Here is a 57671-nt window from a genome sequence, read left to right on the forward strand (position 1 = left end):
GGAAACCGTAGAATTGACTGAAGGTGAATCAAGTCAGTTAACAGCAACGGTAATTCCGGATACAGCAGTTAATAAAGCAGTCGCATGGGTTAGCAGTAATGAAGAAGTAGCAACTGTCGATGAAAGTGGTAACGTAACTGCAGTTAAAGCTGGTACTGCATTCATTACAGTGACTACAGCTGACGGCGGTCATATGGCAACTAGCGAAGTAACTGTAGAAGAAGCAACTGATACTACACCAGGTGATGATAGGAATGAATTAACATTAGGTGGAGATTCACAAGAGGTAGAAGCAGGTGAAACATATACGGTTACAGGTACAAGTGCAAAAGTAACGATGCCAGCAGATTTACCAGTAGGAACAAAAATGAAAGTGGACACGAAAGATATTGAAGAAACGAATTACGAAGGCTTAACACCATCAGGTGAACAGTTAACGTTTACGTTTGAATATCCCGAAGGATCCACAGAACCAAGTGAAAGTTTCCAATTAACATTAGGTTATGATACCGGTGCTGATACGGAACAACTAGCAATCTACTACTATAACGAAGCCGAGGATAAGTGGGAGCTTCGTGGTGGTGAAGTAGATGAAGAAAATCAAGTCATAATGTTAGCAGTTCCACACTTCTCTACGTATGGTGTATTTGTTGAAACACCAGATGACGATCAAGACGGTGGAGACGGTCAACCCGGTGAAGACGGTCAAGACGGTGAAGATGGCCAACCTGGTGAAGACGGCCAAGACGGCACAGATGGTGAAGCCGGAGAAGATGGCCAAGATGGTGCAGGTGATCAAGCCGGAGATGATAATCAAGATGGTGATGAAGCTTCAGGAAAAGATGAAAAACTACCAAATACAGCAACCAATCTATTTAACTACCTATTAATAGGTATGATTTTACTAGTAGCCGGTGGCTTAACAGCGTTGTATGCTAGAAAAAGAAAAATGAATATGAAGTAAGAGTAAAGTAGTGGCTTCCAAGTTTAATGACTTGGAAGCTTACTTTTTTGTATTGGCGAAGATATAAGAAATACTTAGTAGATTAATCAAATTCATAATACCAATCTTGTTGTCATCTATGGCAATATATAGTTGGATGAAATCATTTCCAAACTATATATTGCCATAGATGACCGAATAAGGTAATTATGAATTTGACTCAGATAAATATTAATAAGAATAGTTTATAAACGAATCACATTTTTATATAAATCCTTTAAAAATGATAAATAACACACAATACTCAAAAAAATATCTACTTTAAGGAATATAGTTTCCTGCTATGATAGAAGAGAAGTGTAATATTTTTCTAACTAAATTAATTCGAAGCATTGTTAACGCTTACATTATTTTTATAACTCTATCTATTTATTAGAGTTATTGTTAATCCAAGAGACTGTCGTCACTTCAATAATATTGCGTTGTTGATTGCAGGAAAATGTAATTATGAAAGTTATCCAATTAAGTGAAAAAGTTTCACAAACATTTTTTTATCCTTAGTTATCTCTCCCTCTTAGAAACCACAGGAATAAACACCTAAAAATATACGTAAACAGATTTAAATATCTTTTGAATTTCAAATGCATACATAATAGCCACTGTTATATTATCTCCTAGTTTATTAAAGGAAGAATTTCAATATATATAGTTGATTCGTGACTTTTATTTGGAGGAGGTGAGGCCTGTAAATAGTCCAATTCAGTATTTCTACAATAGAGCATTCAAATTAATTAAGCGCTTTCAATAGGGTTCGATTTAGTTTTAGATAAGTGTGGTTTTCAAGATGCAAATATTTATTAATGAAACAAAACCAAAACCAAGTTCTTATGTTGCTAATCAAGGAGGGGGAAAGGTATGAAGTTTAAAAAGCAGATTTCCATATTGATGTGTGTGTTAATGTTTTTTTCATTACTTCCGACAAAATCGATGCTAGCAGATGAAATTGAAAGTGGTGAAAGTATGGAAGGTAGTTTGATTGCCCACTATGATATGTCACAAGCTGATGGTAAATTAACGGATGTTACAGGTAATGGATTAGATGCAGAATATGTTGGTTTTGAGGAAGATGATTTCATTACTGAACAAGATGATACCATTCTTAATTTTACTGGAGACAAGTCCAAATATGTAAAACTACCATCAGGACTTATTGAAGATGAAACATTTTCAATTGAAACAACTTTTAGTACAAGCACGAACGCTAACCACTGGCTTTATACTCTAGGAACAAAAGAAGCAGAATATCCCAATGTAAATAATTATGTCTTTTTAAACCCGAAACAGGGTGATGGAACTGTTCGTTTCGGGATTAAAGATGATGCAGATGAACTGCTGTTCCAAGATGCTACACTCCAATCAGGAGAATATAGTACATTCACAGCTACATTTGCGGATGGAAATATATCAATTTACATTAATGGAGAACCTGTAGGAACACTTCCTCATACATACTCTGTTACGGATATACTTTCAAACGGTGTAGATGCAGAGGACTTTATTGGATATATTGGGAGATCGTTGTACACACCTGATCCAGCATTTACTGGTCAATTAGCTGATTTTAAAGTGTACAACTATACATTATCAGAAAAAGAGGTTAGACAGAACGCTGGATTATCTGAACTAACTGATGAAGAGATCTTTCAAAACGCAGTCGATAACCTGGAAATTCCAAATGCAAATGATGTTCGAGGTAACATTACGTTGCCTACAAGTAATGACGATGGTGTAACCTTTGCTTGGGTGTCATCTGAGCCATCAATCGTTATGGATGAAGCAACTGGACCTAATGGTGAAATTCCAGCGGGTGTGGTAATAAGACAGGATTCAGATACACAAGTGACAGTAACAGCTACAATTACGTATAAAGATATGAGTGAAACAAAGGAAATTCCGCTTATTGTAAAAGCAAAAGCAGCAGAAGAAGAAGAGGACTATGATGCATATTTAATGACACATTTCACTGGCGAAAGCTCAAATGGAGAGCAGATTTATTTTGCGGGCAGTGAAGATGGTTTAAATTGGGAAGATTTAAATCAAGGGTCTCCGGTATTGACATCTGACATAGGGGAGAAAGGGGTTCGGGATCCTTACATTTTACGTTCACCTGAAGGCGACAAATTCTACCTTATAGCGACCGATTTAAGAATCGCAAGTGGTAAAGGTTGGGATGTAGCGCAAAGATCAGGTAGTAAGTCAATTATTGTATGGGAATCAACGGATTTAGTAAATTGGTCTGAACCACGAAAGGTTGAAGTAGGCTTACCAAATGCTGGATGTGTTTGGGCTCCAGAAGCAATATATGATGAAGAGACTGGTGAATATATTGTATTTTTCGCTTCTAGATTGGTAGATGAAAATGGCGATCTTAGTCTTCAGGATGTTTACTATGTGAAGACAAGAGATTTCTACACATTTACTGAACCACAAATATTTATTGACCGATCAGATCGACATATTATTGATACAACGATTATAGAAGATGATGGTATGTATTATCGTTACTCAGCTGATGGTCAAATAACAATAGAAAAAACTGATACATTATTAGGTGATTGGACGGAGGTTGGTGCATTTACTTGGGATGAGATCAGAGGTAACGCAGTAGAAGGTCCATTAATTTTTAAATTTAATGATCGAGATGAGTGGAATCTAATGGTCGATCAATATTCAACAGGGGAAGGATATCTTCCGTTAATTTTATCTGATCTTTCAGTAGATGAATTTGAAATAGCTTCTGGCTCTCTAGGCACGAATAGAAAGAGACATGGATCTGTCCTAACTGTTACACAAGAAGAATATGAGGCAATCCAGGCTGAATGGGGAGAGTTGGATACACCAAATCCTGTTGATCCAGAACAAGAAGAACCAATTTTAGAGTATAACTTTGATAAAACAAGTTCAGAGGAAACTATTGAAGACGATTCAGGAAATGAAAATGATGGAACTTTAAATGGGAATGCAGCTTATGTTGCGGATGAAGAAAAAGATTCACAAGTATTATATTTGGACGGTACGGACAATACATTTGCAGCTTTCCCACAAGGTTTCTTCGATGGAAGAGATACCGTATCCATTTCGATGGATATTAAAGCAGAAACTGTATCTGGAAACTTCTTTACGTTTGCCATAGGGAAAGATAGTGACAGGTATATGTTCTTAAGAACTAGAGATACTGAAATAAGAAATGCTATTACGGAAAATACTTGGGAGAACGAACAAGAAGTGAAATCTAGCACTTCTTCTATAAAAGATAAGTGGATGAATATTAATCTTGTCATTACACCAACTAGTATGAAGATGTATAAAGATGGAAGATTACTAGATGAAAATAATGATGTAACTACATCAATGTCTGATTTAGGTACAGATTTATTAGCGTATCTAGGGAAATCTTTCTATTCGGCGGATTCATACTTTGAAGGTTATTTTGATAATGTGAAAGTATTTAACCGTGCTCTTTCAGAAGAAGAAGTTCAAGAAATGGCACTACCTTCAACAGGAATTGTTAGCTTTGAAATACCAGGACAAAAAGGGCAAACCCAATATGATTCAGATGAAAATACAATTTCACTTGGCTTTAAAGGTAAAGGTACTGAAGTGACAAATTTAACACCAACAATAGATGTGTTACCTGGTTCAACTGTAAACCCAGCATCAGGTGAAGCACAGGACTTTACTAATCCTGTCACGTACACAGTTACTGATGAAGAGGGGAACAAACAACAATGGACTGTTAGTGTGGAAATGTATCCTGAAGGAACATTACCTGGTCTCTATGCCGACCCACAAATCTATGTTCATGGTGATACTTATTATATGTATCCAACAACAGACGGATTTGAAAGTTGGTCTGGGACACAATTCAAAGCCTTTTCATCAAAGGATTTAATAAACTGGGAAGATCATGGTGTAATTGTTGACCTTGCTACTGATGATGTCGAGTGGGCGACTGGAAATGCTTGGGCACCAGGATTTGCTGAAAAAGATGGATATTTTTATCACTATTCCTCTGCCAATCAACAGATAGGTGTAACGAAATCTTCATCTCCTACAAGTGGGTTTGAGGATCCGTTAGGTGAACCGCTCATTCCAAGAGGACAATATTCGGGACAAGCGATTGACCCGTATGTATTCACAGATGATGATGGCGAGTCCTATTTATACTGGGGCAATGGATCTCTTTGGGGAGCCAAATTGAATAAAGATATGATTTCGCTTGCCGAAGAACCAGAGAATATGACTCCAGCCAATTTCAGAGAAGGTGCCGTTGTATTTAAACGCAATGGAACATACTACTTAATGTGGTCAGAAAATGATACAAGAGATGAGGATTATCAAGTTGCGTATGCAACAGGGGACTCTCCATACGGACCTTGGAAAAAGCATGAAGTAATTTTGAGTAAAGATTTAGATCAAGGTATTAAAGGACCAGGTCATCACTCGGTATTAAATGTACCAAATACAGATGACTATTATATTGTTTATCATCGTCATGCAATTCCTGATGGTAACGGATTTAACCGAGAAGTAATAATTGATGAAATGAATTTTAACGAAGATGGAACTATTAAACAAGTACAACCGACTTTAGAAGGTATTACTGAACCAGTGTATATTCCTGGTACAGAAGTTGACGTAACCGGTGTAACTGTTAGTCAAGAAGATGTAACGTTAACTGAAGGTGAAACAACGCAGTTTACAGCAAACGTCACCCCTGAAAATGCAACAAACAAAAATGTTATATGGACAAGTAATGATGAAAATGTTGCAAAAGTTAGTGATGGCGGGACAGTAACAGCAATAGAGGAAGGTTTAACAGTAATCACTGTTACTACGGAAGATGGTGGATTTACTGCTACTACAGAAGTAACTGTTCAAGATCAAAGTAATGGGGAAGAACCAATAGAAATAATACCCGGCCAAGATTTACAAGAAGTAGCAGCAGGTAAGACTTATACCATTTCTGGCACAAATGCGAAAATAACTATGCCAGCAGACTTACCAGTAGGAACGAAACTAAAAGTAGAAATAAAAGATGTAGAAGAAACAAACTATGATGGGCTCGTACCATCTGGCGACAATTTAACCTTTACATTTGAATTTCCAGAAGGTTCAAAAGCACCAAATAGTGATTTTTCATTAGTAATGGGTTATGACGAAGGTGGAGATGCAGCTGGTGTAGCAATCTATTATTACAATGAAGATACTCAAACATGGGAAGAGCGTGGTGGAAACATAGACGAAGAAAATCAAACCATAACCATAGCTGTTTCACACTTCTCCACATACGGTGTGTTTGTAGAGGCTGAACAAACTCCTGGAGAAGGCGGCCAAGATGGTGAAGATGGCTCAGATGGGTCAGATGGACAAGACGGTAAAGATGGCGAGGATGGCGCAGATGGTGAAAATGGGCAAGACGGTGAAGATAGTCAGGATAATACAGATGGTGAAGGTGTTTCAGCCGGTAAAGATAATCAAAATGGTGATGGAACTTCAGGGAAAGATGAAAAACTACCAGATACCGCTACGAATCTATTTAACTATTTATTAATAGGAATGATTTTACTAGCAGTTAGTGGTTTAACAGTTCTGTATGCTAGGAAAAGAAAAATGAATATGTAATAAAATGAGCTAGCTTTCAAGTATTATACTTGAAAGCTAGTTTTTTTAAGAGCTAAGAGATGTCTAGTTCCAGCGTCCACCCACGCAGATTTTCGTCTTTTATAATTACATGATCCAGTCATCAACAACGAAACATTTTGATTCAATTGGTTGTGTGAAATGGATTAAATACATAGTTATAATTTTAAGCCACTACGACTCTTGAATCGACGTAATAAAATATGACTCTCAACACGCGTAATGCCCTTCAATGCATATAACTCCTCATTGATGAAACTTTCTAGTTGAGTAAAATCGTTAACGAGCACATGCATATGGAGTGTACTTGGGCCTGTCATTTGATAACAACTTGCAACAGCGGCATGATTTACTAAGTTTTCTGCAACTTCGACTAAGTAGGAAGGCTCACAATCGACCTCAAAAAAAGCAGATACGCTTTTGCCGACTTTCTCGCTGTTAACGACACAGGTGAACTTTTCGATAATGCCTTCGTCCGTTAATTGATTGACACGCGAACGGACAGCAACACGTGATAGATCTAATTCTTTACCTATATCTGTATAGGAAAGCCTTCCATCCTCAACTAGTAATTCCAGTATTTTATTATCTATTTCATCAAGTTTCATACTTTTCCCTACTTTCTATATTTATCGATTTAACTCGGTGATAGTAGCTTCTATTAAACATAGATGTTTATAATTAGTTCTTTTTCTTTATTTTATATTATTGTTCAGATATAATGAAGTATATTATACCATTTGTTAACAAATTTTATTAATTTTATTAACAAACGAATATAAATATTGCCTCTTGAATATTAATATAACGAATAGATGCGTGTTTTATTAACAATTTGATTATAAAAGGAAAGCGCCTAGCCCTTGAGTCCATGCTTAATCTAAGATAAACACAAAGTACAGGATTAATACCACTAAAACAAACTGCTTTTCTAGTTTAGCTTTAAAAATGATTGAAATTATTACTTAGGGGGAGATTGAAAATGTTGAATTTATCATTTGATCCGTTAGCTTATCCTTATCCTTCGCAACGAATGACTACGGTAGCTAACCGAGGCATGGTTGCAACATCACAACCATTAGCTGCTCAAGCTGGATTAGATATATTAAAAAAAGGCGGAAATGCCATTGATGCAGCTATTGCAACAGCTGCTACGTTAACGGTTGTGGAACCAACTTCTAATGGAATTGGTAGTGATGCATTTGCGCTTGTTTGGACAAAAGGTGAACTGCACGGGTTAAACGCTAGTGGACCTGCTCCAAAAGATATTTCAATTGAAAAGGTTAAAAAAAGCGGACATGAAGAGATTCCATTGTATGGCTGGACCCCAGTTACGGTTCCGGGTGCTCCTTCAGCATGGGCAGCGTTGTCAGAACGGTTTGGAAAGCTATCTTTAGCCGAAACATTACAACCAGCCATTGATTATGCGGAAAGTGGCTATCCGATATCCCCAACCTTAGGATATTACTGGAACAAATTATTTAATAAATACAAAAAAGAGTTCCAAGGGAAAGAATTTGAACAATGGTTTAACACATTTGCACCAGAAGGAAGAAGTCCACAAGTAGGTGAGATTTGGAAGTCACCTGTTCATGCTAAAACATTGCTTTCCATTGCTGAAACGAAAGCCGAGTCTTTCTACAGAGGTGAAATTGCAGATAAAATAGCTCAATCCTCAAAACAGTATAATGGTTATCTTACGAAGCAAGACCTAGCTAACTATCAACCGGAATGGGTTAAACCAATCTCAGTAAACTATCGTGGCTATGATGTGTGGGAGATTCCGCCAAATGGCCAAGGGCTGATTGCGCTTCTTGCATTAAACACAGTAAAGGGATTCCAATTTGATCAAAAAGAATCGGTTGATACATACCATAAACAAATCGAGTCTATGAAACTAGCATTTACTGATGGAAAAAAGTATATTACCGATGAAAAATTCATGTCAGAGCAAGTAGAGAATCTCTTGTCAGACGATTATGCAGCAGAACGTCGTCAGTTAATTGGTGATAAAGCATTAACACCTAAACCTGGCACTCCTCCACAAGGTGGTACCGTTTATTTAGCGACTGCTGATTCAGAAGGTAACATGGTCTCCTTTATCCAAAGTAACTACCATGATTTTGGATCAGGTATCGTGGTTCCTGGTACGGGTATTGCTTTACAAAATCGCGGGAAAAACTTTTCGCTTGATCCAAATCATGAAAATGCCTTGGCTGGTGGAAAAAGAACGTATCATACGATTATTCCGGGGTTTTTAACAAAGAATAAGGAGGCAATAGGACCGTTTGGTGTAATGGGTGGATTCATGCAACCACAAGGCCATATGCAAGTAATTATGAATGCGGTAGATTTTCATTTAAATCCACAAGCGGCATTAGACGCACCAAGGTGGCAGTGGGTCGAAGAAAAGCGTATCCTCGTTGAACCTCATTTTCCAGTTGATATTTCAAGAGCTTTGGAACGCATGGGGCACGAAGTAGAGGTCATACTAGATAAATATACATTCGGCAGAGGTCAAATCATTTGGCGTGACAATCAAACTGGAACTTTGTATGGCGGAACTGAATCTCGTACAGATGGAACAATTGCCTCCTATTAATTTTAAAGGAATTGATAATAATGAAACAATGGAATATTTTCTTAGCCTTTTTTCGAGTTGGAATGCTTGGTTATGGTGGTGGACCATCATCTATTCCACTCGTTCAGAAGGAAGTAGTTGAAAAATATAAATGGATGGACGATGAAGAGTTTGCTAACATACTAGCTTTAGGTAATTCATTACCAGGTCCGATTGCAACAAAAATGGCAGGGTATATTGGATACCGGGTATCTGGAATCGTAGGCATGATTAATGCTGTACTTGCAACGATTGTACCGACAATTTTTATTATGATTATTTTGCTAACTTTTTTATCTTCCATGAGTAATCAACCATGGGTGAATGGGATGACTCAAGCGGTTGTACCAGTAGTCGGTGTCATGTTAGCAGTATTAACGTATGACTTTTTGAAAAAAGCACAAGGAGCACTAGGTTGGATAATTACGATTATATTAGCGATTGCTTCGTTACTTCTAATTGAGTGGGCAGGAATACACCCTGGTATTTTAATTGCTATATTGTTGATTTATGCATTAGTGAAACCGGATAAAAAAGAAGGTACAGATAAGCAGAAAGAAGGGCAGTCTTCATGATATATTGGGAGATATTTATAGCTTTTTTCATTCCTGGAATCGTTGGGTATGGCGGAGGACCGGCATCGATTCCGTTAGTAGAGAAGGAAGTTGTTGATCGATTCGGATGGATGTCGGTAAATGACTTTAGTGAGATGTTAGCAATGGCTAATGCGTTACCAGGTCCGATTGCGACGAAAATGGCCGGATATATTGGATTTGAACAAGGTGGGATTTTAGGAGCGATTATTGGTGTTTTCGCAACAGTAGCTCCTTCATTAATTTTAATGATTGTATTATTACGGATTTTGATGAGATTTAAAGACTCGCCAAAGGTTAAACGAATGACTACATTAATTAGACCAACTATCGCTATTTTGCTTGGAGTTATGGCGTTTAGTTTCTTTCAAACGTCTTATATCGATTCAGGTATTTGGCAAATGCTAGCCATCGCTATTGTTAGTTTTATTTTAATGGAGAGATTAAAGGTTCATCCTGCTTTTGTAATTGTGGCTTCTTTAGTGTACGGAGCGGTATTTTTAGGATGAAAATTGATTTGCCAGGCCTGTATTCAAGGATACCTTGATACAGACTTATATAATGTTTATTGTCATGAAAATAAGTCTTCAATTGTGGCAATTCTGTGGAAATGTTGTAATTAAAATGTAAAAACATCGAAGGAAGACTGTTATAACAGGAAAACGGTTTTATATGTGGAAATGAAAAGGTTGAAACGAAACAAGCCTTATGTTTAAATGAAAAAGTAACAAAAAAAGTAACTATTTAATATGTAGATGATGAAAGATAAGTCATGGTTTACAACCATTATGGATATGTTACAAAATTAAGCAACATATGCGGAAGGAGAATTTTTTTGAGAAAAAAATCATTTTTAAGTTTAATCCTAGTTGTTCTGGTATCTTTATTAGCTGCCTGCGGCGGTGAGGATGAAGCAACAGAAGAAAACAATGCAGACCAACAAGAGGAAGAAACAACTGAAAGTGCAGAAGAAACTGAAGGCACGGAAGGCGAAGCTGCAACTGAGGCACCAGAACCTGATTTAGAAGGTGTTCCTGAAGTTGTTGCGGAAGTAAATGGTGAAGAAATATTAAAAGAAGAATTTGAATCTGCGTATGTTGGGCAATTCCAACAAGCTGCAATGCAATCCCAAATGTCTGGCCAACAGCTTGACCAGGATCAATTAAAAACACAGATTGCAGAAAGTTTAATCGGACAGAAACTACTTATCCAAGAAGCGGATAACAGTGGTATAGAGGCTTCAAAAGGAGATATTAATGACACATTAGTAGAATTAGCTGAACAAAATGGTCTTGAATCTAAGGATGAATTCCTAGCTGCACTGGAAGAACAAGGCATGAGTGAAGAAGAGGTAATGTCACAAGTATCAACACAAGTGAAATTAGATCAATTAATTGCAAATGAATCTGGTGATATCGACCCGTCAGAAGAAGAGTTGCAACAATTGTATGACCAATATAAAGCTCAGCAAGAACAGATGGGTGGACAAGATGGAGAAGCAGCAGAAGTTCCATCTTTTGATGAAATGAAACCACAATTAGAACAACAAGTTAAAAGTCAAAAACAAAACCAAGCGTATCAAACACTTGTTGAAAAACTTCGTGAAGATGCAGAGGTTACTAACCACTTGTCATAACGTTTAAAACCAGGTCCGAACAGGACCTGGTTTTTTATGTTAATACACAATCCGATACAACCCAAATGGATGAGCATATAGACTATAATAATCCAAGTTATAGCAATATGCAGCTAAGTAAAATTGTAGCAAGGTTAAGTTACCACTTAGTGCTAACTGGAAATATTCTTCTTTATGATCATCGGGGATAGCTGGATGTAAGTGTATCTCATTGATTAAATCTGAAGTATTCGTCTTTATGGCTCTTTCTTTGTATTGATCTGGAATAGATGCTTCCAGCTTATATTTACTAATTTCGCTTACTTTTTTATCAAGTTGTTTTGCCATTTCTGAACAATCGATAGAAAACTCCTTCGTTAGCACTTGAATCAAATTATATTTAAATCGCCAACTAGTAGCTTCTCTGTCCATACCTTGTTTTAATACTTTTAGCAGACGATCTAGTTCCGTACTACTCTTATCCTCAGAAATGATACAAGGAAGTGGTCGGTTTTCATGTAAGTGTTTAGCCGCATCGTAAAATTTAAATCCACTAATTAAAAAATATTTTCCATTAGCTTCTTCTATTTGAAATCTTATCGTGTTTCGGTTTTGAATGGCAGCACTTCTTTTTTTAGCAGTTTCGTGATTTACATCATCAACAAAATAGGAGGTTATTTGGTTTACGTTTAAAAACCTGAAAGTTACCAATCGCTACCCCTCCCATTCAATTTGTAGTTACAGTTCATTTGTTTTATTGTATGAAGGAAATAGTTTGTCTTATGCACTATTTAATCTAAATAGGAACTACTTTTAGCTGCCTTAAAATTTGTTGAATCCGATGTAACTACTAAATAATAACAAAATGGATATTTATGTTAAAATAAATGTAGAGTTTTTCCAAATATGTTTTGTTTAAAAAAGTTCTTTTCGTAACCATTGTTGCATTATAGCCGTCGAACTTGATAGAAAGTTTGCACTAATTCTAACGCGATATATTTTCTTTTAAAAATGCCATATAGACAGGAACTGCGGAAATTCACTACGCTTTCCACGGGCTTGCGCTGAGTCTCCTCGCTCGAAAAGAACGCTCTCTGTGGGGTCTCATCGTCTTCGCTTTTCCCGTAGGAGTCTCCGTGAATTTCCTTCGCTAGTATGATTTATTTAAAAAAACACGAAATAGTTTCTCCCTGAAATGTAGATTTGTTATTAGAATGTAACTCTTAGATTTAGTTTGAAACTATATTAGTGAAGGCAGAATGCGCAGACTCCTCGAAAATATAAATCGATTTTCATCGTGCGATGTGGATTCAAGTAGCTTTCCTTGTCCTACGGGAACAGCGAATGTTTTAGGGTGGGGCGAGTAATCGCAGTCCCACGAGTTGAAGATCCACTCAGAAGCGATCTTCTTCTGAGTTAGCTGAAGCCGTGCCGTGGAAAGCGGAGTATTCTGCCGGAACGAAGTATTACAACTCTATCACCATTCAAACAAAAAAGAATTTTACAAATGTAAAGAATACTTAGTGCAGACTTTATATATTATCTGTCATAAACAACCTTTTAGAAAACAGCTTTAACGAAAGTAATGATGGGAAATAAATTATAGATTACCCGAGGTGACATTATGTTTAAAATAATTGTTCTGATTGTCTTTATATTTCTTATATATCTAGCTCTAAAAGGAGAAAGAAAAGCTGTCAAATTTACCGTTCTGACCTATTTCTCTTTATTGTCGATCATATTTATTTCCGGAATTATTAACATTTCAAATAAATATCATCTATACGATGGCCCTGTTTTAGATAATGGTTTCAGGAGTCTTAACGATTGGGTTAGTGTATTTTCATATTTATTCATTATTCCTACATTTTTGATTATTGCTTACAAGCTATTTAAATTAGCTCAAAGTCGGTATGATAGGATTTTGATAAAAATTGTTATGTACATAGTTTGGCTAGCCGTATTAATGGGAGTAAGTTATGTATCATTGTTTATTTTCATCCTAACATTTTATGGATTTGCTCCTTAAATTACCTCGTTTTTGTGGAAAGGGTATAGGCAAAGAAAAAGATTATTAAAAAGTACAAAATGAATCGTGCATTGTATGTAGAAGGAGTCCACCACAATATTTATAGTGGTGGACTCCTTCTGATTCGTATTGAGAAGATCTAAACTAATACCCTTTGGATTGTTACGGCTCCCTATAAGCTATGCAGGTCCAACTGAAAGGAATCCACAACTATCTCGAATTTCTTTTAATTGATTTATTAGTCTAGGAATTTGTTAAGAGGTTAATTTCTTCTTTTTTAAAACGATTATGTAGCTGTTGAACAAATGGTAGTGTATTTGGACTATCTCCATGAAGACAAATCGTGTCAGCCTTTATAGAAATTTTATTTCCTTGCATCGTTGTTGCTGTGCCTGTCTTTATCATTTGGATAACCTGATTCATCGCTTGTTCATCGTTTGTAAGGAGGGCACCGGTTACTGTTCTTGGAGTTAGCGTTCCATCTTCTTGATAGGAACGATCAGCGAAAACCTCATGAGCCACTTTTAATCCTAACTTTTCCCCGGCTTTGGTTAGATGACTATGTGATAAACCAAATAAAGTTAAGTCTGAATCAATATCGTAAATAGCCTGTGCTATTGCCTCCGCAATTTCTTGGTCATTTGCTGCAAGGTTATACAAAGCACCGTGCGGTTTAACATGATAAAGGTTACTATTGTTCACTTTGACAAAACCGAATAACGCTCCAACTTGATACGTGATTAGTTGGTAAGCTTCCTTTGCAGTTATATGCATGATACGTCTGCCAAATCCATTTAAATCGGGAAGACCGGGATGTGCGCCAATTCGAACATTATGTTTGATGGCTAGTTTAACTGTTGCATCCATTGTTGCAGGGTCACCAGCATGAAATCCACAAGCGATATTAGCCGAGGTAATATATTTAACTATTTCTTGATCATTTCCAAGCTGGTAGTTACCATAACCCTCTCCGATATCGCAATTTAAATCGATGGTGTACATACGTTCCATTCCTCCCATTTTAATTGAGTGGCAGCGCGTAAGCTGTTTAATTCTTGTTCTTTTTTATATAATAATGCCTGGGCTTCTTCCAACGAGCATTTTTTAAATATGAATCCTTGACTAGGTAATAGTTGACTCAGTTTTGGAATATCCGCTTGAATCACTTGGCCTATTTTCGGGTATCCACCAGTTGGTTGGCTGTCAGCCATAAGCACAATTGGTTGTCCATTTGCTGGTACTTGGATTGTTCCAAATGTAGTAGCCTCCGTAATTAAGTTTTGTTTCGTTTTTAGTTTGAGCTTTGCTCCTGTTAAACGGTAACCCATTCGATTAGATTGGGTTGTAGTATAAAAAATTTCAGATTCAAAGTCTTTAATCGATTTATCCGTGAACCAGTGATATTGTTGCCCTTCTATAAAATGAATGACAGGCTTCTCCATGTTTAAGTAACGAACGATTGTGGAACCTAAACCCCAATTGAAGTTAGAACTTTTAATTGGGGTATGAATAGGAATTATATCTCCAGCTTTTAATGTGCGCCCTTCGTATCCACCTACTTGTACGTTTAAGGCAGTACTCTTACTGTTTAAAAATGGTGGTATGTTGAATCCACCTTTCACAGATAAATAGGTATGAAGGCCATTTCGGCCAGTTCGAAGTTGTAACGAATCTCCAGCATGAACGGCTAGTACCTTATTCATCAACACAGGTTTACCATTTATTTTTGGAGACATATTTGCCCCTGTTAAAGCGATCACCATATCTGATTCGAAGCTAATACTCGGACCAATGAAACTCATTTCAATAACAGCTTCATTATCATCATTGCCTAGTAGGATGTTTGCTAGTCTCATGGCTTTGGAATCAATGGCTCCGTTTGTTGAGAAACCGAGTGATTGAAATCCAAATCTCCCTAAGTCCTGTATAGTAGTCTGTAATCCTTCTTCTATGATTCGAATTGCCATTGTTTCCCCTCCAACCTATCAAACTCTTGTTTTGTAATCGAATAAAATTGGACTCTGTCACCAGCTTGCAATAATGTTGGTTGCTTTTTATGTAATTGTAGGAGGGGAATTGGAGTCCGGCCGATAATTTGCCATCCACCAGGTGTGGAACTAGGATAAATACCTGTTTGATTACCAGCAATACCTACAGATCCGGCTTCTATTTTTTTCCGAGGTGATTGTTTTCGTGGTGTAGAAATTTTAGTATTCATTCCACCTAAAAAAGGAAATCCTGGTGAAAAACCTAAGAAATAAACAGGATAAGTAGGTGCAGTGTGTAGTTCGATTACTTCTTCTTGCGATAAGTGATTTACTTTTGCAACTTCTTCTAAGTCTAGAGCGAATGGATCTAGATAACAAACAGGAATTCGGACGGTTTTCGAGTTAGTCTGTTGTTGATCAAGTTCTTTTATATAAGCCTTCAGCATGACACAAAGTTTGTTAAACGGGAATTTCTCCATTACCAGTGGTTCATAATAAATCGTTAATGTCGTATAAGTTGGAACTGCTTCAATGAATCCATTGAAAGGGTCTTCTAATAGTTTTCTAGCTAATTGATGAACTTTAGCATTTGTCTCCGTGTGTATTTCGTTTCCGAAATGCACGGTAATTGCTGTTTCATTTAAAGCTGAGTAAGTAACGTTGTTCATAGCAAACACTCCATTTCTATACTTGTTTTTATTTTACCGTATCCAATAGGGGAATAGTAAATAATACGATTAGAAAATTTGTTCTAAATAGGTCTATTTTTAATAGAATGAAAGTATGAGATTAATAGATTTTGGAGATGCTTGAAGATATAAGCTTTGAGGGGGAGAATGATGTTTCGCAATTGTTTAACACTACTAGGAGTATGGACTTTGTTGCTTTTAGTCGCATGTGGGAGTTCCATCGAAACAAATGAAGCAGAGTTAAGGTCTAATACAGACAAGAGCTCCATCGAAACAGATGAAGCAGATTTAAGATCTAATACAGACAAGAGTTCTACCGAAACAAATGAAGCAGAGATAAGATCTAATACAGACAAGAGCTCCATCGAAACAGATGAAGCAGAGTTAAAATCTAATACAGATAAAAGTAAGGATACACCGCCAAAGATAACCAGACAAGAGTTAGTGGAACTGACGGATCATTTAGATGAGGTTCATCGCGAAGTGGTCGATACAATCGAGACGAATGGTTGGTATGAGTCTATGGATGAGATAATACCCTCTGAAAGTCAATTTGAAAAGGAAGTACGACCGATTGTCACTCCTTTTTTTACAGATGCATTTGTTACAAATACTATTATTGAAAATATGGAGGCCTTTTTTTGTTATTGTGATGCCCCAGGGCCTCTTCAAGGTACAATGAAACCGGATCTATCCGCAGAAATTGAGCAGTCAGATGACCGTGTTCAATTTCATGCCTATCGTCCTGCAAATGAAATAAATAGTGGTAGCAAAGTAATGGTGACCGCTTTATGGGAACAGAATCAATGGAAAATTAATTCGTTTGAAAATGTGTTTAGCTCGCATGAGCAATCATTTAAGCTATCTCTGGAGCAAATTATCGAATACTATAAAACCAAAGATGTGGAAATTAGTCACGTAGATACGAAGGAAATTGCAACAGAGGATGTCGTGTATATTTTTGAAACAAAAAAAAGTAAGGAATTAATTGCTGTACATTCTCGTGATTGGTTTACGATTGAAGGTGAGAAGCAGATTGAACAATTCTATCCATAAAAAATGAGCGGACCATTTGATGACCGCTCATTTTTTATACCAATTACCTTTGTTAAGAATCATTAATGATTGCTTCTACCAAATTAAAAATGGATAATAGTTCATATAAAATGATAATTTCTGCACTGAAAAAAGTTGTTGAATTACTTTCTTGTCGCTTTCCCTCACTTTTTTTACTTCGCCAAAAATGTTCCATTAATCCGTGTACTTGTTGTTGGTGATTTTTTAATGAAAAATGATCAGGATATTTCATTGCATCGACTAACGCATCAACAGCGTCTATCAGTTGATCACTCTCTTGCTTGCTCCAATTCACCGTATCCAATGGAGTATTGATTAAGTTACCGATATGATAATGAATTAGGCGTAAGGAAGACAATTTGTCTTGCTCGTCTTCGAATAGTTTCTTTGTCGCGTTATCTAACTTATGATATTTCGCTTCTTCTTTTTGAAACCGGACGAGCATGTCGTTATGATCCAATTCTTTTTTTAGTCGTGTAAATGTCTGTTTAATCACTAATGGATTGTTTTGTCCATTATCTTTATTTTGAAACAGGTGGTGCGTGATGACTTCAAGCTCTTCTCCAGTCGTTTGTAGAAGGCGATCGATATTTGTTAAAATCCTTTTGGAGTAGTTGGGTGGTAGTACAAACATATTTACTAGCGTGGAAATAATTAAACCAATTGTTGTTGTCCCAAGACGGATGAAAAATGAAAAGAGGAAATTACCGTGAATAACCTCAATCATTGCTACCGAGGTTAATGTAGCCACAAGTAAACCTGCATGTAATCTTAATTTGAAACATGTAATGATGGTAAACAATGCTGCGCCCGTATATGTAATGGGGGAGTTCCCGAATAAAAAAATGAAAAGCACTGCATAAGCTGATCCAATTGCAGATGCAGGAAATCGAACGATTCCTTTTTTAATAGAATCTGAAACAGTAGGTTCAATGGTGACAATGGCAGTAATTACCGCAAAAACGGCAGGCCAATCTAATGCTTGGCAAATCAATGAAGTTAAAAATACAGCCAAGCCTGTTTTAACAATTCTACTACCAATAAATTTGAAACGTAATTTTTTTATCATTTAGGTCCACCCTCTATGCATACTACCCTTAAATTATAACGAACATTCTATGGAAAGAACAAATTATTTTTGAATTAGACTTATTTCGTAAATATTGTTACTGTACAGCCGTCTAACTTGATAGAAAGTTTTCACTTAGTACTCTTAACTTTTGTGAACTTCTTTTCCGTTGCAATGAGTCTTGAGTGGTATTACTCCGTTTTGGCAGAATACTCCGCTTTCCATGGGAACGGTTCAGCTAACTTTTAAGAAAAGCGCTTCTAAGTGGACCTTAAGCTCGCAGGACTGCTATTACTCGCCGAATCGGAAACATTCGCTGTTCCCATAGACAAGGAAAGCTGCTATCGAGGAGGCTCAGCGCGAGCCCACGGAAAGCGTAGTGTATTTCCGAAGTGATGGACGAATCACTAATCTAACGAACTATTTAGGAAATCACCATAGCAGTTACTTCATAAACTTTTAGAAATAACTTTATTTAAAATTAAACAAAGAAAACTTTTAAGTTAAATAATTATGTAAACGCTAACATAATCTGTTAATATATAATTAAATACTAATAAAAACAAAAAAAGTATTAACTTTGAGGGAAGTCATATCATATAATACATTAATATCACTTGTTACTCAGTCATGAAATAAATAGTTGTATCGTATGTTCAAGTAAGAGGTAGTTGTAAAAAGTGCTTCATTTTCATTAGGAATTGGTAGTCGATTGATTAGCCTAAAGGGGGTGTCGGGATGCTTTCTGTTAAGATGTTGAAACCATATTATGTAAAAGAAGAAGCAGACGTTATTAGAGTGGTGCTAGCATATCAATATTTTTCCTTGTCGTTAGACGACAAAGTGTATCAATTCGTCCCACTAGAGTCTCGGGAAATTCGAATAAACAGGCAAACGCAAAAAGTGGAAAATGATCAAGATGTTTTTGTTTTCCAGAAAGGCAAAGAGTATAGTCGTGTCGCTTTATCCGAATTATTGAAGTTGAACGACTTTATGACTCATTTAAAATCCATCATCCATCCTTATTTAAATGGTGATAAAACACCAATTAAAGACGAAAAAATTGATCAAGTAATCATTGAGTTAGAAAAGGAAAATATTAAGCGGCTTATTGATCTAGCGCTTAAGGAAAGAAATCATCAACAATTTATTGATTATACGGATAAACTAAAAGAAATGTGATCATTCCAAAGTTAGAAGAGCTGGTTGTGCAAAACAACAGAAGCCAAGGGTTTCTGTTGTTTTGCATGGCATAATTAGTAAGTGAAGTAGGTAACGGTATGCAAAAATAAATACGATAACACTGTTAATCATAATCAAGTACGTATATGCGGATATAAGGTGCATACTTTGCTCGTAGCTGATTCTGTAAATGGTTAGTAAAATAGTGTAAGATAAGAAATGAAAGCGCAACATTGCTAATCTAGTAATTTAAGTTATAAAGGTGGTTATAAAATATGAGCAAAGTAAATTGGGGAGTTTTAAGCACGGCAATGATTGGACAAGAACAGGTAATTCCGGCTATTCAGCGCTCTTCTAACGGAGAAGTGGTAGCGATTGCAAGTCGTGGAGAAAAAGCAATAAGTGTAGCGGAGAAACTTGATATTCCAACGGCTTATACAAGCTATGAGGAATTATTGGCAGACCCAAACATTGATGCCGTTTACATTCCATTACCAAACAGTTTGCATAAAGAATGGGTATTGGAAGCTGCGAAAAAAGGAAAGCATGTATTATGCGAAAAAACAGCCGGATTAGATTATGATGAGTTAAAGGAAATGATAGATGCGTGCGTTCATCATGGTGTTACTTTTATGGAAGCATTTATGTATCAGTTTCATCCACAGCATGCGAAAGTCAAAGAGTTAATCACATCAGGTGCAATCGGTGATGTTTCATTTATGCGAGCTAGTTTTTCATATTTGCTAACGGACGAAAGCAATATTCGTTTAGATAGAAGTCTCGGAGGAGGCGCTCTATATGATATTGGCTGTTACACAATCCACTCGATTTGTAATATATTAAATGATCAACCAACTGATGTTTATGCTAATGCGAGAATTCCAGAAAAGTTTAATGTCGATACAACTGTTGCCGGTGTATTGTCATTTGAAAATGACATACAAGCTTCGTTTGATTGTAGTTTCGATGTAACACCTAGACAAACCTATCAAGTCGTTGGCTCACAAGGAACGATTGAAGTAGTTGGACCTTATCGACCTGATGCCAATGAAAGTGGTGAGGGGTTCATCCGTGTGGTGAAATCAAATGGTGAGACAGAAGAGTATAGTGTGGCAGGCGACCAATATAAGCTTCAAGTAGAGCACTTTGTAGATTCAGTTATTGAGAAGAAGCAACCTAGCTATACTAATGAAAAAATGTTGAATCACATGAAAGTGATGGATGCAGCCTTTCATTCTATTGAAACAGGAAAAAGTATAAAGTTAAGTTAATCAAAAAACAGGCCTAATCGCATTGGTGCGATTAGGCCTGTTTTAAGTTGGTAGAGATTGAGGGAACTAGGACGTTTTTCGCTTGAAATTCGATTGGAAAAGTTACTAGAGTACACAACTAAGGCCACCCTTTACTGGAGAATAAGTAAAGGGTGGCCTTCAATTAACAACTTATCTTATTTCTTGAAATATATCTGCAACTTTATTAACTACATAGCCACTTCCACCAGATTGCTCTTCTGTATGTTCAACCATCATTGAAATAATGATATCCTCTTGGGCAGGGTATGCAACAAACCAACCATTTTCTTGGCCGTCCTCTTCATCTTGGGAAGATTTGAGTTCGGATGTACCTGTTTTACCAGATAATTGAATGTCATTCATATTAGCCCCGCGAGCTGTTCCATTGGAGGCGGTAACCACTTGTCTAAGAGCCTCTTTAATGACGCTAACATGTTCGCTTGAAATAAGGTTCTCTTTCCACACTTGACCTGTTTCTTCACTACTATCTAGTATTGGTTGAATCATGTTTCCATCATTTATAAAAGTCGAATAGGCTGTAGCTAAATGAAGAGCGCTCATTTGCATTTCACCTTGGCCATAGCTTGTATCTGCTAGCAAGACCTCTCTATCAATCTCACCATTTGCAGAAATAGCACTTGCTTCAATTGGATAGGTGTAAGGGAAATCTTCACCGAATCCAAATGCTTCTAGCCCTTGAATAAATGCATCACTGCCAAGTTCGATTGTTTTTTGGGCGAAATAGATATTATCCGACCGAATTAATGCATCCGTTAAGTCAACTGGACCAGATGATTCAGAAACTCTGCGAACTTGATAGTTTCCCCATCCGTCTTTTGACCATGTTTCTCCATTAATTTCTATACCTTCACCAGGCACGATTGTTCCTTCGTTTAAACCGATAGCACCAGTGATTGGTTTAATTGTTGAACCAGGTGAAAAGTTGGCTGCAAATCTGTTAAGTAATGGTGACTGTGGGTCTTCTTGTAACTCTGTCCACTTGTTTTGATTAATTCCATAGGCCAACTGATTCGGGTCGAATGATGGACTACTAACCAACGCAAGTGTTTCACCTGTTTTAGGATCAATAGCTGCCGCGGTTCCAGCATCTTCTTGATAAGATGTGTAAATTGCTTTTTGAATTTCAGCATCAATTGTTAATGTGATACTTTCTCCATCTTCTACAGCTTTCTCTGCTAGTACAACATCTTCTTGCCCTTCTTGTGTAATGAGTATTTTAATCCCTTTTTTCCCTTTTAATCTTTCTTCAAATAACTGTTCCAATCCTCGTTTTCCAATCAAATCATTCTGAGAGTAAATCGCAGGATCACGTTCTTCTAACTCTTCAGCAGTAATATTTCCAATATAGCCAGTTAGATGTGCTGCTGCTTTTCCATAAGGATAGATCCTTCCAGTTGTATCCTTTTTATATATGGGACTAAGCGCAAATAGTTTATCAAGTAATTCTTGATTCGCTGTTGGCACCTTTTTTAATGGGACGAACGTGTCCGGACCCACCCAGTCAGCTTCTAAGGCAGAATTAATCGATTCTACATCCATTTCTAATAGATTAGCAATTTCTTGTTTTGTTTCTTCCGCATTATCACCAAAATCTTGTGGAACAACACCAATTTGATATATGACTTCATTAACAGCAAGTCCATTACGGTTCCGGTCAAATATTTGTCCCCTTGTTGGAGTTACCGATGCTATCTCAATTTCTCCACCATCTTTTAGTTCGGGAAATATAAAACCTGGATTCCATTCTACGTACCAATTTAACTCTTCTTGTTTTTCTAGTTGGACCATTGTCATTTCAGACTGATAAGAAATTGGTCCTGCAATGGTTTCCATCTCTACTTGGACAGGGAATGTTCGAATTCCTTCTTCTTGCTCGGCATCCTCAGCTTCCTCTTCACTTGGTACTTCATATGTAACATTCAACTCTGTTACACCTAAGTCTTCATATATATTTTGATAACGATCGATATAATCTTCCGTTGCATAGGCTTCTTTTGTTTGATCAGATACCATCTCATACATGTCTGTAAAGCTTTGTTCATTCCATTTCTCTACATATTGGTCTAATCTTTCTTCTGGTTTAACTTCATCGTCAGAACACGCAGCTAATAATAAAACAACGATTAGAGTTGTGATAAGTGCTGTATATTTGCGCATAAGCCAACCTCCTTATTCAAAGATTGATTCGGTTATCATCATTTTATCATATACATTAGTAGAAGCGTATATGATAGGATTGTAAAATTATAGAAAAAGCAATTTTCTTATTTAGAGATTTTTAAACCCCTCTTGTGAAGGAAAATAGTCTTGCCATATTTTGTATTTAACAAGAAGAAATGTAGTTTTGTGATAATATAATCTATAAAGGAACAATAACTAGGAGGTTTGGTTAATGTCGGAACTAATTGTGATATTTTTATCAAATCGACCATAGTAGAAATCTAACTATTCGGTGCGTTTAATCAAACGGATGAACGGAGGTTTTAAGATTGGTGAAATGTGATAACTGTAATACCACATTTAATTGAAAACAAATTTATCGAGCAAACTGGAGCTACGGCCCAGTGCAATGTAAAAAATGTAGATCTACGTACAAAATAACCTTTCCTTCAAGATTCATTGTAGTCGGTCTAACCATCCTACCAATGATGGTATTTGGAAACCTTTCATTATCCTTGAATAATATTTTCTTTACACTACTCATAGCTATCAGTACGGTCACTATTGGTTCTTTGTTAACTCCTTATTTGGTTAAATACAAGAAAATACTGTAAAAAGAAGAAACTTTTCTGTTTTTGTAACGGACTTGGCACGAACGAGATAATAAAAGAAACGCTCAGGGATATAACACTGAGCGTTTCTTATTACATTTTTTTTATCTACTCAACCGTATCTGTTACCTTTTTCGTGACCTTTTATTAAGAAGCGTTCATATGGTCTTTGATTTCCGTTTTAATTCTTGACCACTCTTCGTCTGGAACTTCATAGTACCAAACACCGCCAATTGTGCTGCCACTACCTTCTACTTGAATGGTGTTGACGTTGTTTCGGGTTTGGCGGTAATTAGAGAACATTGATTGGAAGTTGTCCATCGTTAAGTTCGTTTGAACATTTCCACCGAGGATATCAAATATTTCTCCCACTTTAGTGACACTTGAGAAACTTGCAGCTTCACCCATCGCAGCTTCGATTACTTGGCGCTGACGATCATTTCTACCAAAGTCACCACGAGGATCTTGTTTTCGCATGCGTGTATATTTTAATGCTTGTTCCCCTGTTAAATGAATCTGTCCTTCAGCAAACGATTCACCATCTTGATCAAACGCAAAGCTGTTATTTACTGTAACGCCACCTAATGCATCAACACCTTGGACAAAACCTTCCATGTTAACCTTCGCATAATAATGAATAGGTACATCGAGTAATTGTTCTACTGTAGTTAATGTTAAATCTACACCACCGTAGGCATAAGAATGGTTAAGTTTGTCCATACCACGTTCAGGAATATTCACGTAGCTATCACGAGGAATACTCATCATGATCATTGATTCTGTCTTTGGGTTTAATGACATGAATATCATTGTATCTGAACGACCAGCATCTGTTGCGCGTTCGTCGACACCAAGGAGTAGCATATTAAAAGAATCTTTATCATTAAAAATGCCTTCCATTTCCTTTTGTCTTTCTGTGTCTCTTTCTAATGGTTGATGCATCGCATCAACAGCATTGTCTAGTTGGTTATATACATAAACACCATAGCCAATACCAGCTACGATAAGTGCTAATAAAATTCCTCCAACCCAATAAAGCCAGCGACGTCTTTTGGATAGTTTCTTTTTTTCTGATCTACTAGCCATCTCAAATCTCCCTTTACAAAAATATCAAATTCTAATCAAGTTATTATAGCCTATTGAAATTCGGACGTCTATAAAATTTTTATTTGTGACTACCTATGACTCTATGTTTTCTTTTTGTTGGACTTTAAATTACGACACTTGCGGAATTCAACATCCTATTAAAAAATCGAGCTGGGTGATTCCGCTCGATTTTTTAGTACTATTATTCTTCAATTGGCTTTGCGTATATGATGTAACGTTCTGGGGCATTTCCTACATATGAAAATGGATAGCATGTCGTAATCACTAATTCTTCTTCAGGTGCTGTAGATTTTATAATTGTTCGGTCATCAGCATCAACAATTTTAGAATCAACCATCTCATAGGTGAATTCTCCATAAGGGAGTTTAAGAATGAAGATGTCTCCTATCTCGATATCACCTAATTTGCGGAAGACGGTATCTCGGTGTCCAGAAAGAACAATTTGATCTTGTTGTCTAGGATATGCTGTTCCTTTATAATGGCCGACACCTTTTTCTAAATCATCGGCATCCGTACCCTCTACAATCGGGAGTTCAGCATCGATACTTGGCATCTCAAGAATACCAACCGTCTCCCCCATATCTGGGAAGAACTCAGACGGATCTGTCTTTGTATTCGCCTCATCCTTTTCTACGTTTAATAATTGGTGTGCTTCATTTAAAGTGTTTCTTTCTGCAGCTTTTGTTTTAATAAGCTCGTATCCACCGATAGCTACTAAAACAAGACCAGCAATCATAAATAGTATCGCTAATTTTTTCATTGGCTCCGCTCCCACTATTAATATACTTATTTCCTATTATACTAGTAAAGATGTAAGCGTATCAATCATCTTATGTAAAAATATAGTAAAAAATTAATTTCATATGCACAAATCATTAATAAAAATTATATAGTAAACTTCAAAAATTAATTTCTGGTAAAAATGGTTTAGAAAAATACAAAAATAGTACTCGTTCGACAAAACAAGTCATACACCAACGTCTTCTTATGGTATAAAATATACATAACAAAAAAAATTGCTTCTTCAGCAAAAAAGGGCAAACTTATTGAAAGATAAGGACGCAAAGTATCAGGTCTAAAGCAATTATTGCTAGGATGGCTGTGCTGCCTGAATGGGTTTAGTTAGGGAGGAAACCTTATGGAACAAACACTACATAAGAGCCTTTTGGACAATGAATGGATAGAACTGATGGAAGAAGCGAAAAGGATCGGTTTATCAGTAGAAGAAGTGCAATCATTCATAGCAGAATATCATCTGGACATATTTCAATAAAATTTGTAGAACATTAATGTGCTTTATATAGAACCATTCGCTTTGATATGTTATAATGCATGTTGAAAGAAGGTGAATGGCGTTGATCGGGGACAAGATAAAACAATTACGTAAAGAGAAGAAAATGTCGCTATCAGAACTAGCAGAGCAAGCAAGTGTAGCAAAATCATATTTAAGTTCGATTGAACGCAACTTGCAGTCCAATCCTTCCATTCAATTTATCGAAAAGATTGGTAATGTATTAGGGGTTTCCGTAAATGAACTTTTAATGAGTGAAAGCGACCAAGAGTTAAAAAGCCAATTAGATGAAGAATGGCTAAGGTTAGCTCAGGACGCCATGAAATCCGGTGTGTCGAAACAACAATTTAAAGAATTTCTAGAATTTAATCGTTGGAAACAAAATCAACCTAAATAAAAATAGCACTAAAAAACCAGCAAAGCCGTAGTTGGATGCTTTGCTGGTTTTTTATAATGGTGTACGTTACGTTTATTTTTTGAATTAAAGGGGAACAAATCATGAAGAAATGGATGTATTGGATATTTCCAATTGCCTGGATGGGTATGATATTTTACGCGTCAGCACAACCGTACCAAGACCAAGACATCAAACCGTTTTTGTCCAATTACATTGATCTTTCATTTTTAGCACCTTACTTAGATTGGATAACGTTCGTCTACCATCAATCTGAAGTAAGTGTTGCTGCATTAGGTGTGCTTGGTTTGATTGAATTTTTTATAAGAAAAGCTGCTCACGTGACTGTTTTTCTTATTTTATGTTTAGCTTTTTATTTTGCGATAAATAAGACAAGCAAGCTTATAAGAAAATATCAGGTGCTGTTTGCACTTGTTGCTACGATTATTTATGCTATTTTTGATGAGATTCATCAAGGATTTACACCAAACAGAACTCCATTTATCGGGGATGTGTTTTTGGATAGCTTTGGTGCGTGTTTGGGTGTAGCTTTGATTTTTATTTTCAGAAGGCGTTTATTATAAACATAGTTGCTGTGCAAGATTCGAACTTATATAGAAAGTTTGCACTAAGCTAATTATCAATTTCTTTTCCCTTACAAGATGGGCTATAATACACCGCTACGGAAAAATACTCTCTTTCCATGGGGAACGCTTTAGTTTCCTGAGTGAAATGCACTCACTGTGGGGCCTTCAGACTGTTCCTTTCCCATAGGAGTATCGTATTTTCCCTTCGCTAGAATTATTATTTTTCTAGAAATGTATGGTTGAATTCTTTGAACACCACTATCCTAACGTAGGAAATACACGGAGACTCCTGTGGGAAAGCGATGACGCTGAGACCCCACAAAGAGCGTTCTTTGCGATTGAGGAGGCTCAGCGCGAGCCCACGGAAAGCGCAGTGTATTTCCGAAGTGATAGATGAAGCATTATCTAACCAACTTTACAGGAAATCAACATAGTAGTTTATAGATTATCTGTAATAAGCAACAATTTTTAGAATACAGTCATTTAGAATTGAAATCTAAACGATGAACCAAAGCCTAAGTAACTACATAAGATGTATTAGGGCGCCTGAAGTACTGTAATGACAATGGGGTGATAGTTTGACAGAACAGGATATTTATAAAAATGTTTTAGCTAACATCATTGATCGAACAGAAAAACTTCAAATCAATAACTCTCAAGAATTAGTAAGGAATTTAATACATGAATTAGAAAATCACCAAATGCCTAAATCTTAGCTGATTCTCTGAGAAGAAAACAAAATTATTAAGGATAGCAATCCGATCACTTCACAAAGAGCGACTATAAACGTTATAGTCGCTCTCTAATCGCAAAGGTATAGATTTAGGATAGAATGTCGAAACTTTTATTGCCTGGGAAATATTTGTCGCATTAAATCTACCGTTACATCAAACATCTATTTCTAAATATTTGGTAGTACCATCAGCCAACTCAACTTGATTACTTGTTAAATCAATTATCCAATTTGTAAATTCTTCTTGTTTTCCTTCTTCCACAAATATGGACAAGCGAACCGTGTCGAGGTATTCAATATGATCTAATATGTAACTTGAATTAATCAAAACATTTTCTAACTTGCCAAGTAGGGAGTAGTCTGCAGTAACGAAGATCTCTTTCATTAACCGACGTTCAACTACACCAGTTGTATTAATTGCTTGCGATGTCGTACTAGAATAGGCGCGTATTAATCCCCCTGCACCAAGCTTCGTACCTCCAAAGTATCGGGTGATAACTACAGCAGTGTCTTTTAACTGTCTTTTTTTTATGACTTCTAATATTGGCACACCAGCTGTTCCACTCGGTTCCCCGTCGTCATTTGCTTTTTGGATTTGATCACGTTCACCAATCATATAGGCAGAGCAATTGTGCGTGGCATCATGATGTTTTTTCTTTATGGAATGTATAAAAAGTTGTGCTTCTTCTTCTGTTTCTACACGTTTTACATATCCGATAAAACGTGATTTTTGAATGACAACTTCATCAGAACCTTCTTGTTTTACGGTGAAATAGTTAGGTAACATGATAATCGAAAAACCTCCTAAATAATATTATATAGAGTACCATTAACTGCCGCAAATGTATTATAATGAATAGGGACATAATAAAATCTTACATAAAAGTATAAATTTAGTACGTAAAACTCACCTCTTTTATAACTATACCCCCGTAAATCGAGTGAGTCTAGACGAATACTATCAGATGGGAAGTTGGTGAAGGCATAATGGCAAAAAAAGCCGATCAAAAAGCATTAGATTTCATTATCGACGAGATGATTGATGCAGTTGAAAATAGTAAGGATGAAATCTTTTTTATAAGTGAAGAATCAAGGAAAGAATATGATAAACTGAAAAGAGAACTAGAGGAAATCAAAGAACAAGTTATTAACTTAATTGATGAAGGTGATCGGTTAGAAGTAAGTGCCCGCCAATCTAGAAACCGGCTTGCTGAAGTAAGTAAAAACTTTAAAAACTATACAGAGGAAGAAATTAGAAATATATACAATCAAACACACGAATTACAAACAAACTTGACAATGGTTCGTGAAAAAGAGCATAACCTCCGTGAAAAAAGAGACGAAATCCAACGTCGCCTACAATCTTTAGAACAAACGGTCGAACGAGCGGATGGACTTGTTGGGAAAATTTCAGTTGTGTTAAATTATTTAAATGAAGATTTTAAACAAGTTGGTGAGTTAATTCAGGATGCCAACGAAAAACAAGAATTTGGCCTGAAAATTATTGAAGCACAAGAAGAAGAGCGCAGACGTCTATCCAGAGAAATGCATGACGGACCAGCACAAATGTTGGCGAATATATTATTGCGCTCAGAGTTAGTAGATCGCACGTTTAGAGAACGGGGCGTAGAAGAAGCGATAACAGAAATGAAAAGTGTTAGAACAATGGTACGTTCCTCACTCTACGAAGTAAGGCGAATCATCTATGATCTTCGTCCAATGGCACTGGATGATTTAGGTTTAGTACCTACGATTAAGAAATATTTAGCTACAATGGAAGAATATAATAAAGTTAAAATTCACTTTGTCTCACTAGGCTTAGACAAGCGATTGAAAAGTAAATATGAAGTTGCGTTGTTCCGATTAGTACAAGAATCTGTCCAAAATGCAGTCAAACATTCTGGGTCATCACTAATTGAAGTGAAATTAGAAATTCGTAAAAAATGCGTCTACATTCTAATTAAAGATAATGGAAAAGGTTTTGATGTCAATGTTAAAAAACAAGATTCCTTTGGTTTGCTTGGAATGCGTGAACGTGTTGAAATGCTAGATGGCAAATTGAAAATTAACTCTTCGATTGGAGAAGGGACTAGTGTATTAATCGAGGTTCCCTCAATAGAAAGATAAACAATTAATACAAATGCTTGATTATCATGTATAATAATTAAAAACTGGTCCGTACACCAATGAATGGAAATGTAGATAATAGACACAGTGAAAATATAGATAAAGAAATATAGGAGGAGCAGAATATGACAACTAAAATAGTATTAATAGATGACCACAAGTTGTTTCGAGAAGGTGTGAAACGCATCTTAGAATTCGAACAAAGCTTTAGTGTCGTCGCAGAGGGGGATGACGGTTCCTCAGCATTACCATTGGTAGAAGAACATCAACCCGATGTCGTCTTAATGGATATCAATATGCCTGACACAAACGGGGTAGAAGCAACGGCAGCGTTAATCAACAAATTCCCGGATGTAAATGTGATAATTTTGTCGATTCACGATGACGAAAATTATGTGACGCACGCATTGAAATCAGGGGCACAAGGTTATTTATTGAAAGAAATGGATTCCAATTCTCTCATTGAAGCGATTAAAGTAGTAAGTGACGGTGGCTCTTACTTGCATCCAAAAGTAACTCATAATTTAGTACAAGAGTATCGTAGATTAGTAGAAGAAAATACGAGTAAAGGCATGGAGAAATTCATAGAATATCGAAAACCTTTACATCTATTAACGAGACGTGAGTGTGAAGTATTACAATTATTAGCAGACGGAAAAAGTAATCGTGGTGTTGCAGAATCCCTGTACATAAGCGAAAAAACAGTCAAAAACCATGTTAGTAATATTTTACAAAAAATGAGTGTAAATGATCGTACGCAAGCAGTTGTTACAGCGATACGTAATGGGTGGGTTGAAGTATTGTAAACCGCTTAAGGTCCGGGGTTCTTTTATTTAAACACCGGACCGCCTCCTCTGCACCAAGTAAAGCACTCCCTCACCGTCTTGTATATACATAAGCAAAGCGCAGTGGTTCAGAAAGAAGAAAGATATTTAGAATAAGGGCTTCATACTTGCGATGCTTAATTAAACCTGTATGAGAGTCCTTATCTGTTTGTAATCTAGTATATAATTGAAAAAGCGAAATTATGTCTATGCATTCTTTGCATTCGTGTTGTAAAATAATGAAGAAGTATGAAATTAGCTTGTCCTATGTATACTTAGCCTATGTGGTAAATGCTCATAGGACGATGATAAGAGAAAGAAAATCTGGACAAGAAGGGTACGATTAATACAATGAAAGTAGCTATAGTTACAGATAGTACAGCGTATATCCCTTCTGATATACGAGAGAAGTGGAATATACATATGGTTCCATTAAACGTTGTTTTAGAGGATGCTTCTTATCAAGAAGAGGTTGATTTAACGACAGATAAATTTTACGACCTCGTGCGTGGTTTAGAAGTTTTACCAAAAACCTCACAACCATCCATTGGTTTACTTACAGAAACATACAATCAATTAGCTGAAACGCATGATGACGTAATTTCGATTCATTTATCAAGCGGGATAAGCGGTACGTTTCAGACAGCTCTAGCCGCAAACCAAATGGTAGAGGACATCGACATCCATGCGTTTGATTCAGAAATCAGTGCGATGCCACAAGGCTTTTATGTCCTAGAAGCAGCCGAAATGGCTGAAAAAGGTGCAACAGCCGCGGAGATAATGGCTCGTCTTCATGAAATGAAACAATCGATGCGTGCTTATTTTATGGTGGATGATTTAAGTCATCTCCATCGCGGTGGTAGGCTAAGTGGTGCACAGGCACTTTTAGGCAGTGTGTTACAAGTAAAACCACTCTTGCACTTTGTTGATACAAAAATTGTACCTTTTGAAAAAATCAGAACACATAAAAAAGCGTTAAAAAGATTACAGAGTTTATTTGCAGAAGATGCACAAGCTAGAGTTCCAATTCGCGGGGTAGTCATTCATGCGAATCGACCACAAGAAGCAGAACAACTAAGACAAGAGTTACAAGAGCAATATCCTCATGTTGAACTGACAGTAAGCCATTTTGGTCCAGTTATTGGTACCCACTTAGGTGAAGGTGCACTAGGTTTAGGTTGGTATCTAAAATAATTAATTAATGCAATTATATTTTTATATTCCAAGGTGCCAAGTTTTTGGCACCTCTTATATAGGAGATGATAAATACATGGTTGAAAAGCTTTTTACCTCCATCCAGTCATTTCTAAGTCCTACTTACGACTGGTTACCTACATCAGATGACAAACCTCCCTTACATGAAAGTCTAGATTACGCCAAACACTTCGCCGGAAAACTATTACTACGTCAAGAAATTCCCCTAGATGATCAAACCCTCCATTCCTTACTTTCCAATCAAAATTTCGTATCGATTGATGCCATCGAGCAACATCTATGGGGCCATAGGTGCAGACGTTGTGGCAATAAACAGAAACATCTTTTTGCTGATATTCCCTGTGCACGCTGCAGTCATACACATGTCTATTGCCGGAAGTGTATTGAAATGGGCAGGATAATGCAATGTGAACCTTTGTATTATTGGATAGGATCCAAACCTATTTGGTTACAACAAGATAATCCCTGTGAATGGCAAGGGGAACTAACGCATTACCAGCAACATGCATCGGATGAAATTACGAATACGATGATGAAGGGTAATTCCGAGTTACTCGTATGGGCTGTCTGTGGAGCTGGTAAAACGGAGATGTTATTTCATGGGATAAGTGAATCTCTGAAACACAGCAAACGCGTCTGTCTAGCAACACCTCGTGCCGATGTTGTTAGGGAACTGAGGCCGAGATTTCAAAAGGCTTTTCCTGAAACGGAAATCGAAGCGTTATATGGTGGAAGCGAACAGAAACAAGGAAAGGGACAGTTGATTATTGCGACAACCCATCAACTCCTCCGATTTGCTCATGCGTTTGATGTAATGGTTATCGACGAAATCGATGCCTTTCCATTTCACGCTGATGCCTCGTTACCGTTTGCTGCGGGGCGTGCAGCGAAACCGGATGCATCAACAATTTATTTAACTGCTACCCCACGTAAGAAACATCGTAAACAAGTCCAATCAAAAAAACTTTCAGCCGTCTTCGTTCCAGTTCGTTTTCATGGACATCCGTTACCATTGCCAATCCTTCATATGTGTTTTTCTTTAAAAAAATCACTGAGTCAATTTCAAGCACCACCTGCCTTTTTAAAATGGTATAACAGCCGTGTTAATCCTAATAGACAGTTACTCATATTTGTACCGATGATTGAACTTGCTGAAAAGTTAGTAGGTCATTTAGTGGACCAACAACTTGTAGCGAAAGAAAAGATTACTTCTGTTCATGCCTCCGATTCTGACAGGGAAGAGAAAGTAATCAAGTTTCGTGAAAATAAGTTGACTCTACTCATTACAACGACAATTCTGGAACGAGGAGTGACTTTTCCTTCGGTCGATGTTGTTGTATTAGATGCTGGGCATGATGTGTTTGATGAAGCGGCACTTGTGCAAATTGCAGGACGTGCTGGTCGAAGTCCAAATGATCCAACCGGTGAAGTGATCTTTTTTCATGATGGGAAAACAGATGCAATGGTTGAAGCGATTGCGTCGATTAAACAAATGAATAAGCGTGGGAGGAAACTGTAATGCATTGTTTATGGTGTGAGGCGGAAATTATTGAAGAAGTGGATTGGATAAATTTCTTTTATCCTGATAAGGTCAAAAACATTTGTGAAAGTTGTAAAGCGCAATTAGATGTACTTGATGGGCAGCTCTGTAAGTATTGTGGTCGCCGGAGTGAAAAAGATGTATGTTCTGATTGCGAGCGTTGGGAAAGTGATCCGCATTGGAAAGGTGTCTTAACATTTAATACATCCGTTTTTACGTACAATCCGATCATGAAGGAGATTATCACAAAATGGAAATATCGAGGTGATTATGCTTTGGTTGAAATGTTGCGTGAAGCTTTTTGTGAGAAATTTAATCAGGTTTTTAAAGAGATTAAAAAAGATGCTGTTATTGTTCCAATCCCATTAAGTGAAGAGCGATTATATGAGCGTGCGTTTAACCAGGCTGAGGCATTAGCTCGACTGTTAGAAATGCCTTATACTCAGATGTTAACTAGGATGGAAGGTGAAAAACAATCTAAAAAAACTAGGAAAGATAGACTAGGTACAAGTAATCCTTTTCAATTAGAAAAACAGATTAATCAGCCTGTGATTTTAATTGATGATATTTATACAACGGGGACTACAGTGCGCCATGCTGCAAAGTTGTTAAAAGAAAATGGATGCCTGGGGGTCTATGTTTTTACACTCGCCAGGTAATAATATCCGTAAAATAATCGACCTTATTCGACAGTATCTATGATATAATGGACCAAAAATAACTAAGGTGGGTTACTATGGGTGAATTAGCAAATTGTCCACGTTGCGATGCCCTGTTTGTTAAGGGATTAAGAGATATATGTCAAGATTGTTTTAAAAAGGAAGAACTAGCGTTTCAAACGGTGTATGATTATATGAAAAAACGAGCAAATCGAACAGCAACTGTCATGCAAATTGTGGAAGAGACAGAGGTAGAAGAAGATTTAATTATAAAATTCGTTAAAGAAAAGCGTCTTCGTGCATCACAGTTTCCTAACTTACATTATCCATGTGAAAAATGCGGGAATCCAATTATCGAAGGGAAATTATGTGGTCCTTGCTCCAAAGGATTAGTTACCGAATTAAACAAACAAGGTGAAATAGATAAAGTTTCACAAAGAAATAAAGCGGAAGATAAACAGAAAGCAAACACGTATTATTCTGTTAAAAAAGATAGACAATAATCCTTATTTTTAAAGCAAGCAAAAAAATGCTTGCTTTTTAAGTATTACTATTAAACATTCAGATAGAGTTACCGATATAAGGATTAGAGAATCGTGCGAATTTTACGGAAAGAGGTGAACGATCTTGAAAATACAAGGTCCTAACAACTCTAATTTTAATCCATATCAAAAACAATTAAACAAACAAGCGGAAATTAAAAAAGACATGCAATCAAAGGAAGATAACCTGCAAATATCTGATCAAGCGAAACAATTACAAGGTTCAGATAACCCAAGTGCGCTTCGCCAAAAGCATGTGGATGAAATTAAGCAGTCGGTACAGTCTGGTCAATATAAGGTAGATCCACAAACAACAGCAAAGAAAATGCTGAATTTCTGGAATAGCCAAGGATAAGAAGGAGGACGCAAGATGTCCGTTCAACCCATTGTCGAGATACTAACGAATATGACACAGCTTCATGAAAGTTTATTAACGATTTCTAAAAGTAAAACGGATGCCTTAAAAAAAGGCAATATGGAGTTACTGCAGGATTTGTTAGTACAGGAGCGCAAGCATGCCAAAGCGATTAACCAATTAGAAGAGAAGCGTATCGAAATGATTGGTGTTTGGTCTGAAGCACAAGGCCTAGACGCTACAACAACTACGGTGTCTGTTATGCTAGACAACCATTTGCAAGGCTCTGAAAAAGATTCGTTGGAAAAGGTTACGACAAAGCTTGCACAAATGTTAGTCCAACTAAAACAACAAGAACAGTTAAACAAGGACTTAACAAAACAGTCCTTGCAATTCATACAACTATCATTGGACATGATTGCTCCAACGATTAAAAATATAAACTACGGTAATCAAGCACAAAAACGAGCAGATCAAGGCACGAAACGCTCGGTGTTTGATTCGAAGGCTTAGGCGAGAAGGAGGTAGCAACGCATGTCATCAACATTTCATGGACTTGAAGTTGCCAAGCGTGCTTTAAGTACGCAACAAGCAGCTCTATATACAACATCACACAATATGTCCAATGCCAATACGGAAGGTTACTCAAGACAACGTGTCAACTTTGAACAAGTTTCCACATTAACCGGTGCTCGTAATACAGAGAGGGTTAATTCGCAGATTGGTAGTGGTGTAGAAGCGGGATCAGTTGAGCGAATTCGTGATAAATTTTTAGATGTACAGTACCGAAATGAGAATAGTAAAATGGGGTACTATGAATCAAGAGCAGAGGCTATGAGCCAAATGGAATCGATTATGAATGAACCATCAGAAGATGGTTTATCTAAATCAATGGACCAATTTTGGCAAAGTCTCCAGGATTTATCTGTTAACCCGGAAGATTCTGGTGCACGTTCTGTAGTTAGACAACGTGGTATGGCAGTGGCAGAGACATTCAATTATTTATCGGGCTCGCTTGAACAGGTCCGAGGTGACTTAAAAGGTCAAATAGATGTAACAACAACTGAATTCAATTCCATCGTTGATCAAATTAACAACTTAAATAAACAAATCGGTGACGTAGAGCCACATGGTCACGTACCAAATGATTTATATGACGAGCGTGATCGTTTAATAGATAGTCTATCAACGATTGCTAATATTAGTGTTAAATATGATGATAGTACCGGGCAACCAAGCGACATTGCAATGGGAAAAGCTACTGTAACATTAAATGGTAGTGGAGATGAAAAAGGCATAACGCTAGTGGATGGACTTCAAGGTACCGTTAATCATATGCATGTCAGTTATGATGATGACAATAATGCAGATAACCTTACTTTTTATAATCCAGCAGAACTGTCAGAGGGTCAAGATCCAGCAACAGTAGATGGAGCGCAGCCAGTTGCTGCAAGTGCGTTTGGCTCTAGTGGGGAATTAAAAGCATTAATTGAAATGAATGGTTATGTGGTAGAAAATGCAGCTACAGGCGAAACAACTGTTGATGGTTATTACAACAAGATGCTCGGTGACCTTGATTTAATGGCTGAAAAATTTGTGGCAGAGTTTAATACCATTCATAACCAAGGTGAAAACCTTGCTGATGATGACAGCTATGACTTTTTTGAGATTGGTGCGGATGGAAGAGCGGCAGCAACGATGGCTGTCACTCAAGATATCATCGATGATAAAGATAAAATTGCCGCAGCAGCTGCAGATAGTGGTAGTGGAGACGGTTCAAATGCTGTATTGTTAGCGGAAGCTATGAACAATCTAGATGTAGGCTTAGGTAATAAAACGTCAGTAAAGAGCTTTTATCAATCAGCCATCGGTGACATGGGTGTTGTTTCTCAAGAAGCTGCACGAATGGCTAACAACTCCAGTATACTTCGCCAACAAGTCGAAGAAAATCGATCATCAGTAAGTGCTGTATCATTGGATGAAGAGATGACGAACATGATTAAGTTTCAACATGCGTACAATGCAGCAGCAAGAAATATGACAGCAATTGATGAAATGCTCGACCGAGTAATTAATAACATGGGATTAGTAGGAAGGTAGGTAAGAAACGATGCGTGTAACTCAAAGTATGTTATCAAACAATATGTTGCGTAATTTAAGTAATAGTTACAATAACCTTGATAAATACATGGACCAGCTTTCTACAGGAAAAAAGATTAATAAGCCTTCAGACGATCCTGTGGTTGCAATGAAAGGCATGAACTATCGTTCTCAAGTAGTAAATGTGGAACAATACCAAAGAAATATCAGTGAAGTGCATAACTGGATGGATAATTCAGATTCTGCATTAGATGAAACGACTCAAGCACTGCAACGTCTTCGTGAGTTGGCAGTTCAAGCAAGTAACGGTACTTATGAAGAAGGACAACGAAATAATATTGCCAAAGAAGTAGATCAATTGAAAGAGCATTTAATCGAAATAGCAAATACGAAAGTAAATGGTAAGCATATTTTTAATGGGACAAGTACGACAGGCACAGAGGATGCAGCTGGTAATCTAGCAAAACCAGTAACTGTTGATGCTGATGGTAATGTCGTAACTATTTCTACGAATGAAAACCCTGTTGAAATTGAAGTTTCAAGTGGAACCAAATTGAATGTTAATATTAATCCTACAAGTGTATTTGGTGGGGATGTGGATAACAACTTATTTAAAGACATTGAAGCTTTTTCAGCTGCATTAAAGTCGGATGCACCAGATGAGGATTTAGATTCTCATATTGGAACAATTGATAAAAATATTGATAATGTTGTTAACGAACGAGCGGATTTAGGTGCAAGAATGAATCGCTTAGAATTAATTGAAGATCGGCTAGAAAGTCAAGGGATTTCTGCAACAAGAATGATGTCTGATAATGAAGATGCTAATTTAGAAGAAGTAATAATTAAATTAACTTCACAAGAAAGTGTCCACCGCGCCGCACTAAGTGCAGGTGGGAAAGTTATTCAACCATCTTTGTTAGATTTCCTAAGGTAACAAAAGAAGCACTTGTCACATATAGTTGTGGCAAGGCTTTTTACTATACACAATATTGAATAAAGGGGGATTCACCTTGCAGTTCCCGCAAATAAGACTACAATCACAAAACGCACAAATACAAATCAACCAGACGAGGGCTCAACAAACGATACGGCAACCACAAGCAGTGCAGTCAATAACCCAGCCAAAGGGTGAGTTATCGATAAATACTAGCCCATCTAGGCTTTCCATTGATCAAACAGAAGCATGGGCAGATATGGGAATAAAACATGTGTCTAGAATGACGGATGAAGCAGCGCAAAAAGGTAAACAAGCAGTTCATCAGGCTACTGCACGGATTGTTAGACAAGGTGTAGAACTTATGAAAATTGAACAGGCTGGCAATCCTATAGCTAGACAAGCGAAAGAAAATAGCCAAGATGCTCCTAAACAATTTAACATTGGTTGGATTCCTTCAGCGGGTTCGGTGAAAATCGAATATAAACCATCGGACGTTAATATTAACTATACTGCAAGGAAGCCTACAATTGATACAAGAGCACAAAAACCAGTAACGAGCTATCAACCCGGTACTGTTGATGTAAGTTTAAAACAAAAGAATCATTTAGATATCGATTTTGCCAATTTAAAGCACTACGGCATTAATTTTGAAATGAATATATAAGAAGGGTGAATTATGCATATACATACAAAGTATTTTGGAGAAGTTGAAGTAAACGAGAACGATGTAATTACATTCCCACAGGGAATTCCTGGCTTTATCGAAGAAAAGCAGTTTATTTTATTACCATTAGAAGATAATCCGATATTTAATGTAATGCAATCGACTATTGAGTCAGAACTTGCGTTTATTGTAGTTAATCCGTATCACTTTGTTTTAGATTATGAATTTGATATTGATCAAGCAACATTAGATTTATTAGAAATTGAAGCTGAAAAGGATGTTCAAGTACTAGCAATTGTATCGCTTAAGGATCCATTTGTATCAAGTACAGCCAATTTACAAGCACCATTAATTATTAATCAAAATAAGCGAATTGCAAAACAATACATTACAAACATCAAAGACTTATCAACAAAAGAATCAATTTTTTCAAAAAAACTAACCTCCCAGGTTAAGGAGGATTAATCATGTTAGTGTTAACAAGAAGACTTAATGAGGCTATTAAAATAGGCGATGATATTCAGGTTAAAGTACTTGGAATTGATGGTGATCAGATTAAGTTAGGCATTGATGCGCCGAAAAATATCGATATTCACAGGATGGAAATTTATTTAGATATTCAACAGCAAAACAGTGAAGCAGCAGGTGTTTCGACAGATTTATTTAAATTAATTAAAAATAATTCAAAAAAAGATTAAACATCTGAAACATTCCTCCGATATTATATATGTAAAGCTAAACAGTACTAAAGACGGCCGCTTTAGTACTTTAGTGAAAACCACATGGATGTGGGAATACAACATAACTCAAGGAGGAAATTATAATGAGAATTAATCACAATATCGCAGCACTTAACACACACCGTCAATTAGGTAGTGCACAAAATGCACAACAATCTTCAATGGAGAAATTATCTTCAGGTCTTCGTATTAATGGTGCAAAGGACGATGCAGCAGGTCTTGCAATTTCAGAGAAAATGCGTGGACAAATTAGAGGTTTGGATCAAGCTTCTACGAATGCTCAAGATGCAAATTCATTACTACAAACAGCTGAGGGTGCTTTAAACGAAACACACGACATCCTACAACGTATGCGTGAATTAGCAACACAATCTGCCAACGATACAAATACTGACTCTGATCGTAATGAACTACAAAAAGAAGTTAATGAACTTGCTTCAGAAATCAGTAGAATTGGTGATAACACAGAGTTTAACACTAAGACTTTACTTGATGGTGAATTTACTGCTACTTTCCATATTGGTGCTAATGAAGGTCAAAATCTTTCTATCGCAGTAAACGATATGCGTTCTGATGCATTAGAAGTTGGTACTGTTTATACTGCAGATGCAACAGATGGATCAACAATAATTGGACAAGATGGTACTACAGTATTGGGTACTTTTCAAGCTGAGGTAGCTGAAAGTGCACCTGGAGCTGGTGATGGAACTGCTGCAGGGTATTATGATGCTGGTGCACTTGTGTTAGAAGCAGAAACACAATTTGACGCTAACACAAAAGGTGCAATTGGTATTGACATATCTTCACAAGGTACAGCTGATGCAGCTATTACAACTATCAACGATGCTATCGAAACAGTATCTGCTGAGCGTTCTAAACTAGGTGCTACTCAAAACCGTTTAGATCACACAATTAATAACTTAGGTACATCTTCTGAAAACCTAACTGCTGCGGAATCTCGTATCCGTGACGTAGATTATGACTTAGCTGCTGCATAAGCAGGAATAGTCACAGTCGTCCTAGCTGGTAACGGCTAGAGATTACAATCGGGTGAATTGCTGGAAACCCCTGAAACTTTTCTTACCACAACGTAGTTGGAAACGACAAGCGTGAGGGTTTAAAAAAAGAAGAGATTGGGCAATCAGCAGCCAAGCTCCTGTCTTGAAAGAGTGGAGAAGGTTCAACGACTAGGATAAACCATCTAAGGCGAAAGCTATGGTGATGAAATCCGTAGGTGAAACAATGGGGTTCAACATTGTGAATCCGAAGTGCCCGACCCTTACTAGATAACTAGAGGGTGAAGATATAGTCTAGTCATTTATGAAAGTAAATGTTCGCACGATGGCGAAAGAAATGATGAACCAAACTAAGAATTCAATTCTTGGACAAGCATCTCAAGCAATGCTTGCTCAAGCAAACCAGTTACCTCAGGGAGTATTACAATTACTTCAGTAATATTAATATATTCAAGAGAAGGTCCTTTCGAGGGTCTTCTCTTTTATTTTATCCAAAATGCAAAATGGCAAAGTTGACTGAAATTAAAGCCAGTTAACTCCTTTAAATGATAGAGCAGACTTAAATTAGTTTCTGTAATGACAATTTGGTAAGTCTTTTTTGCAGGAATATTCTTTTGCTCCTCCCAAAATTTGTTGTATATGGTTGGGTAGAATTTTTCGTTTTTATACAGATTGATAATTATAGTTAATTTTTCTAAACTTTTATTAATATCTTGTGTAGGCTTGTGTAGAGTAAAATGAGAAGGTAAATGTATCGTAGTTCTTCTAGAACCGTTCGGAATATACATTAGCTTAGTTAGTTGAATGTTTTTACGAAACATACATGGTTGTAGGTAAGGCTGAACTAAAGATAAAAAATAATGTATTTGTGAAGCAGTATAAATAATTAACCTATTTTGTTTATCCAGTGAAAACTCTAATTGGTATAAACGTTTTAACAGTAGTACTAGTTTTATATTTTCTTCGGGTGTAAAGCATTCCGTTGATAAAATAATTTTCCTGGGAATATTATTTTTCAATTTTAACGAACCATCGTCCTGGTACCACCATGCTAAGGATATGGTATTAAAGTACTTTTCAAGTAGCGTGAAAGGAACCTTTTTAATTCGGTTTTCATACCATTTATTTTCTAGCAACGTTATTATGTTATCTGTTCTAGAAAGAATTTCATAACGCTCTGAATAAGACTGAACCAATCTATTATCTGTAATCTTTCGGTATTTAGCATCATTTAGTGGGATATCCTGTTTGAGTTGATTATGACAATAGATTGCCCATTCTTTATCTCTAATTGTGTGAGAAAAGTAAAACCGCGGTTTTCTACCATTTTGCTTAGTAATACATCCGTCACCAAGGAGCTTTCCAATCATTTTAGCCATGAAATCTGAGGAGTACTTATTTATCAAGTTAATGCTCCTTTCTTCTTATCAGATATAAAAACGTACGTTCTATTATATCATATAGTTGAACAATAATATTGATACTTAATTGTTGATCTTTTAGAGGTAGTAAGACTTTAAGAAATTATCAACTATACTGTTGACAGGACTAGTAGTATTGAATGTTTTTTGTTAACCTAAAAGATATAAATATCTTTCTTACAGGAAGCACCAATATGGATAAGGATTTATTAGACCACAGGAAATTCCTTGAGGAACAACTTGAGTGGAGTAAGCAACAGTCTCGTATATTAGATAGAATTGACGAAAAGCTTCACGAGATGAAACATATTGCCGAGTACGCAATAAATAACTGTAAGCTTACATACGAAGAAATTAATAAGTTGAATTTGCAATTAAGTGATTTAAAGGATGAGATTTATTCACTCGAAAACAGTTACAGACTGTAATCAATTGAGTTAGAAAGGCAGTGTTGAGAATATGGATGTAGCACAAATGTCGATGGCATTAAGTCAAGGACAAGTTAAGCAGCAAGCTTCTTTATCTGTCATGAAGAAGGTAATGAATCAGTCGCAAGGAAGTGCTGACTTCCTTAATGAGATGATGGGCGGAGCGAATGCACAAACATTACAACAGGTAGCTCAACCTCATCTGGGTAGTAATATAGATATAAAGGGCTAATCATTTAAGAAGATTACTTGTAATTCAAGTGATCTTTTTTATATTTTCTGTAAAATCTTTAATAATCTGAATTTGCTCTTTAAAAAATAGTATATTTACTTCATAAAATGTTGGATTGTTCCGATATAAAAAGAAACTAAATAAGAGGGGATGGCAAAAGCCATGACTGTTGGGAAAATAATATCAGGATCCCAACTCCTGCAAAGAGCAGAAAACATCGAGTTTCCTACATCCGCAAGAGAACGATCCGTCAATCCAGAAGCAATAGAAGTGAATAAAACATCAGAGTCAAAAGATGTCGAAAATTTAAATCTGTACAGTGACGAATTGAATAAACAAGAGATAAAGTCTTTAGTTGATAGCTTAAACAAATTTATGGAACCTACTTATACAAATCTTAAATTTGAATTTCATGAAAAGCTAGAAAAGTACTATGTAACATTAATAGACTCGGAAACGAAAGAAGTTGTAAAAGAAATCCCCTCGAAAAAGCTACTAGATGTTTATGCGTCGATGGCAGAATTAATGGGGTTTATCGTTGATGAAAAAGTTTAATCGAAGGGTGCGTAGATTATGGTTTATAGTGTAAATACTTCCAATCGAATAACTGGCCTTGCTTCAGGAATGGATACAGATTCCATGGTGAAAGAGTTAATGGCTGTAGAACGATTGCCGTTAGATAAAATGGAACAAGATAAAACGTGGACGGAGTGGAAAAGAGATTCATTTCGCGATGTCAACAAATTACTTCATGATCTAGATAGTAAAATACTAGATATGAAATTACAAAAAACTTACAATTCTAAATCAACTACTTCTTCTAACTCTAATGCAGTAACAGCAACAGCAACAGCAAATTCTTCTAATGGTTCATATAACATAGAAGTAGATAGTTTGGCATCATCTGCTATTAATGTTAGTCAGGCTGGCATATCTGGTGCTACAAAAATAGATCAAAATGGTAAATTGAGCGAACAAACTTTTGCTAATGGTAGCATAACAGAAGCTGGCTCGTTCAATATTTCATTTTTTAATGAAGCTGGTGAAGAAGTTAAAAAAGAAATAACATATGGTCCTGACGATTCGTTAAGTAACATTCTCAAGAAAATTAGTACAGAGACTAATAATGAAGTTCGGGCTTCCTATGATCCACAGAGTGATAAAGTTTTCTTAGAAAGAACAAAGACTGGAAATTTTAATGCCACAGGTCCGGAAATTGGTTTTGAAGATGTAGGAACTTCTACTTTTTTTACTGGTCTACTTCAGTTTGATACGGCTGGTGAATCAGGAGGAACTAATGCGGAATTTAAGTATAATGGAATTGCTCTTACATCTAAGAATAATTCCTATACATTAAATGATGTAACATTTAATTTCACAAGCAAAACAAATGGTACTCCTACAACAATTAACGTTGATAACAATGTTGATGCATCTTTCGACAAGATTATGGAATTCGTCAATCAATATAATGAAACAATTGAAAAAGTAAATGGTTATCTTAATGAAGAACGTTTCCGTGATTTTAAACCACTTACTGCGGAACAAAGGAAAGCGATGTCTGAAGATGAAATTGAGCAGTGGGAAGAAAAAGCAAAGAGCGGAACCTTAAAAGGTGAAAGTATCCTTTCTTCCGGATTGAATTCAATGAGACAGAATTGGTACGGAGAGGTCGACAATTCGAGTAGTTTAACGCATTTGACCCAAATAGGTATAAAGACAACTGCTAATTATTTGGATAGAGGTAAATTAGAAGTAAATGAAGATAAACTAAAGCAGGCATTAAGAGAAGATCCAAATTCTGTTCATAAGCTTTTTTCTAACGATGTGAAGGGTTCAGGACGCGGTGTTATGAACCGTCTAGAAGATTCGATTAGTTCAACAATGAAAAACATTCAATCACGAGCAGGTAAAACAACTTCAACGCAACAACAATATACACTTGGAAGAAATCTTGATTCATTAGATGATCGTATCTCGGATTTTGAAAAGAGATTAGTTCAAATAGAAAATCGTTACTGGAAACAATTCACTGAGATGGAAAAAGCAATTCAGCAAATGAATAGCCAATCTAATTATTTAATGCAACAATTTAGTTATTAAATGAGTTAGCTAAGCTTTAAAAGGAGTGTTCATAGCTTATGATCAATCAATACCAAGCATATAAAACCAATTCGGTAACCACAGCTTCACCCGGTGAGTTAACATTAATGCTATATAACGGGTGTCTTAAATTTATTAAACAATCCAAGCGTAGTATAGAACAAGAAAATTATGAATTGAAAAATACAACCATTCAAAAAGCGCAAAAAATAATTCAAGAATTAATGGTTACACTAGACCAAGATACAGATATAGCAAAAGAAATGATGCCATTGTATGATTATATTAATCGTCAGCTGATGGAAGCCAACTTAAAAAATGATTCAGCAATACTAGAAGAAGTGGAAGGATTAGTAACTGAGTTCCGTGATACATGGAAAGAGGTTATTAAGCTATCACGTCAAAAGCAGTATGGGCAGGGTGCTAATTTCTAATGAACCGATTGAATAGTTTATATGATGTGACGGTTAAGTTACAAGAATTAGTCACAAGTAAGATACCTGATGAAGAGAGACAAGAAAAAATTGATAAAGTAAATAGTTTGTTAAAAGAACGCCAAGTATTACTAAATGAAATAAAACCTCCTTATACAGAGGAAGAAAAAGTAGTTGGAAAGCGCTTGTTGCCAATAAATGAAGAAATTCAACAAAATTTGGGTGAACTATTCAATCAGGTGAAAACCGACATGGCGACGGTTAAGAAGAAAAAAGACTCTAACAATAAATACATGAATCCTTATAAAAGCTTATCAAACTTTGATGGTATGTTTATGGATCATAAGAAATAGGTGTTTATTTGACAGAACTAACCGATGCACAGTATCAAATGCTCAAGGATTATAATGAATTGCTAACAGGAATGCATGAAGGTCTTATCTATTTAGAGCAAAACCTAATAGAAGAAGTTCCACCACAAGTAGATCAAGTATTCAATGATTTGTTAGCTGGCTTTGAGCAATTACACAAAGCACATAGTCAGATGCTAGTAATTTTTACTGATAACGGTGAAATTACGGAATTAGTTGAAGAATGTAAACAAATCATCGAGCAGCTAACTAAATGGTTTACTTTTGATTCAAATCTAGCTAAACAACAGCTGTTAACGAATCAAGTTGTACCAGCTTTTGATAGTTGGAAAAATAACATGGAACAATTTTTAAAACCTTATATTGTTCATTAATAGGACATCCCCAACTTTTTTAGAGTTGAGGGATGTTTTTGGTTTGTGAGAGTAATTGTATATATAATATTAGTACTAGATGATTGAACTCTATCTGTTGCGTAGTAGACTATTACTGTTCAGTAAAGTTCTTCATTTTTTAGCTGACTTATTTAAAGAATGTACTAAATTAACGGCAGTAATTTAGTAACAAACAATATTCTGTATCGAGTAAAATCAGTTAGACAAGTGAAGATTAATTATAGTGTTAGTCACCAACACTACAATTCGATGTGGAGGGATATTCTGTGAATTCTCTTGTCAGCTTAATCTCAAACTTAATTTTATTGGTGATGAAGCTTGCATTCTCAATTAAGAGGAAGACATCTTGGGTAAAGTCAATATTAAAGAAGGCCATCGTTAACCTAAGCATTGAAGAATACTAATTAGAACATCTAAAATCACATCGTACTATGAGAAAGGTAGCTTACATTTTTTTTAGCTTATCAAAAAATACAAATATATGGGAATATTTGACGCCCTGCCAATTGTTTCGTTCACTAAATTTAATTTTGCTTTTTTTGTTTTATTAACTTTACTTTATCCATAGTCCCAGGCGGTTGTTTGTTCGAGCCATTCATTTTGAATCATTAAATCTACAATATCTTTTGCATACTGTGCAATCTCAAGGGAAAATCTTTCATAATTTAATATCAAATCACTTCTTTGACTGGTGGCAGTGGCGGTTGCATAATCTCCCGTCCCTGAAGCGGTTAACATCCCGTATCAGAAAATACTTCTGCGGTTGAATTAGTTATAGACACATTATCCACTTATATAATTACGATTAAAAAATATTACTTAATCCTTCTTGTTATGACAACGATATAGGTGAATAGAGAAAACAAAATAGAGATTACTAGTGCATGGATAATTCCAATCGTTAAGTTTTGATTATAAGTTAATACCATTCCTACTCCACTTAAAATCTGTAAAAATATTAGTGATAAACTAACAAAACTGAGACTTAATAATAGACGTTGATGCTTATAAAGTTTTATTACCCAAAAAACAAACACTATAACAAAAACGGTTAACACCATGCCTGCTAAACGATGAAACATCTGAGCAAAAACAATAGTTCCTTGGCTAAATAAGACGAATTCTCCATTACATAAAGGAAACCCCGTACAAACTTTAGCCGCCCCCATATGCTTTACAAATGCACCTGTATAGATAACAGCATAAGCATAAATAGTAATTACAATGATAAAACGCTTAAAATGTATTCCGACCTGTACGGTGACCTTATTAAATTGTTTTTCAAATGTAAAAAAAGTAATCGTAAATACGGCTGCTAAAGAAATTGCTGAAAAACCAAAATGTAATGCCATAATTAATGGAGGTTGTCCAAATACAACTTGTCCAGCCCCCATTAAACCTTGAATAATAATAGCAGCCGAAGCTAGAATTGCAAAGAATTTTATTTCTTTAATATAATTCAATTTACGCCAAGACCAGAACGATAATATTAAAACCAAAATCCCTGCAACGCTGGAGATTAACCTATGGGTGTACTCAATAATAGTTTCTAGCGTTGGATTATATGGAATGACATTTCCAAAGCAAAGCGGCCATGTCGTTCCGCATCCTTGACCAGATCTTGTTTTGGTGACAACGGAACCTTGTAAAAGGACAAATAGCACAATAATTGTTGTTATAATTGAATAGGCTTTTAATTTTTTCATGTTTCACCTTGACTAGTGCCATGAACATTATCCAACCAATTAACAATTGAATCTATGATGGTTGCTTGTTGTTCACTAACTGTGATCTGAGCTTCATTGTCACCGGATTGACTACCATATACACCAAAATAAGCATGGTTACCACCTGATATTTCAATGAATTTAGTTCTTTGTGGTAAGTTCGAGCTGTTTTCTTTAATTTTTTCAGGTGTACTTAGTCCATCCTCGGACCCGCTTATAGATAAAACGGGTAAGTTGGATTCACTTAAAAAATCATTACTTGCTGCATATGCACCAAGTAATATTAGCCCGTTTACTCTGTTTAAATATTGATTTGCATACATAGCCGCTGCTGCTCCTCCCATTGAATGACCAGCAATATACCATTCAATTCGATTATCATTCTCTATTACTTCATTTGCTTTTGAAACATCTAGAATTGGCAAATTTAATCTAACTGAGGGTATAGCTACTGTAATATTTTGCTTTGATAACTCTTGTGCTAAATAGGCATACGCTTCAGGTTCAACTTTTGCACCAGGATAGAGTATTAAACCTTTATCGGCATTTACCGCTGTATAGATATACCATCCATCCTCTGAATTCTTGACTTCCTCTATTTCGATTTGATGAGCATCTATCGCACTATATGTATTTTGAGTCCATATAAAAAATAAAGACAAGCTCAAGATTACTACTATACCTATAGTGATAAACGAAATAAATAACGCTTTTTTGTTGAGAAATTTTTTCATCATTAAAACCGAATTATTCCAAATTTCAATTAGGCAGTGGAGTGTAGATATTCAACTGCTTATTTGAAATTAAAGAATAATTTCCCTTTCTTGAATTTTTTTAGGAGTATCTCATTTAACTCGAATTAGAGTAAAGTTCCAAACAACTTGACTATAAACACAACGGGAAAAGACATGTACAAATAGGTAGACGAAAAAGCAATTATAGCACAAAAGGCTAAGAGTAAATTTAAAAAACACCGATGTGTAATATGAACTTGGCATAGCAATCATATACCCTTTCTTATATATGTCTTTTTAGACATATGAAACTATGGTTATAATAAACAATGATGAATACTTTGGTCAAGTTAATATGCTATAATTTCATTAAATAGACAAATATTAAGGAATTGATGTTTTATGAGCTTGCGTTATGCTTTATTAGGAATAATTTTAAAAAAACCAGTAACAGGTTATGATGTGGTGAGAATATTTAAGCAACAGATGATTTATTTTTGGAGTTCGACTCATAGCCAAATCTATACAGAATTGCATAAAATGGAAAACGATAACTTGATAGATCACGAATTAGTTATTCAAGAAACTTTACCAAATAAAAAAGTATACTCTCTTACAGATACAGGTAAGAAAGACTTAATACGCTGGGCAATTGAAGAACCTTTAAAACCAGCAAAAATTAAAGATAATTTCTTAATTAAAACGACTATTTTTCCTTTTTTACCGATTGTTGAAATTGATAAATTGTTAGATGAAGTTATAGAGAGAGAAGATAAAATTTTAAGTATGACAAAAAAGTGGCAAGAACACTTTAACAATCAAGAAGAACGAGACGTAGGCACTATATTAACAGTTGAATATGGAATAAGGTATTCTGAAATGTACTTGGAATGGTGTAAGTGGGCAAAGCAGTATATCAATGAAATTAAGTAACAAGTCACACGTTTTTTATATCCATTGCTTTTTCTTTATTTCACTACTTTGTAAATAAACCTTTGTATTTTAATATATGAGCATTATCAGCAACTTGTTTTTGAACGTGCTTTTGTGGTTGGATTAGACCGTAACCTGCCACCTTATGAACGTTTTGCTAAACAATTTCAAGTTCAATTTGAGGGGGTATTAGAATATAAATCGTACATGAGAATGCATATGCGTAGTGAATCCGCTCAAAATAGTGAAAAGCTAAAAGGATTAGGACATCGTATGAGAGGACGATTATTTAGCTGGATGGAACAAAATTTAATTGATTTATATGGAGAAGATATTGGGCCATACAAATGGGATTTAATGTGGATGACACAGTCAATTTATACGTCATACACAGGTCTCATGACTTCTTCTGAGGATGAGGATCAGATCTCCCCACAAGAGCTTGGTAAACACATCGTAAGGCAGGTTGACATCCTTGCGAATGATTTTCTATCAGGAAAAAGCACACCTCTTTTAGATGAAGAGATAATGCGTCCATTTTCCGTAGGGATGGATCAAGCGGGAGCCTTTACATCTTTCGAGAAAAGAGAAAAAGCCTGGGAAGCACTTTATAAAAGCATTCATGAGCTAAATAACTCACAATATTATATTGCCATAACAGACCGGATCTCAGAAGAATCGAGAAAATCAAAACCTGATGAGATTGTGATGAAAGGATTGTTTCATTTATTGAAAGAGGAAGAGATGCTAGAGGCAAAAGCACACATATTAGAACAACAAATACTTCCAGAAACAAAACATTAAAAAAGTTTCTTTCCTTTAGTGTGTGCCCTAAATGCAAGATGCGTTGCAGTACCGGCACCGGACGTGGACTTCTTTTCCAACTAGCGGCAAACTCAATGTATGCTCCTTTCTTTCAACCTAAATAAGTAGCGGTATGTCTTAATTACATTTCAGTTGCTCAACGGCGTAACGGAGTTTTTAAACTACCCATGATCAATTAACTGCTTTCGATGAACCCACTTTATCTAACTAACCTAAGACATAATACACTTTAAAATCTTACCAAAATACGCAGTGTACCATTGCAGGAATATTATAGTGCTAATTAAGAAACATCTGAATAGGGATTCTTATATCATTAGAGTTAACAAAACAGGAGGAGAGTTAATTGGATACATTCCTTTTCAGCTTTTTTACAGTTGCCTATATCGTTCTATTTGTTTTAGGACTATTACTATTTAGAACCTACCACATACAGAGTATATTGTTACTTTTACCTGTAATGGTTGGGCTTATCTATGACAACGGAATTATTGCTATTGGGCGATACATAGGAGCAGGAACTTTATTAGAAGGATTAAACCTTGCTCGCTTTTGGATACATGCATTATTCACTCCCATGCTCGTTCTATATGCTTGGAAAACACTTGAACAAGGAGAAGTCTTATGGGCTAAGCAATCTTTAGGGCGTATATCTGCCTTTTTATTAACCGTATCATTGGTGCTGATAGAACTTTTCACTGAAGTATTCGGACTTAATTTAGTGGCAAGTGTTGAATACGGTGTACTAAGTTATAGTTCAAACGAAATATCGAACGGACCTCCCATCATGGTATTAGGTGTATCACTCGTATTGTTTATTGCTTCTATTATCATCTGGCGGAAACAAAAATGGCCGTGGTTTTTCGTGGGTTCCCTCTTAATGATTATCGGAAGCGCTGTGGGGTTACCGATAGAAAGTGGAGCAGTTATAAACTTTTTCGAAGTAGCGTTAATCAGCTCCTTGCTTTGTACAGCCTACTTTCAAAATAAAAGGGGGACCAGAAAAACAGGATAATTGGCTTATTTTCAAGCCAGAAAGGGATTCGAAAACGGGGATCATCTATATTCAGAAGCGAAGGTGGAGCCAGAAGCCTATAGTTATATCGGACATCAGCTTTCTGAACAGGGCTATCTCGTGGGAATTCCACAAATGCTCTTTAATTTCCCTATCCTTGACACGAATAAGGCAAATGAGATTATTGACAATTATTCATCTATTTCTCATTGGTTTATAGGGGGGGCGTTGGGAGGTGTTTCAGCAGCAAACTATGTCTACAATTACCACAAGAAGCTAGCGGCCTTATTTTGTTAGGGGCTTACCCGACAGAAGATACCGACTTTTCAAACACTCAACTCCCAAAACTTTCTATTTATGCTGAACATGACGACCTTACAACACTTCACGATATTAAAGATACACGGAACTTACTGTCAAAGTCCGTGGTTTTCTATCAAATCGACGGGGGAAATTGTGGCTTTGAAAAAAAGTTCGATAATTTATAATAAAGTCTGATCATTTATAAAAAAGATTGATAATTTGTAATAAAGTTTGATCAAAATCCTGTATTAATTAAACAAGATTTTTCTTTTTTGCTCTTGTTGATACTAAAACTCTCTAGAATGGTATTCAATTAAAGGTCCAGATTGTGGAGTACTCTTGTATTGCGTAGTAGACAATTACTGCGCAGTAAGAATCTTCAATTTTAGGTGTCGTTTTGAGAAAAGCACGTAAAAGTACATAAATGGGATTGTTTTGCCGAAAATAACTATCATTTTTCTCGTACATTATATAGAATAGTGAAAATATAGGGGGAGAAATGTCTAATTTACAAAGTTTAAAAGAGGAATTAAACCTTAACGGTGACCATTGCGAAATCAGAAAAGGATTAATAAAAAAAATGAAGGAACTCCATCCAGATAATAATAGTGGAAATTTTAAAAATAATGAGGAGAAATTATTATTTACTAAGTTAAGTGAAGCTGTTGAAGAGATTGATGACATACCAAAAAATGAATTATCAATTATAAAAACCTTAGATATTGTGACTTTGGCAAATAGTCTATCTATTACCAACCAAAAGGTAAGACATGAATGATAAGTTAGAAAAAAATATTGAAACATTTTATTCTAACTACAAGTCAAGTCATAATTTACCTAAGTTTTCACTTACAGCAGTATCTACTGTATTTAGTATTATTTGGTTATTCCCTAGTCAGATAAGTGAACATCCAATATTGGGAAGTCTTATTGAAGACTATAGTACCTATTTTAATATATTATGGTTCTATTCTATAATGTTAACAGTGGTATTTTGGATTAGTATATATCAAAGAGAACAAAAACAAAAAACGTTTTTATCAATGGTAAATACAGAATCATATCAAAATGAGATGTTTAGCAATTTTATTAGGAAACATCAACACCTTCAGCGTCAATATAATGAAAATAATTTACTAATATCTAAGGAACAATTCATTAACTATTTAATTGGCGAAAGGTCCTATAATAAGTCTCGTAGTCGTTTTTTCTTTTTTCGTCCTCGTGAATTAGATATTGTAGTTGCCCAAAGTATTACAGAAATTGTATTTAGTAGAGCTGAAGAAAAAGGAATAATAAAGAAAATAGATACGAAGAGCCTCTTGGATCAATATGAAATTGAAACAGAATTCTTAACGACTTTTAATGATAGGAATCCCGAATATGAAGCTCAATAAACCATGTTTACGTACGTCATTTTCTTAATCTAAAATCTTTCTCATATAGGAGTAGCCTTATATTTTTTACCCTCACAAATAAATACTCTTATTAATGCTTATGTCTAAAAAGAATACCTAACTAAACAAAGCAAATGCTGAACAGTACAACGATACTATTCAATAGATTCATGATATTCTAACAAGCGAAAAACCCTAGTGCAATTTTTAATGATAACAGATGTCGATTTCACTTCCATCAACTCAACTTACGGAATAGTGAATTGTGAATAGAAGCCCTTGTTGATAAAATTAAAATAAGGCTTCTATTATTTTTCCTTAAAGATTCCAACTAAAAAGGCAGCCAACTGGCTGCCTCTCTTGACGTACGCTATAAGCTACAATACTAACAACTAATAGTAAAATAACAATCGTATATACTACTAAATTAATAAGACCCAATCCATCATTCCATAACCTTAACAATCTCACTACTAATCCACCCGATATCGCCTTGCTCATTCTCAATCTGTAACCAAACCCGACCTTCATCATCTACCAGTTCATTATCCTGGTAAACTAATACATCCCTAGCACCAACAACAGAGAGAATGTCACTATCTAATGATGCTTCCGTTCTTACATTCGCATATTCTGTAGTAATTTGATAATTTGTAACTGGTGCATCAGTGGTTTCTGTTGTTCCAGTTTCCTGAGAACCGTTTAACCAGCTCCAATCCTGTACCTGCTCTTTCCCATACTGATAGAGGTCAGGGCCGACAATATAACCTCCTGTGATCAATCCAGCACTAATAATTCCTGCAATAAGTTTCTTTTTGTGATTACCTATCCATTGGAAAGAGTTTTTGTTCCATGGCCATAAAGTACGTTTCCAATAGGATTTTTTTAGGTAAGCAGATAATTCGTCTTGCTGAGCTAAACTATTGTCTATGTTAATTAGTGCTTTTAGTTGTTTACGGTTTAATGAGATATCTTCATCCTCATCATCTTCATCATCTGTTTCAATTGTCAGATTGAACACATCTTCAAGTAAAGAGCCAATCAAAACAATCGATTTGTGTTCTTCAAAAAAAGCCGCTCGAGATTCCGGTCTTTCCCCAATATATAAACCATAGGTCTGTACGCGTTCATCAACACGGATAAAATAATGAAAAAACATAAGACCATCTTTTACCTTTTTCCTTCGCAAGGCTTCCTTCATAAATCGAATGGTAAGTTCACTCATGGAATGAAATCCTTGTTGCTTTACATCACTATCAAGTATGTAAAGATATAATTCTTCAAATAATTGTTTTGTTGTGGTATAAAAATTATCGATATGTCCATTTTTGTATTCTTCCAATAATGCTTCCTGATAGCTTATGTAATAATACAGATGGGATAAATAGATGGCAGATTTCCCATCTTCAATTTCGAGTCTTGCACTAATTGGGTTATTTTTCACATATTGAAACAGTTGCTGTGACACTTTGATAGCTTCTTGCCATTGCTTGTATTGTAGTAAATTGCGAATACCATGCGTTGTTTTTTTGATCCAGTCAACAAATTCCGTTTTTTCCTGCTCTGTAATCGTAAGTTGATAGCTAGGTGTTAGTAAAGCAAGACCACTGAAAGTTAATCGTTGTGTGGCAAACTGATCATTCACACGCATAATCGTCCCACCATATAAAGCCATAATAGCTAATCTATAATGGACTTCAAGGTCTTGCAAAAAGGAATTAAAGGAATCTATATAATAATTCCAGCCATTAATCACCTTGCCCATTGATTGGCTGATTTTCGTTTCACTATCATCACCAATAAGAGCACCAACACCAGCTCCTGCAAAAGGTATTCCAACCATCATACCGAATACGGAAGCAGCCCCTTTGATAATGGACTTACCCTGCTTATCACTCTTAACCTGATCCATAATGAGAGCATGTTGCCCTATTTTATCGGTATATTGTTTTAAGGCGTTTGTCAGTTTATTAATTTGAAGTAATATGCCTTGTCGGATTCCATTGAAAAAAGGAGAAGGATACCGGTAGCGTAAAAATATCTCTCCATATTCACCTTCGGACATCGATGTAATAAACTGTATGTAATCTGCTTCAAGTTCATCGAAGCTTAGTGCTGTTTGTAAATCCTTTGATACTTTTCCAGGATCGGTATATTCAAAAAACTTACGTGTATAACGTTGTTGATCTTCTCTTGTCGGTTTATCTGGAAATGTATCTTCCAGTTCACTTAGAGCCTCATATCTATAGCGCAGTTGGTCCCAGACACGGTCCATGGCATTATTAGTAATATGATCGACATAGGCAACCACTTCTTCCGAACACGGTTGAGACATATGCTTCTTCAAGTCATTCACGATTAAGTCATATTCTTTTGCAGGTTCTTTAAAATAGCTTTCTAGTTTTGATACTCCCATATTAGAGGAACTCCAATACATCAAGTGCATCGGTTCCGTCCATTGCTGTACCTAAATCTGCACTTGAAAATTGTGATGCAACAGTTTCAATTTCGCTAAAATGGTTTTGTAAATCAAAATCAGTCCCATAATTCCCACTATTTACGAAGGAAGAATCAATCGTCATTTGGCTATCTCCGATTACACTGTTGTTAGAGGAGCTGAATATAGTGCCTCCGCTTGGAGCAACAAAATCAACGCCATCTCCAGTAAAGTTAGGCTGCATCGTACCAATATGTTCCCCGTTTTGGTAATAATTTTCTTGTCCAAAAATAGAAGGCCTACTTGTAATATCGTTTTCAATCCCTTGAAAGTCTACAGTTATTCCACCTTCTACATTGTCTCTAACATGGGCTGTTTCTCCATATCCAAAATGAGCTGTTTCTCCGCCACCAGCATGAGGCATTGTTTCCATTATAGTATTACCATTGATATCAACAACAGAACTCCCTTGAAAAAGGTTTTCTTTCACATAATACGTCTCAGACATTGGTGCAAAGGGCGTGTCTTCTTCGAATAAAGCATTCATAAAATCAGAACCATAATTCAATATCATCACCTACTCGATATAAAATAGTTATAAAGACATGTGCCAATTATATCATATTTTTTTGTCGAAAAAGTATCGAATTTAAGTGAATGATAAGGAAATAGGTTTAATGAATTTGGCGACTCTACTAAAGGCTTATATAATAGTGTTGAGGTAAGCGAATCTTGTTGTTAATTGATTGATAATAGATGGGAAAGATCGAGGCGAATAACATTTAAAGAAGGTAGTACATTCATGGGCTGTAATCTGTGTTATTTGAATTCGAATCAGGTCTATTCTTGATTACATTTTTATAGTTGCCAATACACCATGATAAAGTAAATGTACTAATTTAGAGCCAAACATTTTAATCAAATGTAAATTATGTAAAACTTCTAACAACTTTGTGTCAAATCCATTGACAAATGTTAAAAATTTATTCGTTTAAGAAGGAATTAGACAGGGTATCATAGAATATAAGTACATAAGCATAAAAGTACTTGGTAAACCAAGTCTTTAGTAAGCTGAATGCTTAGTTAGCTTATACTATCATTAGAATTACTTTTCAAAAACTTTGATAGTACAAAAAAGGAGGACACTTTTTATGAAGTATAACATCCGTGGTGAAAATGTTGAGGTAACAGGTTCTATTAAGGAATACATCGAGAAAAAAGTGAGTAAGTTAGAAAGATATTTTGATACTCCACCAACATCCGATGTAAATGTTAATATAAGTGTCTACAACGATGAGCAACAAATTGAAGTAACAATCCCAATGGTAAATTTATTACTTCGTGCAGAAGAACGTCATAATGACTTATACGCTGCTATCGATCTTGTAGTTGATAAACTTGAACGTCAAATTAGAAAATATAAAACAAAAGTAAATCGAAAAGCACGTCAAAGTGGTGCACCAAAGCACGTATTTGCGGAAATGGAAAGAGAAGCTTTAGCCGTTGAAGAAGCTGAGGAAGATGATGAAGGCTTTGATATTGTTAGAACAAAACGGTTTGATTTAAAACCAATGGACTCTGAAGAAGCGATTTTACAAATGGATATGTTAGGACACGCATTCTATGTATTCACAAACGCTATTTCTGGTAACACAAATGTTGTTTATCGTCGTAGAGACGGACGCTATGGTTTAATTGAACCAAGCTAATATATGAAAAGATAAGGTGATTCCACAATGTGGGGTCACCTTTTACGTTTTGGCTGGGACTTTACTGTTAAAAAAACTTTCTCTACCAAGTTCTAAATAGTATTATTTAAGCATTTTTCAAACGATGACAATCTACAAAAGCATAGCTTGTCCTATTAAAATGATTTTTCCATTCAAGCTTTGTATTTAATTCAATCATTTTGTTGATTCGCTAGTTATTTTTAGACGTGTTATAAATGGATAACGGGTTTAAAAAAAGGAGGCGTATTCTTATGACCAATGATGAGATAGATTATGATTCTATTTATCGAAAACTTGATCAGCATGAACAAACAATCTCGCAATTAGTAGCAATCATTGCTGTGAACAATAGAAAGATAAATGAATTAAATCGAAAGCAGATTAGCTTAGAGCAATTAGCACAATCCTCTTATCGCTCCCTCCATGTTAATCCTGCTAAGCAAGCACCTCTAGTCTCTATGAATACGCCCCAGAAATAAGCAGCTCATCCCCTGAGCTGCTTATTTATTTTAAAGAATACTATCGCTGTTAGGTTTTCTTGTCATTGCTAGGTGCTAGTGTTATTATTAACCTTGGAAATATAAATACAAAAGTACGTAATTAAGTATAATAGAGATTAGATTTTAGTTTAAAATTTTTAATATTTTTAAATAGAACAGAGGAGCGTTTAACATGCGTGGATTACTAAAAAAAGTATTTGGGGATGGCAACCAACGCCAACTCAATCGTCTACAAGAAGTAGTAGAAGAAATTGAAGCGC

At 35.9% G+C, this 57671-nt stretch carries 59 protein-coding genes, 2 pseudogenes and 1 riboswitch (1 of these 62 running past the window's edge); of the genes and pseudogenes, 44 read left to right on the plus strand and 17 right to left on the minus strand.

Annotated features, from left to right (window positions below; genetic code table 11):
* Both QQS35_RS01755 and QQS35_RS01760 read left to right on the plus strand, forming a co-directional pair.
* Positions 1 to 964: Ig-like domain-containing protein (locus QQS35_RS01755; protein WP_285930044.1), on the plus strand; the 964-nt coding region annotated here is incomplete at its 5' end.
* A gap of 894 nt (positions 965 to 1858) precedes the next feature.
* Positions 1859 to 6628, plus strand: coding sequence for a family 43 glycosylhydrolase (locus tag QQS35_RS01760; protein ID WP_285930045.1), 4770 nt, complete (start codon positions 1859 to 1861; stop codon positions 6626 to 6628).
* A gap of 176 nt (positions 6629 to 6804) precedes the next feature.
* Here QQS35_RS01760 and QQS35_RS01765 read toward each other — a convergent pair whose 3' ends face one another.
* Complete coding sequence (locus tag QQS35_RS01765; RefSeq protein WP_285930046.1) at positions 6805 to 7254, minus strand: Lrp/AsnC family transcriptional regulator; 450 nt, start codon at positions 7252 to 7254, stop codon at positions 6805 to 6807.
* Between the two features lie 374 nt (positions 7255 to 7628).
* On the opposite strand from QQS35_RS01765, the gene ggt reads away from it, so the two are divergent.
* The 4 genes from ggt (at position 7629) to QQS35_RS01785 (ending at position 11495) form a co-directional block, all read left to right on the plus strand.
* Entirely contained in the window at positions 7629 to 9248 is a 1620-nt protein-coding gene (gene ggt, locus QQS35_RS01770; protein ID WP_285930047.1) for a gamma-glutamyltransferase, read from the plus strand.
* Between the two features lie 20 nt (positions 9249 to 9268).
* On the plus strand, positions 9269 to 9841 hold the full coding sequence (locus tag QQS35_RS01775) for a chromate transporter (protein WP_285930048.1): 573 nt from the start codon (positions 9269 to 9271) through the stop codon (positions 9839 to 9841).
* Positions 9838 to 10368, plus strand: coding sequence for a chromate transporter (locus QQS35_RS01780; protein WP_285930049.1), 531 nt, complete (start codon positions 9838 to 9840; stop codon positions 10366 to 10368). The genes QQS35_RS01775 and QQS35_RS01780 overlap by 4 nt, the downstream gene beginning before the upstream one ends.
* A gap of 326 nt (positions 10369 to 10694) precedes the next feature.
* Positions 10695 to 11495 carry a SurA N-terminal domain-containing protein gene (locus QQS35_RS01785; protein ID WP_285930050.1) on the plus strand — a complete coding sequence of 267 codons (801 nt, stop codon included), beginning with the start codon at positions 10695 to 10697 and terminating at the stop codon, positions 11493 to 11495.
* A gap of 39 nt (positions 11496 to 11534) precedes the next feature.
* Here QQS35_RS01785 and QQS35_RS01790 read toward each other — a convergent pair whose 3' ends face one another.
* The 4 genes from QQS35_RS01790 to pxpB form a co-directional block, all read right to left on the minus strand.
* Positions 11535 to 12185, minus strand: coding sequence for a hypothetical protein (locus tag QQS35_RS01790; protein ID WP_285930051.1), 651 nt, complete (start codon positions 12183 to 12185; stop codon positions 11535 to 11537).
* Between the two features lie 1561 nt (positions 12186 to 13746).
* Complete coding sequence (locus tag QQS35_RS01795; RefSeq protein WP_285930052.1) at positions 13747 to 14505, minus strand: LamB/YcsF family protein; 759 nt, start codon at positions 14503 to 14505, stop codon at positions 13747 to 13749.
* Entirely contained in the window at positions 14487 to 15470 is a 984-nt protein-coding gene (locus QQS35_RS01800; protein ID WP_285930053.1) for a 5-oxoprolinase subunit C family protein, read from the minus strand. Before QQS35_RS01800 ends, QQS35_RS01795 begins: the two co-directional genes overlap by 19 nt.
* Complete coding sequence (gene pxpB / locus QQS35_RS01805) at positions 15452 to 16159, minus strand: 5-oxoprolinase subunit PxpB (RefSeq protein WP_285930054.1); 708 nt, start codon at positions 16157 to 16159, stop codon at positions 15452 to 15454. The genes QQS35_RS01800 and pxpB overlap by 19 nt, the downstream gene beginning before the upstream one ends.
* A gap of 171 nt (positions 16160 to 16330) precedes the next feature.
* Here pxpB and QQS35_RS01810 point away from each other — a divergent pair, with 171 nt between their 5' ends.
* The gene (locus tag QQS35_RS01810; RefSeq protein WP_285930055.1) at positions 16331 to 17236 is read left to right on the plus strand and encodes a hypothetical protein; all 906 of its coding nucleotides are present in this window, start codon (positions 16331 to 16333) and stop codon (positions 17234 to 17236) included.
* A 52-nt stretch (positions 17237 to 17288) separates the two neighbouring features.
* On the opposite strand, the gene QQS35_RS01815 is transcribed toward QQS35_RS01810, so the two are convergent.
* Positions 17289 to 18326, minus strand: coding sequence for an aromatic acid exporter family protein (locus QQS35_RS01815; protein ID WP_285930056.1), 1038 nt, complete (start codon positions 18324 to 18326; stop codon positions 17289 to 17291).
* Between the two features lie 738 nt (positions 18327 to 19064).
* On the opposite strand from QQS35_RS01815, the gene QQS35_RS01820 reads away from it, so the two are divergent.
* Positions 19065 to 19508, plus strand: coding sequence for an IDEAL domain-containing protein (locus QQS35_RS01820; protein WP_285930057.1), 444 nt, complete (start codon positions 19065 to 19067; stop codon positions 19506 to 19508).
* Positions 19509 to 19783: 275 nt separating this feature from the next.
* Entirely contained in the window at positions 19784 to 20779 is a 996-nt protein-coding gene (locus QQS35_RS01825) for a Gfo/Idh/MocA family protein (RefSeq protein ID WP_285930058.1), read from the plus strand.
* Between the two features lie 171 nt (positions 20780 to 20950).
* Here the strand turns inward: QQS35_RS01825 and QQS35_RS01830 are convergent, their stop codons facing one another.
* From QQS35_RS01830 to QQS35_RS01840, 3 genes are all read right to left on the minus strand, one after another.
* Positions 20951 to 22978 (minus strand): penicillin-binding transpeptidase domain-containing protein, encoded by a 2028-nt coding sequence (locus QQS35_RS01830; protein ID WP_285930059.1) that lies wholly within the window; start codon positions 22976 to 22978, stop codon positions 20951 to 20953.
* Between the two features lie 761 nt (positions 22979 to 23739).
* Complete coding sequence (locus QQS35_RS01835; protein ID WP_285930060.1) at positions 23740 to 24678, minus strand: LCP family glycopolymer transferase; 939 nt, start codon at positions 24676 to 24678, stop codon at positions 23740 to 23742.
* Positions 24679 to 24880: 202 nt separating this feature from the next.
* Positions 24881 to 25459, minus strand: coding sequence for a class D sortase (locus QQS35_RS01840; protein ID WP_285930061.1), 579 nt, complete (start codon positions 25457 to 25459; stop codon positions 24881 to 24883).
* Between the two features lie 266 nt (positions 25460 to 25725).
* Positions 25726 to 25811, plus strand: a riboswitch (cyclic di-GMP riboswitch).
* Positions 25812 to 25837: 26 nt separating this feature from the next.
* Here QQS35_RS01840 and sinI point away from each other — a divergent pair.
* From sinI to QQS35_RS01860, 4 genes are all read left to right on the plus strand, one after another.
* On the plus strand, positions 25838 to 25972 hold the full coding sequence (gene sinI, locus QQS35_RS01845; protein ID WP_285930062.1) for a DNA-binding anti-repressor SinI: 135 nt from the start codon (positions 25838 to 25840) through the stop codon (positions 25970 to 25972).
* An 82-nt stretch (positions 25973 to 26054) separates the two neighbouring features.
* Positions 26055 to 26387 carry a helix-turn-helix domain-containing protein gene (locus tag QQS35_RS01850; RefSeq protein ID WP_285930214.1) on the plus strand — a complete coding sequence of 111 codons (333 nt, stop codon included), beginning with the start codon at positions 26055 to 26057 and terminating at the stop codon, positions 26385 to 26387.
* A gap of 101 nt (positions 26388 to 26488) precedes the next feature.
* Positions 26489 to 26968, plus strand: coding sequence for a VanZ family protein (locus QQS35_RS01855; protein WP_285930063.1), 480 nt, complete (start codon positions 26489 to 26491; stop codon positions 26966 to 26968).
* Positions 26969 to 27549: 581 nt separating this feature from the next.
* Complete coding sequence (locus QQS35_RS01860; RefSeq protein WP_285930064.1) at positions 27550 to 27687, plus strand: hypothetical protein; 138 nt, start codon at positions 27550 to 27552, stop codon at positions 27685 to 27687.
* A 171-nt stretch (positions 27688 to 27858) separates the two neighbouring features.
* Here the strand turns inward: QQS35_RS01860 and QQS35_RS01865 are convergent, their stop codons facing one another.
* Complete coding sequence (locus QQS35_RS01865; RefSeq protein ID WP_285930065.1) at positions 27859 to 28491, minus strand: YigZ family protein; 633 nt, start codon at positions 28489 to 28491, stop codon at positions 27859 to 27861.
* A gap of 200 nt (positions 28492 to 28691) precedes the next feature.
* Between QQS35_RS01865 and QQS35_RS01870 the strand changes: the two genes are divergently transcribed.
* The 15 genes and pseudogenes from QQS35_RS01870 to QQS35_RS01940 form a co-directional block, all read left to right on the plus strand.
* Entirely contained in the window at positions 28692 to 29831 is a 1140-nt protein-coding gene (locus tag QQS35_RS01870; RefSeq protein ID WP_285930066.1) for a sensor histidine kinase, read from the plus strand.
* Between the two features lie 125 nt (positions 29832 to 29956).
* Positions 29957 to 30637, plus strand: coding sequence for a response regulator (locus tag QQS35_RS01875; RefSeq protein WP_285930067.1), 681 nt, complete (start codon positions 29957 to 29959; stop codon positions 30635 to 30637).
* Between the two features lie 369 nt (positions 30638 to 31006).
* On the plus strand, positions 31007 to 31849 hold the full coding sequence (locus QQS35_RS01880) for a DegV family protein (RefSeq protein WP_285930068.1): 843 nt from the start codon (positions 31007 to 31009) through the stop codon (positions 31847 to 31849).
* 76 nt (positions 31850 to 31925) lie between these two features.
* The gene (locus QQS35_RS01885; RefSeq protein ID WP_331490609.1) at positions 31926 to 33389 is read left to right on the plus strand and encodes a DEAD/DEAH box helicase; all 1464 of its coding nucleotides are present in this window, start codon (positions 31926 to 31928) and stop codon (positions 33387 to 33389) included.
* Entirely contained in the window at positions 33389 to 34069 is a 681-nt protein-coding gene (locus QQS35_RS01890) for a ComF family protein (RefSeq protein ID WP_285930069.1), read from the plus strand. Before QQS35_RS01885 ends, QQS35_RS01890 begins: the two co-directional genes overlap by 1 nt.
* A 77-nt stretch (positions 34070 to 34146) precedes the next feature.
* A complete protein-coding gene (locus QQS35_RS01895; protein WP_285930070.1) occupies positions 34147 to 34572 on the plus strand; it encodes a TIGR03826 family flagellar region protein in 426 nt (141 codons plus the stop codon).
* 124 nt (positions 34573 to 34696) lie between these two features.
* On the plus strand, positions 34697 to 34966 hold the full coding sequence (gene flgM, locus QQS35_RS01900; RefSeq protein WP_285930071.1) for a flagellar biosynthesis anti-sigma factor FlgM: 270 nt from the start codon (positions 34697 to 34699) through the stop codon (positions 34964 to 34966).
* A 15-nt stretch (positions 34967 to 34981) separates the two neighbouring features.
* Positions 34982 to 35479 (plus strand): flagellar protein FlgN, encoded by a 498-nt coding sequence (locus tag QQS35_RS01905; RefSeq protein ID WP_285930072.1) that lies wholly within the window; start codon positions 34982 to 34984, stop codon positions 35477 to 35479.
* A 21-nt stretch (positions 35480 to 35500) separates the two neighbouring features.
* Positions 35501 to 37066, plus strand: coding sequence for a flagellar hook-associated protein FlgK (gene flgK, locus QQS35_RS01910; protein WP_285930073.1), 1566 nt, complete (start codon positions 35501 to 35503; stop codon positions 37064 to 37066).
* Positions 37067 to 37076: 10 nt separating this feature from the next.
* Positions 37077 to 38003 carry a flagellar hook-associated protein FlgL gene (gene flgL, locus QQS35_RS01915; protein WP_285930074.1) on the plus strand — a complete coding sequence of 309 codons (927 nt, stop codon included), beginning with the start codon at positions 37077 to 37079 and terminating at the stop codon, positions 38001 to 38003.
* Positions 38004 to 38079: 76 nt separating this feature from the next.
* The gene (locus tag QQS35_RS01920; RefSeq protein ID WP_285930075.1) at positions 38080 to 38670 is read left to right on the plus strand and encodes a DUF6470 family protein; all 591 of its coding nucleotides are present in this window, start codon (positions 38080 to 38082) and stop codon (positions 38668 to 38670) included.
* Between the two features lie 12 nt (positions 38671 to 38682).
* Positions 38683 to 39135 carry a flagellar assembly protein FliW gene (fliW, locus tag QQS35_RS01925; RefSeq protein WP_285930076.1) on the plus strand — a complete coding sequence of 151 codons (453 nt, stop codon included), beginning with the start codon at positions 38683 to 38685 and terminating at the stop codon, positions 39133 to 39135.
* A 2-nt stretch (positions 39136 to 39137) separates the two neighbouring features.
* The gene (gene csrA, locus QQS35_RS01930; RefSeq protein WP_285930077.1) at positions 39138 to 39368 is read left to right on the plus strand and encodes a carbon storage regulator CsrA; all 231 of its coding nucleotides are present in this window, start codon (positions 39138 to 39140) and stop codon (positions 39366 to 39368) included.
* 125 nt (positions 39369 to 39493) lie between these two features.
* On the plus strand, positions 39494 to 40408 hold the full coding sequence (locus tag QQS35_RS01935) for a flagellin N-terminal helical domain-containing protein (RefSeq protein ID WP_285930078.1): 915 nt from the start codon (positions 39494 to 39496) through the stop codon (positions 40406 to 40408).
* Between the two features lie 343 nt (positions 40409 to 40751).
* Positions 40752 to 40865 (plus strand): annotated as a pseudogene (locus tag QQS35_RS01940) (flagellin); the annotation flags it as partial.
* 43 nt (positions 40866 to 40908) lie between these two features.
* Here QQS35_RS01940 and QQS35_RS01945 read toward each other — a convergent pair.
* Entirely contained in the window at positions 40909 to 41832 is a 924-nt protein-coding gene (locus QQS35_RS01945; protein WP_285930079.1) for an endonuclease, read from the minus strand.
* Between the two features lie 209 nt (positions 41833 to 42041).
* On the opposite strand from QQS35_RS01945, the gene QQS35_RS01950 reads away from it, so the two are divergent.
* From QQS35_RS01950 to QQS35_RS01980, 7 genes are all read left to right on the plus strand, one after another.
* Entirely contained in the window at positions 42042 to 42275 is a 234-nt protein-coding gene (locus QQS35_RS01950) for a hypothetical protein (protein ID WP_285930080.1), read from the plus strand.
* Positions 42276 to 42306: 31 nt separating this feature from the next.
* On the plus strand, positions 42307 to 42507 hold the full coding sequence (locus QQS35_RS01955) for a YjfB family protein (RefSeq protein ID WP_285930081.1): 201 nt from the start codon (positions 42307 to 42309) through the stop codon (positions 42505 to 42507).
* 150 nt (positions 42508 to 42657) lie between these two features.
* On the plus strand, positions 42658 to 43062 hold the full coding sequence (gene flaG, locus QQS35_RS01960) for a flagellar protein FlaG (RefSeq protein ID WP_285930082.1): 405 nt from the start codon (positions 42658 to 42660) through the stop codon (positions 43060 to 43062).
* Positions 43063 to 43080: 18 nt separating this feature from the next.
* On the plus strand, positions 43081 to 44610 hold the full coding sequence (locus QQS35_RS01965; protein ID WP_285930083.1) for a flagellar hook-associated protein 2: 1530 nt from the start codon (positions 43081 to 43083) through the stop codon (positions 44608 to 44610).
* Between the two features lie 38 nt (positions 44611 to 44648).
* The gene (gene fliS / locus QQS35_RS01970) at positions 44649 to 45044 is read left to right on the plus strand and encodes a flagellar export chaperone FliS (RefSeq protein ID WP_285930084.1); all 396 of its coding nucleotides are present in this window, start codon (positions 44649 to 44651) and stop codon (positions 45042 to 45044) included.
* A complete protein-coding gene (locus QQS35_RS01975) occupies positions 45044 to 45397 on the plus strand; it encodes a flagellar protein FliT (protein ID WP_285930085.1) in 354 nt (117 codons plus the stop codon). Before fliS ends, QQS35_RS01975 begins: the two co-directional genes overlap by 1 nt.
* Before the next feature lie 8 nt (positions 45398 to 45405).
* The gene (locus tag QQS35_RS01980) at positions 45406 to 45789 is read left to right on the plus strand and encodes a hypothetical protein (protein ID WP_285930086.1); all 384 of its coding nucleotides are present in this window, start codon (positions 45406 to 45408) and stop codon (positions 45787 to 45789) included.
* A 579-nt stretch (positions 45790 to 46368) separates the two neighbouring features.
* Here the strand turns inward: QQS35_RS01980 and QQS35_RS01985 are convergent.
* The 3 genes from QQS35_RS01985 to QQS35_RS01995 all read right to left on the minus strand — a co-directional run bounded on the left by QQS35_RS01985 (position 46369) and on the right by QQS35_RS01995 (position 48274).
* Positions 46369 to 46548 (minus strand): DUF3231 family protein, encoded by a 180-nt coding sequence (locus tag QQS35_RS01985; RefSeq protein WP_231710642.1) that lies wholly within the window; start codon positions 46546 to 46548, stop codon positions 46369 to 46371.
* Positions 46549 to 46625: 77 nt separating this feature from the next.
* A complete protein-coding gene (locus QQS35_RS01990) occupies positions 46626 to 47516 on the minus strand; it encodes a COX15/CtaA family protein (RefSeq protein WP_285930087.1) in 891 nt (296 codons plus the stop codon).
* Positions 47513 to 48274 carry an alpha/beta family hydrolase gene (locus tag QQS35_RS01995; protein ID WP_285930088.1) on the minus strand — a complete coding sequence of 254 codons (762 nt, stop codon included), beginning with the start codon at positions 48272 to 48274 and terminating at the stop codon, positions 47513 to 47515. Before QQS35_RS01995 ends, QQS35_RS01990 begins: the two co-directional genes overlap by 4 nt.
* A gap of 399 nt (positions 48275 to 48673) precedes the next feature.
* Between QQS35_RS01995 and QQS35_RS02000 the strand changes: the two genes are divergently transcribed.
* The 6 genes and pseudogenes from QQS35_RS02000 to QQS35_RS02020 all read left to right on the plus strand — a co-directional run bounded on the left by QQS35_RS02000 (position 48674) and on the right by QQS35_RS02020 (position 52744).
* Positions 48674 to 49204: a PadR family transcriptional regulator gene (locus tag QQS35_RS02000; protein WP_285930089.1), complete on the plus strand. Its 531-nt coding sequence runs from the start codon at positions 48674 to 48676 to the stop codon at positions 49202 to 49204.
* Positions 49205 to 49318: 114 nt separating this feature from the next.
* The gene (locus QQS35_RS02005; RefSeq protein WP_285930090.1) at positions 49319 to 50008 is read left to right on the plus strand and encodes a TetR/AcrR family transcriptional regulator; all 690 of its coding nucleotides are present in this window, start codon (positions 49319 to 49321) and stop codon (positions 50006 to 50008) included.
* Between the two features lie 367 nt (positions 50009 to 50375).
* Complete coding sequence (locus tag QQS35_RS02010) at positions 50376 to 51044, plus strand: hypothetical protein (RefSeq protein WP_285930091.1); 669 nt, start codon at positions 50376 to 50378, stop codon at positions 51042 to 51044.
* Positions 51045 to 51532 (plus strand): annotated as a pseudogene (locus QQS35_RS22875) (alpha/beta hydrolase). It begins immediately after the preceding gene.
* 314 nt (positions 51533 to 51846) lie between these two features.
* The gene (locus QQS35_RS02015) at positions 51847 to 52125 is read left to right on the plus strand and encodes a J domain-containing protein (protein WP_285930092.1); all 279 of its coding nucleotides are present in this window, start codon (positions 51847 to 51849) and stop codon (positions 52123 to 52125) included.
* A complete protein-coding gene (locus tag QQS35_RS02020) occupies positions 52118 to 52744 on the plus strand; it encodes a hypothetical protein (RefSeq protein ID WP_285930093.1) in 627 nt (208 codons plus the stop codon). Before QQS35_RS02015 ends, QQS35_RS02020 begins: the two co-directional genes overlap by 8 nt.
* Positions 52745 to 53062: 318 nt before the next feature.
* On the opposite strand, the gene QQS35_RS02025 is transcribed toward QQS35_RS02020, so the two are convergent.
* The 3 genes from QQS35_RS02025 to QQS35_RS02035 are packed head-to-tail and all read right to left on the minus strand — an operon-like array spanning position 53063 to position 55749.
* Positions 53063 to 53215, minus strand: a complete 153-nt coding sequence (locus tag QQS35_RS02025; RefSeq protein ID WP_285930094.1) for a hypothetical protein — start codon at positions 53213 to 53215, stop codon at positions 53063 to 53065.
* Positions 53190 to 55160, minus strand: a complete 1971-nt coding sequence (locus QQS35_RS02030; RefSeq protein WP_285930095.1) for an SH3 domain-containing protein — start codon at positions 55158 to 55160, stop codon at positions 53190 to 53192. Before QQS35_RS02030 ends, QQS35_RS02025 begins: the two co-directional genes overlap by 26 nt.
* Before the next feature lies 1 nt (position 55161).
* Positions 55162 to 55749: a hypothetical protein gene (locus tag QQS35_RS02035; protein WP_285930096.1), complete on the minus strand. Its 588-nt coding sequence runs from the start codon at positions 55747 to 55749 to the stop codon at positions 55162 to 55164.
* Positions 55750 to 56332: 583 nt separating this feature from the next.
* Here QQS35_RS02035 and hpf point away from each other — a divergent pair.
* From hpf to secA, 3 genes are all read left to right on the plus strand, one after another.
* On the plus strand, positions 56333 to 56890 hold the full coding sequence (hpf, locus tag QQS35_RS02040) for a ribosome hibernation-promoting factor, HPF/YfiA family (protein ID WP_285930097.1): 558 nt from the start codon (positions 56333 to 56335) through the stop codon (positions 56888 to 56890).
* 272 nt (positions 56891 to 57162) lie between these two features.
* The gene (locus QQS35_RS02045; RefSeq protein ID WP_285930098.1) at positions 57163 to 57390 is read left to right on the plus strand and encodes a hypothetical protein; all 228 of its coding nucleotides are present in this window, start codon (positions 57163 to 57165) and stop codon (positions 57388 to 57390) included.
* Positions 57391 to 57583: 193 nt separating this feature from the next.
* Positions 57584 to 57671: the 5' portion of a preprotein translocase subunit SecA gene (secA, locus tag QQS35_RS02050; protein WP_285930099.1), read on the plus strand. 2423 nt of this gene lie beyond the right edge of the window; the window shows 88 of its 2511 coding nt (coding positions 1–88); the start codon lies at positions 57584 to 57586; its stop codon lies off the right edge, out of view.

Source organism: Aquibacillus rhizosphaerae, assembly GCF_030282825.1.
GTDB lineage: Bacteria > Bacillota > Bacilli > Bacillales > Amphibacillaceae > Aquibacillus_C > Aquibacillus_C rhizosphaerae.

Bases quoted from the DNA above. Each gene is read 5' to 3' on its own strand.
- QQS35_RS01760 (WP_285930045.1), top strand. From the start codon at position 1,859: ATGAAGTTTAAAAAGCAGATTTCCATATTGATGTGTGTGTTAATGTTT.
- QQS35_RS01765 (WP_285930046.1), bottom strand. From the start codon at position 7,254: ATGAAACTTGATGAAATAGATAATAAAATACTGGAATTACTAGTTGAG.
- ggt (WP_285930047.1), top strand. From the start codon at position 7,629: ATGTTGAATTTATCATTTGATCCGTTAGCTTATCCTTATCCTTCGCAA.
- QQS35_RS01775 (WP_285930048.1), top strand. From the start codon at position 9,269: ATGAAACAATGGAATATTTTCTTAGCCTTTTTTCGAGTTGGAATGCTT.
- QQS35_RS01780 (WP_285930049.1), top strand. From the start codon at position 9,838: ATGATATATTGGGAGATATTTATAGCTTTTTTCATTCCTGGAATCGTT.
- QQS35_RS01795 (WP_285930052.1), bottom strand. From the start codon at position 14,505: ATGTACACCATCGATTTAAATTGCGATATCGGAGAGGGTTATGGTAAC.
- QQS35_RS01800 (WP_285930053.1), bottom strand. From the start codon at position 15,470: ATGGCAATTCGAATCATAGAAGAAGGATTACAGACTACTATACAGGAC.
- pxpB (WP_285930054.1), bottom strand. From the start codon at position 16,159: ATGAACAACGTTACTTACTCAGCTTTAAATGAAACAGCAATTACCGTG.
- QQS35_RS01810 (WP_285930055.1), top strand. From the start codon at position 16,331: ATGTTTCGCAATTGTTTAACACTACTAGGAGTATGGACTTTGTTGCTT.
- QQS35_RS01815 (WP_285930056.1), bottom strand. From the start codon at position 18,326: ATGATAAAAAAATTACGTTTCAAATTTATTGGTAGTAGAATTGTTAAA.
- QQS35_RS01820 (WP_285930057.1), top strand. From the start codon at position 19,065: ATGCTTTCTGTTAAGATGTTGAAACCATATTATGTAAAAGAAGAAGCA.
- QQS35_RS01825 (WP_285930058.1), top strand. From the start codon at position 19,784: ATGAGCAAAGTAAATTGGGGAGTTTTAAGCACGGCAATGATTGGACAA.
- QQS35_RS01830 (WP_285930059.1), bottom strand. From the start codon at position 22,978: ATGCGCAAATATACAGCACTTATCACAACTCTAATCGTTGTTTTATTA.
- QQS35_RS01835 (WP_285930060.1), bottom strand. From the start codon at position 24,678: ATGGCTAGTAGATCAGAAAAAAAGAAACTATCCAAAAGACGTCGCTGG.
- QQS35_RS01840 (WP_285930061.1), bottom strand. From the start codon at position 25,459: ATGAAAAAATTAGCGATACTATTTATGATTGCTGGTCTTGTTTTAGTA.
- sinI (WP_285930062.1), top strand. From the start codon at position 25,838: ATGGAACAAACACTACATAAGAGCCTTTTGGACAATGAATGGATAGAA.
- QQS35_RS01855 (WP_285930063.1), top strand. From the start codon at position 26,489: ATGAAGAAATGGATGTATTGGATATTTCCAATTGCCTGGATGGGTATG.
- QQS35_RS01865 (WP_285930065.1), bottom strand. From the start codon at position 28,491: ATGTTACCTAACTATTTCACCGTAAAACAAGAAGGTTCTGATGAAGTT.
- QQS35_RS01870 (WP_285930066.1), top strand. From the start codon at position 28,692: ATGGCAAAAAAAGCCGATCAAAAAGCATTAGATTTCATTATCGACGAG.
- QQS35_RS01875 (WP_285930067.1), top strand. From the start codon at position 29,957: ATGACAACTAAAATAGTATTAATAGATGACCACAAGTTGTTTCGAGAA.
- QQS35_RS01880 (WP_285930068.1), top strand. From the start codon at position 31,007: ATGAAAGTAGCTATAGTTACAGATAGTACAGCGTATATCCCTTCTGAT.
- QQS35_RS01885 (WP_331490609.1), top strand. From the start codon at position 31,926: ATGGTTGAAAAGCTTTTTACCTCCATCCAGTCATTTCTAAGTCCTACT.
- QQS35_RS01890 (WP_285930069.1), top strand. From the start codon at position 33,389: ATGCATTGTTTATGGTGTGAGGCGGAAATTATTGAAGAAGTGGATTGG.
- QQS35_RS01895 (WP_285930070.1), top strand. From the start codon at position 34,147: ATGGGTGAATTAGCAAATTGTCCACGTTGCGATGCCCTGTTTGTTAAG.
- QQS35_RS01905 (WP_285930072.1), top strand. From the start codon at position 34,982: ATGTCCGTTCAACCCATTGTCGAGATACTAACGAATATGACACAGCTT.
- flgK (WP_285930073.1), top strand. From the start codon at position 35,501: ATGTCATCAACATTTCATGGACTTGAAGTTGCCAAGCGTGCTTTAAGT.
- flgL (WP_285930074.1), top strand. From the start codon at position 37,077: ATGCGTGTAACTCAAAGTATGTTATCAAACAATATGTTGCGTAATTTA.
- fliW (WP_285930076.1), top strand. From the start codon at position 38,683: ATGCATATACATACAAAGTATTTTGGAGAAGTTGAAGTAAACGAGAAC.
- csrA (WP_285930077.1), top strand. From the start codon at position 39,138: ATGTTAGTGTTAACAAGAAGACTTAATGAGGCTATTAAAATAGGCGAT.
- QQS35_RS01935 (WP_285930078.1), top strand. From the start codon at position 39,494: ATGAGAATTAATCACAATATCGCAGCACTTAACACACACCGTCAATTA.
- QQS35_RS01950 (WP_285930080.1), top strand. From the start codon at position 42,042: ATGGATAAGGATTTATTAGACCACAGGAAATTCCTTGAGGAACAACTT.
- QQS35_RS01955 (WP_285930081.1), top strand. From the start codon at position 42,307: ATGGATGTAGCACAAATGTCGATGGCATTAAGTCAAGGACAAGTTAAG.
- flaG (WP_285930082.1), top strand. From the start codon at position 42,658: ATGGCAAAAGCCATGACTGTTGGGAAAATAATATCAGGATCCCAACTC.
- QQS35_RS01965 (WP_285930083.1), top strand. From the start codon at position 43,081: ATGGTTTATAGTGTAAATACTTCCAATCGAATAACTGGCCTTGCTTCA.
- fliS (WP_285930084.1), top strand. From the start codon at position 44,649: ATGATCAATCAATACCAAGCATATAAAACCAATTCGGTAACCACAGCT.
- QQS35_RS01975 (WP_285930085.1), top strand. From the start codon at position 45,044: ATGAACCGATTGAATAGTTTATATGATGTGACGGTTAAGTTACAAGAA.
- QQS35_RS01985 (WP_231710642.1), bottom strand. From the start codon at position 46,548: ATGTTAACCGCTTCAGGGACGGGAGATTATGCAACCGCCACTGCCACC.
- QQS35_RS01990 (WP_285930087.1), bottom strand. From the start codon at position 47,516: ATGAAAAAATTAAAAGCCTATTCAATTATAACAACAATTATTGTGCTA.
- QQS35_RS01995 (WP_285930088.1), bottom strand. From the start codon at position 48,274: ATGATGAAAAAATTTCTCAACAAAAAAGCGTTATTTATTTCGTTTATC.
- QQS35_RS02000 (WP_285930089.1), top strand. From the start codon at position 48,674: ATGAGCTTGCGTTATGCTTTATTAGGAATAATTTTAAAAAAACCAGTA.
- QQS35_RS02015 (WP_285930092.1), top strand. From the start codon at position 51,847: ATGTCTAATTTACAAAGTTTAAAAGAGGAATTAAACCTTAACGGTGAC.
- QQS35_RS02020 (WP_285930093.1), top strand. From the start codon at position 52,118: ATGAATGATAAGTTAGAAAAAAATATTGAAACATTTTATTCTAACTAC.
- QQS35_RS02030 (WP_285930095.1), bottom strand. From the start codon at position 55,160: ATGGGAGTATCAAAACTAGAAAGCTATTTTAAAGAACCTGCAAAAGAA.
- hpf (WP_285930097.1), top strand. From the start codon at position 56,333: ATGAAGTATAACATCCGTGGTGAAAATGTTGAGGTAACAGGTTCTATT.
- QQS35_RS02045 (WP_285930098.1), top strand. From the start codon at position 57,163: ATGACCAATGATGAGATAGATTATGATTCTATTTATCGAAAACTTGAT.